This window comes from Pseudoruegeria sp. SK021, assembly GCF_002119405.1.
In the GTDB taxonomy this organism is placed as follows: Bacteria; Pseudomonadota; Alphaproteobacteria; order Rhodobacterales; family Rhodobacteraceae; genus Meridianimarinicoccus.
Genome location: NZ_MTBG01000015.1, coordinates 1 through 57,671 on the forward strand (window position 1 = coordinate 1; position 57,671 = coordinate 57,671).

The window sequence follows — 57,671 nt, forward strand, 5'->3', positions numbered from 1 at the left end:
GGGTCATAAAGGGTGCCATGGATGGCCCTGCCTTCGCCGCCTATGTACGCGAAGTTCTGGTGCCAGAAATTGAGCCCGGAACAGTCGTCATACTGGACAACTTGGCGACCCACAAAAACAAGGAGGCCGCAGATGCACTGCGGGCGCATGGATGCTGGTTCCTTTTCCTGCCGCCATACTCGCCTGACCTTAATCCCATCGAACAGGCATTCTCCAAGCTGAAAGCCCATCTTCGCCGGATCGGGGCTAGGACATTCACCGACGTGTTCGATGCCATCGGAAAAATCTGCGATCTATACGACCCTCAAGAATGCTGGAACTACTTCAAGGCCGTCGGATATGTTTCAGGTTAAAACAGAAACGCTTTAGCCAAAAATATCATGGCAATATTTATTGTTTATAGCAAGAACAGCGCTCACTTATCGACGCACTGACGACGCGCTGACGACGCATCGACAACGCGCTGACGACGCAGCAGGGGCTATATGGACGGCAACAACCATGTGATGGGGCCACGACGCGTTTTCAGGAGAAGTTTGACGGGATTTTAGGCCAATAAAATCAAGGATTATGGCCGTCCAAAATCAGACCGAAACCTATGGATTTCAGGAAATCGCCGCAGATCCACCAAAACGGCCCCCTGAGGGGCCTTCCGTGGTCAACGTATGCCGGGGTCAAAAAAACACGACATGCCACTTCAGGCGCTCTCTCAGCGGCGCTGACGGCCTGTACGTCGGCTTTCCGACCGGAGAGCTTCCGCCAGCGGGTCATCCATTTCCGCCAAAACTCCCATATTCGCCATGATTTCCGGCCAGTGAAGCTACTGAAAAGGTACACCTATTTCGACGTCGCAACAATCACTTTTTCGAAAAAACCTACGGCGTCATAACCACAAGCATGCCAGCAGATATGACCTCGAAAATGACCCGCAAAAACTGCACAGGTGGTTATGACGCCGTAGGTTTTGAAAAAATAGCCGTGTTTTGGCGGCCAAATTTCTGGCCTTCTACGTAGGGTTTGGGTGGGGGATGCCGGTGGTTAGTTTGACGTGATAAACTGCCAAAAATGTCGCAAAAGTGGCAGGAATGCAAAAATAGGTCTCAAACACTGGGCGCGATATGCAGAACAAAATGATCGAATTTGACTACTACAAAGAGGCTGTCGTCGGCATTTTTCCCCTTCTTGAGTCGGTGAATATGGGGCTGTTCAAGGAGTCAAACCGAGTTGAGCCGAGCGTCAATGCGATTTTGATGTGGGTCGGCATCGGCGAGTTGAAACTCGCTCCTGTCTTCAGTGGCTGGCTTTCAAAGCGCCATCCGTGTCAACAGGCTTCAAGACAGGTCGCGACGCCCATTCCGCCGCCGATGCATAGGGAAGCGAGGCCGCGTTTTGCCCCGTTGCGCCTCATGCCGTGAACCAAGGTTGTGACGATTCGGTTGCCGCTGGCCGCCAGTGGATGGCCGAGGGCAATCGCACCGCCGTTGCAGTTGATCCGCATTGGATCCCAATCCATCTCTCGGTTCACGGCCAGTGACTGGGCGGCGAAGGCTTCGTTAATTTCCAGCCGGTCAAGGTCGGCCGCGGTCCAGCCGGCCTTGTCTAGTGCCTTGCGCGAGGCCGTGACCGGGCCGAGGCCCATGTCCATCGGGTCAAGCGCTCCGGCAGCGTAGGACACGATCCGAGCCAGCGGGGTCAGGTTCAGGTTTCGAAGGTATTTCTCGCTGACCACCAGCACGGCCGAAGCGCCATCGTTCAACCCCGATGCATTGCCTGCGGTGATGGTGCCGGCCCCGCTAAACGCAGGGCGCATTGCCGCGAGCGTGTCAAGGCTAGTCGCCTTCGGATGTTCATCGCGGCAGAATAGGACATCGCCTTGGCGTGAAGGCACCTGAATAGGGACGATTTCGGCGTCGAAGCTGCCATCAGCCTGTGCACGCAGCGCCTTTTCCTGCGACTGAATCGCAAAGCGGTCCTGTTCGTCACGGGTGATCTGATAGCGTTGGGCCAACGCCTCAACTGTGGATCCCATATGGATGTCGTTGAAAACGTCCCACAAGCCGTCGACGATCATCATGTCACGCGCCGTCTGATCCCCCATTTTAAGCGGTGTTCGTGCGCCATACAGAAGATGCGGTGCCTCGGTCATGCTGTCTTGACCGGTGGCTAAAACCATATCTGCATCCCCCGCCTTGATCGCCTGTGCGGCAAGGTGAATGGATTTCTGACCGGCACCGCACACCTTGTTGATGGTCATTGCAGGCACGTGGACGGGAATGCCGGCCCAGATCGCGGCTTGGCGTGCGGGGTTCTGACCTGCACCGCCCTGAAGCACCTGACCGACGATAACCTCGTCCAGCAGGCCGGGATCGACTGCGGCGTCGGCCAGAACTGCGCGCATGACCTGCGCCCCGATCTGGGCCGCCGACATGCCCGCCAGCGACCCGTTGAGGCGCGCGATGGGGGCGCGCTTTGCGCTGACGATAAAGATGCCTGGCTGCATGGTGATCCCCGCTTGAATGGCGTCTCTGTACCGAACGGTACAGATGTCTTGCAGGGCTGTCCAGACTTAGTTGGCCCGGCAGGCTCGCATTACGATACCGGAAAACTTCTCGGCCAGCGCTTCGATATCGCCGACCCGGGCAGACGAGACCCAGAGGAAGGAATAGAAGTACATGCCCAAAAGCCCCTTAAGTTCGTCGGAATCAACGGGGCGAAATACCCCAGTATCGCGCCCATCATTGGCCACACGTTCCCACAGCCGGTAATAGTCGCCATGCAGGCGCAACACGTCCCGCCGCTTGTCAGGCGACAGGGCGTGAACCTCTCGAAAGCAGACCGTCATTTCGGCATTTGTTTGGATGACGGCCTGCATCAGACCCAAGGACAGTGCCTTTACACGGGATTCGGTGTCGATTGTGCTGGCGACCACGGCGGCGGCATCGTCCAGAAGATCCCGCAGATAGACTGTCATGATGTTGTACAGTAGGGATTCTTTTGACCCGATGTGGTGGTAAAGCGCGCCTTTGCCATGGCCAGACACGGCACAGATTTCGGCCGTTCCAACGGCGCCAAAGCCGCGCTCGGCAAATAGCGGGGCAACGGCTTTCATTATCTGGCGGGTGGTGCCGGAAATGGGATCAGGGGTGTCGGACAAAACAGCCATAGGGGACCTTCGACGGAAAATATGCCTGAGGGTTAGCATTTTTGGACTGATTGGACCAGAGGGCCGAGCGCAGAGAGCACCCGGCCCGTCAGGTTACAGAAAAAGTGGCACCAAAGTGACGCCAATTCCGAAGATGACGGTGGCAAAGATCATCATCACGGCGGTGTATCCTAGGATGTCCCCGGCGCGCAGACGGGTGACGCCGAGTAGCGGTAGCATCCACATCGGTTGCAGTCCGTTGGTCAACTGATCGCCATAGCCGAAAGCAATCACCGTTTGGGCGATATTCGCGTTTATCTGCTGCGCAGCCTCAATCAGAATTGGCCCCTGCACCGCCCACTGTCCGCCGGCAGACGGGACAAAAAGATTAACCACAGCCGCGCTGATCATCGCAAGGAACGGAAAGGTCAGTTCATTCGAGATTGACACAAGTCCGCTGGCAAAAATGGCAATTAGGCCGGACCCGGCCATGATGCCCATGATCCCTGCATAGAAGGGGAATTGTAGCACCACCTGACCACAGGCTCCGATCGCCTCATCGACGGCGCGGACATAGGCGATAGGGGTGCGGTGCGCGGCCATACCAAGGATCAGCAGCGTGAAGTTCACCAGATTGAGGTTCAGATCGAAGCCATTGGTGGCGAAGTGCCACAGGATATACCCCATCCCTGTCAGAACCACGATCCAACTCAGAATCTGCGAATTCTCCATTTTGGCCGCGAATGTTCCATCATGCGGATTGACCAGACTGGCGTTGCCGCCAAGCGCGTCGCTGCTGGCAGCAGCACCCAGAGAGCGTGGGGTGCCTTCGATTTCGACAAGCATCCGGTCGGCTTCCTTGGGCTGCATGGCGGCATAAACGAAAGGGATGATCAGGCCATAGGCAATCAGCGTCACGATGTTGAAGCCGGTAAGGATGGTCTGATCCAAGGGGATCAGGCCGATCTCATCCATCATGAAATGACCGGCGGTATTGACCAGTAACGGTGCCGACGCGGACAGACCGCAGTTGAAAATGATCAGCCCGGAAAAGCCTGCGGCAGCGGCCAAAGGATAATGTACCTTGATGCCACGGCGGAGGCACGATTCGCAAATTCGGCGGGCTGAAATGGCGCCAATAATCAGTCCAAGACCCCAGCTGAGCGCACCGAACACCACAGCAAGCAACGTGACCGTGACAATCGCCTGTGACGGTGTCTTCGGCAATTTGGCAACTTTATCGATGGCGCGTCCAACCGGTGGCGACGATGCCAGCACGTAACCGAACAGCAAAATGACCGTCATCTGCATGGCGAATGTCAGAAGATTCCAGAACCCGCCGTACCATTGTCCGACGACCTCGGCGGGGGTGGTGGGGGTAAGTAGAACCGCCAAAATCGCCGTCACGATCGTTAGAATGATCGCAAAGATGAACGGATTGGGAATGTATTTGCGCGCGAAGCCAGAGCACGCGGCACCCATTGTGTATAGAATGATTTCCTCCCAAAGTCCGACCTGCCCTCCACTGACCGATCGGTACAACTTTTGACCCTAGGCTGTGAAACATTATTCCGACAAGGCTGAAATTTTGGCAGACACGCTAATCCATTGCATTTGGCGAACTCAAGCAGTTGAATTTCTGCTGCGACCAACTGCCAATATATTGCGTTGGGCGCGGCTATGAATCCGGAAGAATGGCCCAAATATCATTGAATTGTAATATATTCCGACTTCCCTGTCGATCATTCGGCAGCTCGCCAATCGCAGTCTTGCGAACCCGCTGTAAACAATAAGTGGATCATCGGCCGAAAAAATAAAAACCCGCTTTACGACTGGCTGTTGTACCGATTAGTCCATAAGTGAGGGCCGCAGTGCGCGAGGTCGCCTTGGAGGAGGAAAAAGTTCATGGACGAACAACAGATGTGGCAGCCGGATTCGGCTTGGGCAAGCAGTTCGGCCCTAGCAGATTTTGCAAAGTCTGTCGGCAGGTCGGCTGCAGACTACCCCGCCTTGCACGCATGGTCGGTTTCGGATCTCGGCGGCTTCTGGTCGGCGTTCTGGGACTTTGCCGGCGTCATCGGTGACAAGGGCGACATCGCGTTTACCGCTCCGGGCGGCGCACGGATGACTGGGGCGCAGTTTTTTCCTGAGGCGCGCTTGAACATTGCCGAGAATTTTCTGAAAGGCGATGATGCGGCGCTGGCCGTGATTGAAACTGATGAAGATGGCGGGCGGCGTGACATCACCCGTGCCGAATTGCGTGCTGAGGTGGCCCGGATTGCCCGTGGCATGCGCACAGTCGGTGTCGGCGTCGGGGACAGCGTCGGTGTGGTCTTGCCAAACCGTCTGGAATGTCTTGTGACCCAACTGGCCGCCATGTCCATCGGCGCGATCTGGACGTCGTGTTCTCCGGACTTCGGGGTGGCGGCAATCCTCGACCGGATCGGTCGGGTAAACCCCAAGCTGATGATCGTTCAGGCGCAGGTGCGCTATGGTGGCAAGGATGTAGACTTGTCGACACGCCTGTCTGATGTGGCGCGTGGCATGGTCGGGCTGGAACATCTTGTCACCATCGGTGCAGGCGATGTGACGGCCGAGGTGCCGGTCACTGATTGGCAGGCATTTGGTACGGCCGGTTCTCTTGAGTTTGAACGGCTTGCCTTTGATGCGCCGTGCTATGTTCTTTATACCTCGGGTACTACCGGTGCCCCCAAGGCGATTGTGCATCGCACCGGCGGTGTTCTGCTACAGCAACTCAAAGAACACATGCTGCACGGCGATCTGCGCCAAGGGGACCGGTTCCTTTGGTACACCAATACGGCGTGGATGATGTATCACTGGGTCGTTGCTTCGCTTGGCTGTGGTGCGACCGTGGTCCTCTATGACGGCGCACCGATCATCAAACGCGACGGCAAGCTGGATTGCAGTCCGTTATGGACGGCGGTTGCGGATCTGCGGTTGACGCATTTGGGGATCTCACCGAAATACCTCGCGACGCTGGCCGAACAGGGGTATGCGCCCGGTGCCGAAAAGGACTTAAGCAGCCTGCGCTGGATGCTGTCGGCGGGCAGCCCGGTGGCTCCGCATCAATACGACTGGATCTATGACAAGGTGAAGGCCGACCTCGGGTTTGCCTCGATTTCCGGTGGGACCGAAATCATGGGGTGTTTCCTGCTTGGCTCGCCCCTGCATCCGGTGACGCGCGGTCATCTGACGGTTCGGGGATTGGGCATGGCGGCGAATGTATTGGACGACCGTGGTGCGCCGATCATCGGTCGGGCCGGAGATCTGGTCTGCACCGAACCCTTCCCGTCGATGCCACTGACCTTTTGGGGTCCGGATGGGGATGCGCGGTATCACAAGGCCTACTTCGCGGAGCGGGCCGAGATCTGGACCCATGGCGATCATGCCCAGATCGAGCCAGACGGGACAGCGGTGATCCACGGTCGGTCGGACTGCACCTTAAACCCCGGCGGGGTGCGGATCGGCACGGCCGATATCTATAACGTCTGCGAAAACTTTCCCCAGATTGAGGACAGCATTGTCTTTGGCCGCGCCATTCCGGGCGATGAAGAGATAGTGCTGTGTCTGATCCTGAAAGATGGGCAGTCTCTGGGGGATGGATTGGCCCGTGACATTCGGATGGCGTTACGGGCGGCCTGTTCGCCGCGCCATGTCCCGGCCTGCATTTATCAGGTGAGCGCCATTCCTTATACCGTCAATGGCAAGCGGGTGGAGGCGGCCGCGCGCGCCGTTGCCTCTGGTCTGGAGGTCAAGAACCGCGCGTCGCTTGTGAACGAGGAGTGTCTTTTGCAGTTTTCCGGTCTCAGCCGCGAGGCAGCACTATGAGCCTGGCTCGGTCAAAGGCCGCAATTGTCGGCGTAGGTGAACTGGCCCCGATCCGTCGAACTGTCGGTGAAAGCACACTGGGAATGTTGGCGCGGTGCGCCGCGCTGGCGCTGACGGATTCTGGTCTTGAGAAGGCTGAGATCGACGGGCTGCTTGTCGGGCCGCAGGTCGGTGAGACGCCGCAGCACGTGCCGGCCACCATGGCGGAGTACCTTGGGCTGATGCCGACCATGTCCAATGTTGTCGATCTTGGCGGTGCGTCCGGGCTGGGTATGATCTGGCGCGCTGCGGCTGCGATTGAGGCGGGCATGTGCGAGGCGGTGCTGTGCGTTATCGGGAACCATCGCAATTCTGACGCGCCGCGCAGCCCCAACCGCAATCCGATCCGCGAATTTGACGTGCCATTCGGGGCCTCCGGGGCCAATGTCGCCTATGCCTTGCTCAAGCAGGCGCATATGGCACAGTACGGCAGCACGGATGCGGATTTTGCCCTGATTGCGCATTGGGCCCGGGCCAACGCCCAACTGACGCCCGAGGCAATCTTTTACGGCCAGCCCGCAAGTGTCGACGAAATCCTTGCCTCGCCTATGATCGCCGCGCCGTTGCACAAATTTGAAATCGTGATGCCGGTCGCCGGGGCCGAGGCGGTGATCGTGACCTCGGCCAAGCGTGCCAAAGACCGGGGCATGACCGCCGTGCATCTGTTGGGCGCGGGCGAAAAGATCACTCATCGTGCGGTGTCTCAAGCGCCGGATTTGACCTCTGGTCCCCTGAAGCCGTCAATGGCGCGCGCCTTTGCACAATCCGGCACCCGGGTTCAGGATATGTCGCTGCTGTCGCTTTATGACTGTTATACAGTCATGGTCGCCACCACGCTGGAAGATTCCGGGATATGTCCGCCGGGCGGGTTTGGGGCGTTCATGCGCGACCACGATTTTGGTCCCGCCGGTCGCTATCCGATGAACTCCAATGGTGGCCAGTTGGGCTTTGGCCAGCCCGATCTTGCCGGGGGGATGGTGCATGTTGTCGACGCTGTGCACCAGTTGCGCGGCACCGCCACTGGCCGACAAATTCAAGGGGCCGAGCTTGCGCTGGTGACCGGCAACGGTGCCACGATGTCCGAAGCTGTGGCGCTGGTATTGGGGGCAGACGTATGACGAACCTGACCGACATCAATGTCCCGGGACCAACCACCATTCCGCTGACCGAACCGTTCTGGGACGCGGCGGCAGAGGGCCGGTTCATCCTACAGCTCTGCGGCGGGTGCCAGCAGCATGTGTTCTATCCGCGTGAGATTTGCCCTCATTGCTGGTCAGGGGATTTGCATTGGGTTCCGGCATCGGGGCAGGGGACGCTGAAATCCTTCACCATCGTCCACCGACCCGGGCATCCGGGCTGGATGGCAGTGACGCCCTATACTGTCGGGCTGGTGGCGCTGGCCGAAGGCCCGACCATGCTGAGCCATATTCTGGGCGACGCGCCGCAGGTTGGACAAGCGGTGGGCTTCGCGCCGACCAACATCGGGGGGCGCGTCCTGCCATGTTTCCGCATCATCACGTCACAAACCACACCCAAAGGGGATTTAGCATGAGCGATACCGCACTCAAGGACGGCTGGGCCAAAGTCACGAACGGCAAACCACAGGTCGGACAGGTGGCCAAGCGCAGCCGCACCACATCGATGACGGATATTCACGCCTTCACCGAGATGACAGGCGACCGCAACCCGGTACATTACGACGAGGCGCTGGCCAAAAAGACCCCGTTCGGCAAACTGATCGTTCAGGGCGGTGTGACCACCGGCATTCTGAATGCGGTTGTGGCGGAGGATCTGCCGGGGCCGGGGACCGTCTTTCTCAACACCAACCTGAACTTCAAAAAGGCGGTCGGTATCGATGAAGTGATTACCGGCAGTGTTGAGGTTCTGAGCGTTCGAGATGACAAGCCGATCTGTACGTTGAAAGTGACCGTGGTGGATGGCGACGGCGCGGTTTGCGTCGAAGGCGAAGCCACCACCTATACCATGCCGCTGCAAGGACTCTGATATGAACGATGCCGTCGCCGAAGACACAAGTGCCGCAGGACGCTGGAAAATGCTTGCGCTGATGTGCGTTGGCGTGGTCGGCGTCTTGACGACTTGGTTTTCGGCGACGGCGATCGTGCCGGAACTGATTACGCATTGGCGGCTGAGCACGTCACAGGCGGCTTGGCTGACCAACGCTGTACAGATCGGGTTTGTCGTCGGTGCGATTGCGGCCTCCTTGGTCAACCTTCCTGACATCGTACGAATGCAGCGCCTGATGGCGGTCAGTGCCCTCTGCGCAGCCGCCGCAAATGCAGCCTTGCTGTTTGTCGAGACCCCAGGACTGGCGATCTTTGCGCGATTTCTGACCGGGGTGGCATTGGCCGGGGTCTATCCGCCCGCGCTTAAACTGATGGCGACGTGGTTCGTCAAGGGCAGGGGGTTGGCATTGGGGTTCTTGATCGGGGCGCTGACGTTGGGATCGTCGATGCCGCATTTGCTGCGGGCGGTGACGGATGGCCTAGCGTGGCAGATGGTGGTGATCGGAACCAGTGCGCTAACGCTGACCTCGGCCGCGATCTTTGCAACGCTTGTGCATGAGGGCCCGCATGCCTTTGGACGTGCCACGTTCAATCCGCGCCAATGTCTTCAAGTGTTTACGGTCAAGCCGCTCTGGCTCGCAAATCTTGGCTATTTTGGCCATATGTGGGAGCTTTACGCAATGTGGGCTTGGATTCTGGCCTTTGGAACTGCCGCCGCCGAAACCGGGCTGTCGCCGTTTCCCTTTGGGTCCCCCTCCATGCTGAGCTTTGTGGTGGTCGCATCCGGGGTTGCAGGCTGCATTTTGGGTGGGGTCTTGTCCGACCGGATCGGGCGTTGTCTGACCACTGCCGGGATGATGGCGGTCTCTGGGTCATGCGCCCTGTTGATCGGCGTGTTGTTCGATGGTCCGGGTTGGGCGCTGGCGCTGGTCGCGGTGATCTGGGGCATTTCGGTGATTGGCGATAGCGCGCAGTTTTCCGCTGCGGTCACCGAATTGGCAGATAGCCGTTTTGTTGGCACCGCTGTGACATTGCAGCTTGGGATCGGCTTTGCCCTCACCGTTCTAGCGATCTGGGGGGTGCCGTTGTTGGCGGCTGTTGTCGGGTGGCAATGGGTATTTTTGATGCTGGTGCCCGGCCCTGTTCTGGGCGTCTGGGCCATGCTACGGCTGCGTCAATTGCCTGAAGCTTCGTGGATGGCTGGCGGCGCACGGTGACTTGGCATTTGCAAGCCCATGCTTTTGGTTGGTATTTGAAATGATCAATGTCGTTATTAGTGCGTGGAAGCCAAATTCTGATGAAAACCCGTAAGAAATCACCGGGTCGTCCGAAGAATGAAGATGACGGCACCGCCGCTGATCTGCTGCGCCAGACCCTGCATGCGCAGGGTCCGTTGGATCCACACCATCATATCCCTTTCTCGGCTGAGAATTGACGGCGTCTGAACGCGGCCATGATATGCCGTCCCTCAGGGCATCACCAACTTTCGCGCGTTACTCTCAGCGCGGTACTTCGGGATGTTGGCCGTGACTGAGGGAGCACTTCAGGCGGGGAGGCAACCTTGGCGGCGCATCGCACTTTATAATGGCGGCGGTTGAACCTCGTCGGGTGACTGATTGTGCGGTTGTGATTGTTCTGACAGCCAGATGCGGAATGCCCGCAGGGCACCGTCGTTATCTTTGTCCTTCGGCCACACAAGCCAATAGGCCCCGCGCACCGGAACATCCTGTTTGAGCACGGGCAGCAAGCGGCCTTCGCTGATTTCGATCTGGGCGAGATAATCTGGTAACAGCGCGACCCCCAAGCCCGAAATCGCCGCTTGGATCACCATCGAGAACTGGTCCATCAGCATGCCGCCGGCACCGGTGGGGGTGCCGCCTTGGCCTTGAAACCAATCGGCCCAGAAGGTCGATCGCGATTCCAGATGAAGCATGGGAACCCCGGCAAGATCGGCGAGCGTGTCAAGCTTGTGGGCCGCGGCAAAGCCGGGCGACACGCAGGCCGTCACGGTTTCGTCGAAAAGTTTCAGATGGTTGGCGCCGTCCCAATCCGCCGCGCCGAAGTAGATGGCGGCGTCAAACACCTCGCCCGAAAAATCAAACCGACCGATCCGTGTCGACATGTTGATCGCGATACCCGGATGCGCATTTAGAAACCGCCCCAGACGCGGTCCGAGCCACCGGGTTGCGAAGGTCGGCAACACCGCAAGCGACAGGGTGCCGCCTTCGGGGTTGGCAACCACCGACATGCTGGCGCGCTGGATCATGGCAAGGGCGCGGGCAACGTCGCGCTGATAGCTGATGGCAGCGGCGGTGGGGATCAAGCGGCGGTGCTCGCGGGTGAACAGGTCCTTGCCAAGCTGGTCTTCCAAGGCAAGAATTAACCGGCTGACCGTGCTCTGCGTCAGATCCAGTTCATCAGCCGCGGCTGTGACAGAGCCGTGCCGCACCACCGCATCCAAGGCCAGCAGCAATTTGATCGAGGGAAGGAAGCGCCGTTGCCGCATTTGCATTCCATTACTGCATGAACTCATGAGGTAAACTTGATGTTTATTGCAGTTCGCCCCTGATATTACCATGAAAATTGCATGAAACGTGACTGATCATCGTCAGAGGAAACCATATGTCGACAGCGTCCCACAAAGGCATCCCGTATAACTGGGCAGATCCCTTCCTGTTTGAAGAACAACTGAGCGAAGAGGATCGGATGATCAGCGCATCCGCGCGGGCGTTTGCCGCAGACCGATTGATGCCGCGGGTTGAGCGGGCCTATCTGGATGAAACCACCGACCCGGAAATCTTTCGGGAGATGGGTGAAAATGGCCTTTTGGGTGTGACGGTTCCGGAAGAATATGGCGGGGTCGGGGCGTCGTACGTGGCCTATGGTCTCGTGGCGCGGGAAGTCGAGCGTGTGGATAGCGGCTATCGGTCGATGATGTCGGTGCAATCCTCGCTCGTGATGTTCCCGATTTACGCCTATGGCTCGGAAGAGCAGCGGCAGAAATATCTTCCGAAACTTGCAAGCGGGGAATATATCGGCTGCTTCGGCCTGACCGAGCCGGATGCCGGATCGGACCCCAGCGGCATGAAAACCCGGGCGATCAAGACCGAGGGCGGATACCGTCTGATCGGGTCGAAAATGTGGATTTCCAACAGTCCGATCGCCGATGTGTTCGTGGTCTGGGCCAAGTCCGAGGCTCATGGCGGCAAGGTCCGTGGCTTTATCCTTGAGAAAGGGATGAAAGGGCTGACCGCGCCAAAGATCGGCGGCAAGCTGTCATTGCGCGCTTCGATCACCGGCGAGATCGTGATGGACAATGTCGAGGTTGGCGAAGAGGCGCTGTTGCCGAATGCCGAAGGCATGGGCGGGCCATTTGGCTGTCTGAACCGTGCCCGGTATGGCATTGCGTGGGGGGTGATGGGGGCCGCCGAAGATTGCTTTACCCGCTCACGCCAATACGGCCTTGATCGCCATCAGTTCAAACGCCCGCTGGCCGCAACCCAACTGTATCAAAAGAAATTGGCGGATATGCATACCGAGATCACGCTGGGGCTTCAGGCCTGTTTGCGGGTGGGTCAGCTGTTCGATCAGGGCCGGTTTGCGCCTGAGATGATCTCAATGATCAAGCGCAACAACTGTGGCAAGGCGTTGGATATTGCCCGGCAATCTCGGGACATGCATGGCGGTAACGGCATCCAGATCGAATATCATGTGATGCGCCACGCTCAGAACCTTGAGACCGTGAATACCTATGAGGGCACCCATGATGTGCATGCCCTGATCCTTGGCCGGGCGATTACCGGCATTCAGGCCTTTGGCTGAGATGTCACAGCAGATGACCCAAGACCCGCCCTTAAAGGGCCTCAAGGTCATTGAGTTGGCGCGCATTCTGGCCGGTCCTTGGATCGGTCAGACGCTGGCAGATCTTGGCGCCGAGGTAATCAAGGTTGAAGCCCCCGAAGGCGATGACACGCGCCGATGGGGGCCGCCTTTCGTCGATCGGCCCGACGGCAATGGCGGCGTTGAGACGACGGCGGCTTATTTCCACGCGGCCAATCGCGGCAAGACCTCAGTGATCTGCGATTTTTCCGATCCGACCGATCTTGCCAGTCTGAAAGCCATGATCGCCGATGCGGACGTGGTAATCGAGAATTTCAAAGTTGGCGGTTTGGACAAGTTCGGGCTGGACTATGCCAGTCTCAGCGCCCTCAATCCGGGCCTTGTCTATGCGTCGGTCACGGGGTTTGGCCAGAACGGCCCGCGGGCCAAGCAGCCGGGCTATGATTTTCTCATTCAGGGCATGTGCGGGGTGATGGACCTGACCGGTGATCCGTTGGGAGAACCGCAAAAGGTCGGCGTGGCGTGGATCGATATTTTCACCGGCCTGTATGGGGTGATCGGCATTCAGGCGGCGCTGGCTGAACGGGCGCGATCGGGGCTGGGGCAGCATATTGACCTGTCGCTGCTGGATTGTGGGGTTGGCGTGCTGGCCAACCAAGCGACCAATTTCCTGTTGGGCGGGGCAGTGCCCACCCGTCTTGGCAATGCGCATCCTAACATTGTGCCGTATCAGGTGTTTCCGTCCTCTGATGGACATATCATCATCGCTTGCGGAAACGATCGGCAATTTGGGGCGCTGTGCCGGGCGCTTGATCTGGAGGGGCTGGCCGGAGACGACCACTATGCGACCAACCCGGCCCGGGTCGAACACCGGGACGTGCTGTGTGCCTTGCTTGCCGCGCAAACGGCGACCCACAGCAAGGCCGAACTGATCGCCTTGCTGGAAGCGGCAGGGGTGCCGGTCGGTCCGATCAACACCGTGGCCGAAGCCCTGTCAGAACCTCAGATCGATGCACGCGCTTTGCGCATTGCCCCCGAAGGGATCGAAGGGCTGCGGACGCCGCTGACGTTCTCGCGCAGCCCAATGGCGCTGGATAAGGCGGCCCCGGTATTGGGTCAGGGCACGCGACGTTTTTCGGACCCCGGTTAAGCCGGAAGTCTGGCTCCACCAGCGGTCGATGTGGCCGCTGGTGGGGGTGTCATGCGGGCGGTGGTCAGTCCAGGCGGGTGATGAAGCGGGTGTCGAGATAGGCCTCGATCGCCTCGGACCCGCCTTCGGTGCCGATCCCGGATTCGCCGATGCCGCCGAACGGCACTTCGGGCAAGGCCAGCCCGACATGGTTCACCGACAGCATCCCGGCGCGCACTTCGTTTTGCAAGCGGGTGGCTGTCGCCGAGGACCGGGTGAAGGCATAGGCGGCCAGTCCAAAGGGCAGGCGATTGGCCTCGGCAAAGGCTGCGTCCGCGGTGTTGAATCGGTTGATGACGGCGACCGGGCCGAAGGGCTCGTCGTTCATGATGTCGGCATCAACGGGCACGTCGCGCAAAACGGTCGGCTCAAAGAACCATCCCGAATTGCCAATCCGTTTTCCGCCGGTGACAAGGGTGGCGCCGCGGGCGACGGCATCGTCGATCATCCGTTCAAGGGCGGGGATGCGCCGATCATTGGCCAGTGGTCCCATTGCGCTGTCGGGGTCGGTTCCCGGGCCAACGCGGACCGCTTCTGCGGCTTTGGCAAAGCCGTCCACGAATTGATCCGCAACGCTGTCTTGCACCAGAAACCGGGTGGGCGAGATGCAGACCTGACCGGCATTGCGGAACTTGGTCGCTGCCATCGCCGCGATGGCAGTCTCGATATCGGCATCCCCGAACACCAACACCGGGGCGTGGCCGCCCAGTTCCATCGTCGCCTTCTTCATATGCGCCCCGGCCAGTGCGGCCAGTTGCTTGCCCACAGGGGTCGAGCCGGTGAATGAGATTTTGCGGATCACCGGATGCGGGATCAGATAGCCGGAAATTTCGGCCGGATCGCCATAGACCAGATTGACCACACCGGCGGGGACGCCCGCGTCCGCAAAACAGCGGATCAATTCCGCAGGCGAGGCGGGGGTTTCCTCGGGGGCCTTGACGATGATCGAGCATCCCGCAGCCAAAGCGGCAGACAGCTTGCGCACCACTTGGTTGATCGGGAAGTTCCACGGCGTGAAGGCCGCGACCGGCCCTACCGGCTGTTTCAGGGTCAGTTGGGTGACGCCGGGCTTGCGGGACGGGATGACCTGCCCATAGGTGCGGCGGGCCTCTTCGGCAAACCAGTCGATGGTATCGGCCCCGGCGAGGACCTCCATCTTCGACTCTGCGAGGGGCTTGCCTTGTTCGGCGGTCATCAAAGCCGCGATGTCATCGGCGCGGTCGCGCAACAAATCGGCGGCACGGCGCATCAGCTTGGCACGCTCATACGCCCCGGTGGCGGACCAGATGGCAAACCCGGCGCTGGCAGCGCTTAGGGCCCGGTCAAGATCGGCGATGCCGGCATGAGCAACGCGGCCAATTTCCTGCGCGGTGGCCGGGTCGATCACCGGCAAGGTGCGGGCGTCTGCCGCGGGTCCCCATGTGCCGTTGATAAAAAGTTGGGTGTCTGGATAGCGCATGGCTGTGTCCTGTTCTTGGGGGCCGATAGGATCACCGGCCCTTTTCGAGATGTTTTTGGTCGGGTGTGGCGGCCAAATGCGGCGGTCAGGCGGACCCGGCTGCAGCGACGATTGCGGCGTAAAGGATGGCCGCTCCTTCGTCGAGGACCGCATCTTCGATCGTTAGCGCCGGCAGCAGGCGGACGACATTGGCGCGGGTGCCGCAGGACAGCAGGATCAGGCCGCGCGATTGGGCCTCGGCGATGATCCGGTTGCATAGGTCCGGTGCCGGACGGGCCGGATCGCCGTCATCCACCAGTTCAAACGCCACCATGGCACCAAGGCCGCGAATGTCGCCAATGGCGCTGACCTTGGTCGCGGCTTTGGTAAGGGTGTCGCGCAACCGCGTCCCAACCACTTCGGCCCGGGCACAGAGGTCATCGTCGGCAATCACGTCAAGCACCGCATGGGCCGCCGCCACCGCCAATGGATTGCCAGCATAGGTGCCGCCCAAGCCGCCGGAATGGGGCGCGTCGATCAACTCCGCGCGGCCGACAACCGCCGAAATCGGAAAGCCGCCACCCAAGCCCTTGGCCAGTGTCACGATGTCCGGTTTGACGCCGGCATGTTCGCAGGACAGCATCCGCCCGGTGCGGGCCATCCCGCCTTGCACTTCGTCAAGGATCAGGATGATCCCATGCGCGTCCGCCCGGGCGCGCAATGCCGCCAGAAACTCTGGCGGTGCAACGTTGAAGCCCCCTTCGCCCTGAACCGGTTCGACGATGAAGGCTGCGACCTCGTCCGGGGCAATATCGCTGGTCAGGATCGTGTCCAGACCGCGCAGGGCCTCGTCCGTGGAGACGCCCAGATATGCGTTCGGAAACGGCGCGTGATAAATGCCAGAGGGCAGCGGGCCAAAGGTCTTTTTGTATGGCATCACTTTGCCGGTCAGGGCCATCCCCATGGCGGTGCGGCCATGAAAGGCCCCGCCAAACGCGATCACGCCGGGGCGACCTGTCGCCGCGCGGGCGATTTTGATCGCGTTCTCAACCGCTTCGACCCCGGTGGTCAGGCAGAGCGATTTGTTCGCCGCGCCGGTGTCGACCATGGCGTTCAGACGCTCGCATAGGCGCACATAGCCTTCGAACGGTGCAACATGGAAACAGGTATGGGTAAATGCGGCGGCCTGATCGGCAACGGCCTGCATCACCTTGGGGTGGCAATGGCCGGTATTGGTCACGGCAATGCCTGCGGCGAAATCGATAAAGCGGGTGCCGTCCACATCCCAAAGCTCTGCATTCAGGGCGCGCTCGGCATAGAGCGGTTTTCCGGCCACGCCACGGGCGACAGCGGCTTGGCGACGGGCTTCGAGTTCGGTTGAGCGTGTCATGGGAATCCTCTGACGGTAGAGATGTGAAACTGGGTATCGCCGTGAAATATTTCAAGCAACATGGCGCTGAATGCGGCGGTCAAAGATAGGGGGGCGTGCAGGCAGAAATCACCACTGTGACGCCATCGTGCACATTTCGAAAGCGGTGGGGAAGCCGGGAGTCGAACAGATAAGATTCGCCGGGGCCAAGCACCCGCACGTCGGTTCCAACGGTGACTTCCAGCGCACCTTCAAGGACATATCCGCCCTCGGATGAAAAATGGTCGAGCATGTTTTCACCGGTGTCGGCGCCTATGTCATAGGTTTCATGCAAGATTTGCAGGTTGTAGCGGCGGGCATCACCGATCTGGCGAAAGGCCATTCTGCCGGTGCTATCCATGACGCCGCTGGCCGGTAATTTCGACGTCAGGTCCAGCAGATCCTCGGTGCCAAAAAACGGCCCGTCTGGGGCGCTGCGATCATCCTCGAAGAAGTCCCCCATCGTCAGATTCAAGCCGGACAAAATTTTGCGCAAGGTGGCGATCGATGGACTGGATTTGTTCTGTTCTATGATCGAGATTTGCGCGTGCGGCACGCCGGCGCGTTCCGCGAGATGGCGCTGGGAGTAGCCCGCCGCCTTGCGCATGGCCAACAGGCGCGCGCCGATATCGAATGCGGGGTCGGTCATTGCGGTATCCTTGTGGTGCAGTCTTGGCACGCCATCGCCATCAAGCGAGACGAGGGCGCGCCGCCGTCCCGCGACGGTGTGCGCTGCGAATGCTTGATCACATCGTCGCCTCGATCAGGCGGGGGCCGGGGGTGGCCATTGCATCGGCGATGGCCCGGGAAAGTGCGCCCGCCTCGCTGACGCGGCAGCCCGCGACGCCGTGCCCCTCCGCCAGTTTCACCCAGTCCGGCGCTGGATCCTCAAGGCTCATCAACGGCAAGGTCGCATCGGTCGGGCTGCCCGCGCCGATCTTAGACATTTCGTTGGCCAGAATGCGGTAGCTGCGATTGGCAAGGATCACCACGGTGACGTTCAGCCGTGCCCGCGCCATCGACCACAAGGCTTGCAAGGTATAGGCTGCGGACCCGTCGCCGGTAACGCATAGAACCGGCCGGTCGGGGCAAGCGATGGCCGCGCCGACCGCAACCGGCATCGAATAACCGATGGAGCCACCGCGATTGTTCAGCCAGTCGTGACGGGCAGCACCGGCGCATTCAGCAAACATATGCAAGCCGTTGGTGATCGATTCATCAACCACGATCGCACCTTCAGGAAGTGCGGAGGCCACGGCCCGCCCAAGGGTCTCTGCCGTGATGGCCGCGGTGGGATCGCCCGATGAAATGCCGGGATTGGCTGCCTCTACCGGCGTTGCGCCAAGGGCATCGGCGAGGGCTTGCAAGGCGGCTTCGATGTCTGCCAGCGGTGGCGCAAGGTCAATGATCGTCGCGTCTGTGGGCAGCAACAGGCTGGGGCGGTTGGGATAGGCGAAAAAGGCGACCGGGGTCTTTGCCCCCACCAGAACCGCATCGGCAAGGCCCGACAGCGCTTCGGTCGCGAAGTCGACATGGAACGGTTGCCGCCGAAGCGCCGGGATGTCGCCGCCACGGGCCATGCGGGCCACGGTCGGTTCGGTAAATACCCGGCAGCCGGTGGCGGCCCCAATGGCGTGGGCCAGTCGGGCGATCTTTTCGGTGATATAGGGCGCGCCGATCATCAGCGCAGCGGCATCTCCCTTCTGCAAGGCCGCGGCGGCGCGGGGCAGGGCCGTTGGGTTCATTGGCCGTGCGGGCAGGGGCGCGTGCGGTTTCGCAGTGCGTTCGGTGTCTTGCCACGCTAGATCATTTGGCACGATCATGGTGGCGACCCGTTGGTCTGGTCCTGCAATTGCGGCCATGGTTGCGGCAGTGGCGTCGGCCATGGCGTCCACGCTGGTCGGAGTGACGACAAGGTCAGACACGGTTCGGGCCATGCCGGCGATATCTGCGGTCAGCGGCGCGTCGTGATCCAGATGATAGGTCGCATGCTCGCCCACGATATTGACCAACGGACTGGCTGCTTTGCGCGCGTTGTGCAGGTTGGCCATGCCGTTCGCAAGGCCCGGACCAAGATGTAGCAGCACCGCTGCCGGACGTTCTGCCATCCGCGCAAACCCGTCTGCGGCCCCGGTGGCGACCCCTTCAAACAAACACAGATGCAAGGCGATGCGGGATTCGCGGCCAAGGGCGGATAGCAGGTGCATTTCGGTCGTGCCGGGATTTGCAAAACACGTGTCCACGCCCTGATCGGCAAGGGTCCGCGCAAGGATGTCGGCGCCAGTTGTCATGTGGGTCTCCGCGAAAGTTGGGCTGTGTGGGGAGGGGGAGCGTTGTGACGCGACCATTGCCGCGTCCGGGACGCCTGTCAATAATTTTGAGCAAGATTTTTGAATGGTGATGAGGATGGCCGATAAATTGGCAATGATTCGGGGATTTTCTTTTGATGTAAGCTTAATTCTGCCAAACTGCGCTCAATTATTCATCCAAATCTTCTAGGCTGCGCGCCTTCTTTGCCGGAATAACAAGCCGATAGCGTCGGCAACGTTCGGGTCGGCAAATTAAGTTTGACAGATTGCGGACACTTGCTCCAGTATATTCATTATAGATACGACGTATTTATTTAGAATACATGCGGTAACGAGGGGTTCGCAAGCGTGGCAGAGCAATCAGGCGGAAATCGGAAGGATGCATCCTCTGGTCAGGGGCGTGAGCCGGCAGGTGTGCGGCCGCTGTCAACGGTTTTGAAGACGCTTGAGATCATCGACTTCTTTTCGCGTCAGGGCGCACCGGTCAGGTTGGGCGCAGTGTCCAGCGATTTGGGATTGTCCCGCGCTACGGCCTATCAGCGTCTGTTTACATTGGTCGAAGCGGGATGGCTGGATCAGGACGCCACCGGTGCTTATCGGTTGACGATGTTTGCGACCCGTCTCGCGGCGGCGGCGCTTGAGCAGACCGATTTGGGAACGCGGGTTGAACCGGTGCTCAGCCGACTTGCCGACCGGATCAAAGAAACGGTGTCTCTTGCGGTGATTGATCGCGGACTGCCCTGCATCGTGGCGCGGGTCGAAACGAACACTTTGCTGCGGGCCGTTCAGCAGATCGGGACCATGTTGTCGTTGGATGGGTCTGCATCGGGGCGGGTGCTATGCGCCTTTGCCGAGGGTCACATTCTGGACCGTCTGCGCACGGGTGAGCATCCGCTGCCTACCGAAGAGATCATGCAAAAGGTCCGCGCCGACGGCTATGCGATTTCGTCCGGCTATACGCAGTCCGGAGTGATCGGGATGGCCGTGCCGGTTTTCGACGCGCGCCAGAAAGTCATCGCGACAGTGTCGTTGGTTCAGCCGGAGGGGCGGTTTGACCTTGCCGCGATCCTCGAGCCGATGCTGGAGGCCGCCGCAGAAATTTCAGGATTGCTACAAGGGATACAGGACAGATCATGAGCACTGCGCTCCACCAATACGATGGCGACGGGCGACCGACCTTGCGAAACTGGCGCGAAGTCATGCGACCGAACCGGCTGGCAGCTATGCAACCGAGCCGCCTGAGCGGCACCTGGAGCATGATGAACCGAATGATCGCAGAGCGCTGGGATATCCGGCTGGACCGGATGGATGTGGATGCCGATGCAAAGGGCACCATCGTCTATTCGATCCGGACCGGTGCCGGGCCGGATGCCCGCGAGTTTAGCTTCATCGCCTTTTCCTCGCCCCCCAGCCTGAAGGCCCGCACGGGCCGGATCATTGGTCGGTCGTGGGACATGATGGGCACGCTGAACGAAGGGCCGGCGACCGAGGCAGATATCGAATCCGCCCGCAGCCAGATCCCGCTGCTGTACCGTGGCCGTGCGACCCCGAATGCGCTGGTCTGGTGCCGCTCGAACCGATCGATGCGGGTCTTTAATGCGACGCTTGAGGCGCTGTCCGAAGGCCGTCAGCCCAAGATCGCGGATCTGAATTCCGTGTGCTACCTGATGCGGAATACCGGGCTTGATGGCAACGGCACCTTTGGCACCCGGTCGTTCCCCTCGCTGGGGGCAGAGCATCCGTTGGGCGGCGTGCTACAGGCGCAAATCTTGAATGCCTATCTGATGCGCGAATTGTCCTGCGATCTGGTCGAGCATCTGGCAACGCTTCAGTCCGATCGCGCCGTGCCCCTGGACCCGGCGATCCGGCGTTATTTAGGGGTTGGCAACGGCTCGGCGCTGGGACTGATCTTTTTCGTGCAAAAGCATCCCCGGCTGCTGGCTTCGTGGATCGGCGCGCGCGAGGCAACCGTGGCTGCGGCGTTGGCACTGGAACTGGGCAAAGGCGACGCGCGGATTGAGGCTTTGCGGGATCTGTTGGCGCAAGCGGTGCAGTTCCGCCGCCAAGACCGGATGATGTATGAAACCTTCGCCGCCTCGTCGCAGGTGGCCGATGAGTTGGACAGTCTGTTGCCTCGGCTTGCGGCGCTGTCGGCGACCGGTTTGCTAGACGGGGCGCAAGTGCGCTATCCGCTGGACCAACTGGCCCTGTCAGTGCAGGCCGATATGACGCCGGAAAGCTATGAGACATTCCTGTCGATGATCATGGAACTGGTGCCAGAGACGGCGGATGCCGCGATCCGCCGCGTGGCGGGCGCGGATGAATTGGCCGTCGATCCCCTTGCGACAGTGGCCGAGCTGCGCGCGCAGCTGTCCGACACTTACGACTGGGCCCTGTCGATGGACATGCAAGCCCCCGGGGCACAGGATTATGTCTGGTACAAATCCGAAACGGCAGAAGAGCCGCGCCGAGGCTTGCGCGCCGAGGTGCCTGAGGCCCGCGATCTTGGCTTGGATTTGCCAACTGCGGTTCAAGCCCTGATGCGGGACCTGACCGGCGCGCCCCAAGATCAGTCCGTCGCACGCTTTTTGCTGGCCTTCCCGGCGTATCGGTTGCTGGTCGCGCGGGTCCAAAGCCTTCGGGACGACCCGTTCCACACGCCGATGGCCAACATCAATGCGGCCGATTTCGTGCCGATCGACCTTGTGCGTCTGATGAATGTGGCCTTCCACGGCATCGACAAGACGCGCGACTATCTACAGCGCAATCTGCGCGGTGTTCTGTTTCAGGGGGCGCCGACGCGCGATGACCTGCGTGCGGGCATCGGGGCGCGCTGGTTTTACCCCGGAGAGCCCGCCAATGACTGAGCACCCCTTGCGCGTGATGCCGCGCGAAATGCGGATGATGTCCGAACGCATCCTGTCGCTGACCAGCTTGCCCAAAGGTTTCGCGATGACGGTTGGCGATGTGGTGATGTATTCCGAAGCTATGGGCTTTGGCGGGTTCGCGCAGCTTTTGGCCGCGTTTGACACGATCAAGTCCGCCGACCCGACCCAGCTGACCCTGACCCAGACCGATGCAGGCGGCCTGCATCTGGACGGCGGCGGGGAACACGCGTGGTTTGTCGTGCCATCGTTGCTCGATCTGCTGGGCGAGGGGCTGGCCACAGCCGAAACCACCTGCATCGAGGTCGGCAACCTGCGCCACCCGCAGGAACTGGGCATTGCGATCGGGTTGGGCCGTCGCGCCGGCCTCGATCTTGAGATTGAGGGACCGCGCGTCACGGCCCGGCGCGGGCCTGTCGCCGATCCGGTTCTGTCCCGTGTCATGGCCGAAGGCTGCCCGATTGCCGCTGATCTGTGGTGGCAGGTTTGGGCCTTGGCGCAGACGGCGTTGACCCCAGACAGTGTGGTCTCGCGCCGCCATGCCGGGGTGAACATCGTCACTGAGGATGGGCAGGTCATTGGCCGCACCGACAATGATGACGATACCGACACCAGTTTCATCGCCGGGTCGGACGTGCCGGACAGATCGGCAGACACAGCACAGAGCTTGAAAACGACGAAGGAACTCAGTCAATGATGATCGACGGACTGCAATGCGGGCATTTTGACCGGGACTCTTTCATCAAGCTGAAGTCCGCAGGCGTGCACGGTGTCGTGGTGACCTGCGGCTTCTGGGAAGGCGCATTGGAAAGCCTCGACAGCCTTGGCCAGTGGCGCGATCTGATCCGCGGCAATAACGATGTGGCCGCGTTTGCCTATACGCCCGAAGACATCACCACCGCAGCAGAGGCCGGCAAGGTCGCTGCGATCTTGGGCTATCAAAACGCCAACCTCTTTGAGGGGCGGATCCGGCTGGTTGAAATGTTTGCCGAGCTGGGTGTCCGGGTGGTGCAACTGACCTATAACAACCAGAATGACCTGGCCGGAAGCTGCTATGAGGCCGAAGATTGCGGGCTGGCGCGCTATGGCCGTCAGGTCATCGCCGAGATGAACCGGCACGGCATCCTGATCGATTGCAGCCACGTGGGCGACCGGTCAACCCTCGACGCGATTGAGGCCAGCGACAAGCCGATTGCCGTCACCCATGCCAATGCCGCGAGCCTGTTTCCACATCAGCGCAACAAATCCGACAAGGTGTTACATGCCTTGCGTGCTTCGGGCGGGGTCATCGGTTGCGCCGCCTATCGCAACATCACCGGCGACTATTACTCTGGCCCGATTGCGCAGTGGTGTGAGATGATCGCGCGCACGGTCGAGATCGCGGGCATCGACAGCGTCGCGATTGGAACGGATCGCAGCCATAACTTTACCAAGCCCGATTACGACTGGATGCGGATGGGGCGGTGGACCCGCGAAGTCGATTACGGCGCGGCGTCGGCGGCCCGTCCGGGCAAGGCCCCGCCGCCTGATTGGTTCCAGACCCTCGAAGACATGCAGATCATTCCAGACGGCCTTCGCGATGTGGGGTTCTCGGCCGATGACGTCGCCAAGATCACCCACGGAAACTGGTTGCGCCTCTATGGCCAGACTTTTCGCAAGTCCAACACCTAAAGGGATTCAAAGCAATGAAAACACCGATATCCACAACCAGCTTGATGATGCCGCGGCGCAGTTTCCTGATGGGCTCGGCCGCGGTCGCCGGGACTACCCTTGCCGCGCCAAGCATCGGACGGGCGCAAACCCAAGAGCTGTATATTAATTCGTGGGGCGGCGCGTGGCTGGAGGCTGCAACCGAGAACCTGTTTGACCCGTTCACCAAGGACACCGGCATCGCGATCAAAACCGTGTCGCCGGTGTCCTTTGCCAAGCTGGCGGCGCAAGTGCGCAGCGGTGTGTATGAATTTGACGTCACCACATTGGGCGGCGGCGATATCATCCGTGCCAATCAGGCCGGATTGCTGGAAGACCTTGCCCCGACCTATGAGGGCGGCGTCTACGAAAATGGCATGGGCAGCCACGCCTTCGCGACGGTTCTGGCATGGCGGACCGACGCCTATCCGGATGCGGGTCCGCAAAGCTGGGCCGATTTCTGGGATGTGGAGCGGTTCCCGGGAAACCGGTCGCTGCAACGCTATCCCGCGCGGATCATCCCGCTGGCCTTGCTGGCTGATGGCGTGGCCGTTGAAGACCTTTATCCGCTTGATTTCGAGCGGGCCTTTGCCAAGCTTGACCAGATCAAGGATCACATCACGGTCTGGTGGACCGCGGACGCCCAATCCGAACAACTGCTGCGTGACGGCGAAGTTGACATGATTGGTATCTGGCACGGCAGCTATTTCCGGGCCGAGGATTCCGGGGCTCCGGTGGCGATGACGTGGAACCAAGCCGAGATTGAACGGTCCTATTGGGTGGTGGCCAAAGACACGCCGAACATGGAGGCCGCGAAGTTGTTTGTCGATTTCGCAACCTCAGCCGCGCCGCTGGCCGGGTTTGTCGAGCAGGCGAATTATGGGGCGTTGAACCCCGCTGCGACGGCGCTGGTGCCGGATACGGCGCAGTCCCGGATGCCGACATCAACGGCAAACTATCCGTTGGCCTTTGAGCAGGACATGGCGAATTGGGGCGCCGATCCCGAAGAGGTGTCCATGCGCTTTGAAGAATGGCTGTCTTACTAGGGCCAGCCGCCGCCTTCCATTCCCCGCCACCTGGCCACGTTACCCTGAAAGTTTGTCATGTCAGCTACGCCGGCGTCCATCAGAGATCGGCAGAACCTTACACCTTGGCTTCTGCTGCTTCCTCTTGCTGCCTATCTATTGATCTTCTTTTTCGTGCCCCTCGCCCAGGTGGGGATCATGAGTGTGACCGAGCCCAATCCCGGGCTCGGCAATTACGAAAAGCTGGTGACCTCGCCGCTCTATCGCAAGGTCTTTATCAACACTTTCATGACCGCGTTGCTGGTAACGGTCTGTTGTCTGTTGGTGGGGTATCCCCTTGCCTATCTGATGGCCCATACGACCAAGCGGCGGGCGATGCTGATCTTGATGTTGATCACCATGAGTTTCTGGACCTCGTTTCTGGTGCGGACCTATTCGTGGATGGTGTTGCTGGGGCGAAATGGCCCGGTGTCTTGGCTGTTTCTGCAAATGGGCTGGGATGAGCCGCCGCAAATGCTGTTCACGCGCTTTGCCTCGACCTTGGCCATGGTGCATATTCTGGCCCCCTATATGATCATGAACATCTATTCGGTCATGCAAAAGATCGACCCCAGCCTGATCCGGTCGGCTGAAAGTATGGGCGCGCGTGGGCCGTCGCTGTTCCGGCATGTCTATTTGCCGCTGACAGCCCCGGGCATCGCCAATGGCTCGATCTTGGTGTTTGTTATCTGTCTTGGGTTCTACGTCACGCCAGTCTTGTTGGGATCGCCCCGCGAACAGATGGCCGCCGGACTGATCGGGCGTCAGATCGAAGAGTTCCTCGCCTTTGGTCCCGGTTCAGCCATGGCGATCGCGCTGCTGGTGTTCACGCTGATCATCCTTGCGATTTATCACCGCCGTTTCGGCCTCGACAAACTTTACGGATGAGGGCGCTATGAACCGAACCATGAAAATCATCGGGTTTCTGGTGGTGCTATTCATTGCGGCACCGCTGGTCATCGTCGTCCCGATGTCGCTGTCGACCTCGGCGTCGCTGCAGTTTCCACCGCCGGGCTATTGGCTGGGATATTACCAGCAGTATTTTCAAGATGCGAATTGGCTGCGACCGACTTGGAACAGTTTGGTCATCGCAACGGTCAACACCATCCTGACCATGCTGCTGGTGGTCCCGGCGACCTTCGCGCTGGTGCGCCACAAATTCTGGGGCAAAGGGCTGGCCAATGTTATGATGATGATGCCCATGGCGGTGCCGCACATCGTGATGGCGATTGGGTATTACAATTACTTCGGACAGCTTGGGATCGTGTTCTCCAAGACCGGCGTAATCTTGGCCCATACCTGCTTGTCGGTGCCGATCACCTTTCTTGTGCTGTCGGCCAATCTGAAAGGCTTTGATCAGACGCTCGAACGGGCGGCGCGGTCGCTCGGCGCAACACCGGCGCAGACCTTTATCCATGTGACATTGCCGATCCTGCGGCCGGGATTGTTGATCTCGTCGCTGTTTGCCTTCATCCAGTCGTTCGATGAAACCGTCGTGGCGATCTTCATCTCTGGGCGGGATGCCGAAACGCTGCCCCGAAAGATGTTCGACTCCATTCGGCAGGAGGCTGATCCGGTCATTGCCGTGATCTCGACCCTGCTCTTCGTGGTTGTGCTCTTCGCCCTTGTTGCCCCGCTTTTGATGCGCGGGATCAAGCGACTGAGCGGCCGTGCGACCCCATCCACCCCCTCTCGGAGCTGACATGACCAGCTATCTCACCATCGCCGGACTTAAGAAAAATTTCGGCACTTTCACCGCCTTGCACAACGTCGATCTGGACATCAAGAAGGGCGAGTTTGTGACCTTTCTCGGCCCATCGGGGTCGGGGAAGACGACCACGCTGATGATCATAGCGGGCTTTGAGCAGGCGACTAAAGGCAAGCTGACGATTGAAGGGCAGTCCATCTCCGACCTTGCGCCACAGGACCGCAACATTGGCATCGTGTTCCAGAACTACGCGTTGTTCCCGCACAAGACCGCCCTTGATAACGTCTATTTCCCGTTGCAGATGCGCAAGGTGAAGCGGGCCGAAGGTCTGCGCAAAGCCCAAGCCATGCTGGAACTGGTGGGCTTGAAAGGCTTTGAGCATCGCCACCCAAAAGAGATGTCCGGCGGGCAACAGCAGCGCGTCGCGCTGGCCCGGGCCTTGGTGTTTGAACCTGACCTTCTTCTGCTAGACGAACCGTTGGGGGCGCTGGACAAGAACCTGCGTGAATCCATGCAGATCGAAATCAAGCGCATCCAGAAAACGCTGGGCGTGACCACGATCTTCGTCACCCATGATCAGACCGAAGCGATGTCGATGTCGGACCGGATTGTGGTGTTCTCACAAGGCAAAATCGAACAGGCGGGCGCACCGCTGGAGATTTACCACAAGCCGCAAACCCGCTTTGTTGCGGACTTTATTGGCGAGAGTAACCTGATTTCGGCACGGATCATTGATGCGGCAACGCGCCAAGCGGAGAGCGCGCTGATGGGGCCGATGCGTTACGGCGACAGTGCTGTGACCGACCTGCGCGCTGGCCAAGAGGTGACGCTGGTGCTGCGTCCAGAGCATATCAAGTTGTCGCAGCAACCGATCGCGGGCCAGTTCCACGCCGCCATGACCATCGAAACCATCGTCAACTTTGGCGACAATGCATTGGTCATCGGCCATCGGGATGGAACAGTATTGCGGGTCCGGGTGCCGGGCGCGGATGTGGTCATCCTGAAGGAAGGCGACGCGTGCTTTATCAACTGGAGTGATGACAACGTGTATTTGGTGACGACATGAGCGCAACCCTGCAATCCCCCGACGACCTTATCGCCCGGTTTGGCGGATCCGCCCGCGCCGCCTTGGCAACCGTTGCCAATGGCACCGGCTATTTCGCGGTGACCCCGCAGGCGCCTTACGACGCCAGCCTGTCCACTGCGGATCAAGCCGCACAACTGTTCGCCAAGGCTGAGGCGCGGTTGACCGAGATCGGCTCGTCCAAGGCCGAGATGCTGTTTGTGGTGATCCTGCTCAAAGACATTGGCGTTGTCGCATCCTTCAACGAGGTCTGGGATGTGTGGGTTGCCGACGTCGCACCGCCAGCCCGGGCGTGTTTTCAGGCCGAGTTGGCCAACCCGGATATGAAGGTCGAATTGATCGTAATCGCACGCTGCGCTTCGGCCGCCTGAGCTGAGGGCGGCGCTGTCGCTGATCATTGCATTGCGCGGACAAACTTGTTGCGCACCCAGAATTTGTTGCTGACCCTGACCGGCCGGATACTTGCGTTCGCCAGTGCCAAGTGGGTCTTTGTGCCTTCGCACCTATCGTCATGTAGATTGGTGCGATGGCCCAAAGGCGCAAGCCCGGTCGTGATCTATGGTGCCGCGCCGTTTCCCGAAAAGGATGTGGCCCTGACGCTGTTCTATGCGTCGGATCGCAGAGGCAGACGACCGGAGACTTCTCAGAACCCGCCCATTGGAACGGACATGTTCCGCCCCACGATACGTCGCACCGTTTTTCCGACTAACCGATTTTCTTGATCCTGACGAGATCGACCGGCTGGCCGGATCGTCGCGACAGCAGGTCGCCGATGAGTTCGACGCCGCAAAGGCTCTGGCTGACAGCCTGAATTTTCCGCAGATGTCTATTGCTGCCCAAGACCAAGACTTCGTCGACCTGATCCCCCGCGTCATGCATCATCACTTGCGGCCCCTTCTACACCATAACGATACAATGGGCATGGTGGCGGGAATCGAGGCGCGCTTGCCCTTTATCGACAATCCGGCTGCGCGGTTCGGGATCAATCTGCACGGCCGGTCAAGCTGGCCCGCTGTCTGGATGGCGGGCGTTGCGATGGGCAACGACAGTGTTCGACCTTGGCGCGAGCATGATGCACGCCGTCTTGCGAGGATGACACGTCCCCTCGCAACAGGCTGCGCGCCGTCGAAAGGCGCTGCCGCAGCACCAGCGCGGCGTAGCTGCCGAACGCGGCAAGGCCGATGGCAGTCCCGGTAATCACGATCACCGCAGGCGACCACGCCCCGTTCGCCTGCCAGCACCAGATCCAGACAAGGCCCGCCATGATGGCCGTTCCCGGGACAACAGGCGCGAGAATTCGGATGGTTTGGCCTAGCCCGGCCCCGCCAAGCCGCCGGACCAATGCAAACCGCAGCGGCCACAGCAGCACATATCGGGCGACAAATGCGGCGGTGACGGCTGCCAATCCAAATGGGGCGGCGAAGATCATCGCGGCAATGCCGCACGCGGCTTCGATAACCGCCAAACAGGCGAGTCCGCGGGCGCGTCCGGCTGCAAGGCAAAAGACCGTCTGCATCCGCTCGACGCATAAATACGCGCCGAGGAGGCATAGAATTTGCAGGACCGGCACCGACGCCGCCCATCCCGAACCAAACAGCAGGTGCACCAGCGGCCCAGCCAGCACGGCCATTCCCGCAAAGGCGGGCAGGGCGATTACAGTAGCCACCTTCGTGATGTCCGACAGAAGGTGGTTTGCAGGGCCATCGGTGCGGCGCAATTCGGCAAAGGCCGGTTGCGCCACCATCTGGACCGGTCGATTGATCAGGAACGTTGCGATTTCTACCATTCGCCACGCGACGGCATAGGCCCCGACCGCTGCCGGACCGATCGTCGCCCCGATCAGCACCGCCGGGCTTTGCACCGCGATCAGTTCGGCAGCGCGAAGGCCCAACACTTGGCTGCCAAAGCCGAGGGTGCCGCGGAACTGCGCCGCTCGGGCGCGCCGCCCAGGTCGCCAGCTGACCGCCCCCCAAGCCAGCGCCGCGTTGACGAAGACCTGCGTCAGACGCTGGCCCACCAGACTCCATATTCCGTGATCGGTCATCGCCATTACGATGCCGACGATACCGCCCGCGGCGACCCCGGCGACGGCCCGCATAGACAGCGCCTTGAAGCGCAGGTCCCGGCGCAAAAGCGCGACCGGCACCGCGGTCAGGCCAATCAGCAGGATCGTCGGGGACAGTGCGCGGATGACCGGCGCGACCATGGGTTCTTGATAGAGCAATCGCGCCAGAGGATCGGCCGATAAAAGCACGGCGAGGAATGCGATCAGGGAGAGCCCTGTCAGACTCCAAAATGTGGCGTCGCAATCGGCAACGTCAACGGTCAAGCGCGAGATCAGCCCCTCGGTCAGCGTTTCGCGCACCAGAAATTCGGCTAGAACGATAAAGGCGACCGCCATCATCGCCAGCCCAAATACCTCTGCCCCAAGAAGGCGTGCCAGCAAGACAAAGACGGCGAGGTTGAGGATCTGTTCCAACCAATTCCCGGCCATCATCCAGACCACACCCGTCGAAAAGCGGCGGGCTACGGACATCGCGGCACCTGCGGCGGGCTGGGGTTGGCCCTCAAAGCACTGGCGGCACAGCGGCGGATTGTGCGATCCCGACAGTGCCGCGCCGCATTACGGGTCAGATCGACAAGCAGAAGGTCGCCCCAGCACGTCGTTGCAGAGTTGGGGTCAACGGCTGGAATGACGGGGCCAGAAAAGGGCGCATCGCCATACGTGTTCGGCCGGTAACCCGAAACAAAACGATCGTCGTCCAAGCGGCCCCCTGAGCTGGTCATTGCGCAGCCACGCTACCGGTTTAGGGGATACGAAGGTATTAAAATGCGCATCCAGTGCTTTGATAATCTGGCGTCAGGGTCTGCACAGGAGGCGGGTCGCTTTCACTGTTCGCGGAAAGCGCGGGACATGCTGTCGACAATGGGACGCGCCAGATATTGCGCGAAGGTCCGCTCGGCGGTTTGGATCATGATCTCGGCTGGCATGCCAGGGGTCGGGGTGAAGCCTGATACGCGCTGTAATTCGGCAGGGGTCAGATTGACATGGGCGACATAAATTTCCCGCACCCCGCCATCCGCAGTGTCGGTAATGCTGTCGGCAGAAATATAGCTGACCCTTGCCTGCAATACCGGGGTGGTTCGCCGGTTCAAGGCGGTCAGCCGGACGGTTGCGGCCTGACCCATTTTGACATTGTCGATGTCATTGCGCGGGATCAGGACTTCAATGATCAGCGGCGCGTCCGCAGGCAGAATCTCAGCAATAGGCCGACCGGTTTCAATCACCCCCCCGGTGGTGTGATAATGCAGGCGCACCACGGTGCCATCGACTGGGGCCAGTACCTCGGTCCGGGTCAGGACGTTCTCGGCATGGCGGCTTTTCTCACGCACGCTTTCCAATTCTGCCTGCACCACCTGAAGCTCGCCAAGCGCCATGCGGCGGCGCTCATCGGTGGCTTTGATGATCTCGGTTTCAAAGCGTTGGCGCATTTCGGCCATCTCTGAAATTTCGGCGGTCATCCGGCCAACCTGTCCGTCGGTGTCCAACAGCACCCGCTGTAAGGCCAACACGCTGGCCCGGGGGATCAGGCCTTTTTCAAACAGGCTGTTTTTGGCCTCATGCTCTTCGGTGAGAAGGGCGATCTGCCCCTCCAGAGACTGAAGCTGAATCGTATAGCCCTCGGTGCGCAGATCCAGCCCGGTAATGTTGCGTTCGACCAGAGAAATATCATTCGCCAAACCGGATTTCGACGCTTCGAACGCCTGTCTCTGACTGTCGATAATCATCGAGATTTCCGGGTGATCCTGAACCTGTGCCAGCCAATCGGGCAGTTGGATCGCGTCGTCTTGGGCAATCTGTGCTTGCAATCGGGCTTGTGTCGCCTCCAGCCGGGCACGGCGGATGAACAGTTCACTCTGATTGGCGCGGGCAAGGGTCCCGTCGAGCCGGATAATCGGTTGACCTTGTTTGACGAAATCACCTTCGCTGACCAGAATGTCCTTGATGATCCCGCCCTCAAGATGCTGCACGATCTTGTTTTGGCCGGTCGCAACAAAGCTGCCTTGCGAGATGACCGCCGCAGCCAAAGGCGCCCGGAACGCCCAAAGCCCGAACCCGCCGAAAGCCACAACCATCAGGCCCAAACCAAAAATGGCGTGCCGGGTCACAGACCGAGGCACGGCACTGTACCATTGCTGCGCGTCGGGAATGACAGAAGTGTCAGCCATTTGGGACCCCATTCTCTGCAACGGGGACCGGCGGTGCCGCCTGTTTCTGTGCGGCAATATCCGGGCGGGCGGTATTGGCGGTGCCAAGCTTGGCAAGCACGGTGTCGCGCGAGCCAAACAGCGCGACCGAGCCTCCGGCCAACAACATGATCTTGTCGACAGCGGCCAACAATGCGGGTTTTTGGGTGATCACAACCACGGTGATTTTATCCTGCCGCGCCCGGTCGATTGCCCGGGCCAGTGCCTTGTCGCCGGCCGCGTCGAGGTTCGAATTCGGCTCGTCCAGCACCACGATCTTTGGTCCGCCAAAGAAGGCGCGTGCCAAGGCGACCCGTTGCTTTTGGCCGCCTGATAGGGGCGATCCGTCGGCTGCAACCCGGGTTTCATAGCCCTGAGGCAAGGCGGCGATCATCTCGTGCACATCGGCCAGAACGGCAGCGCGGTGGATCTCATCGTCGGTCGCCTCTTGGCGCATGCGGCCAATGTTGTCTTTGATTGTTCCGGGAAAGAGTTGCACATCCTGCGGCAGGTAGCCCAGGCTTTCCCCCAATTGCCGGGGATCCCAATTGCGCAGATCCATCAGATCAACCCGCACATTTCCCGACGTTGGCAGGATAGAACCGACCAGCATTTTGCCCAAGGTGGTCTTGCCCGCCCCCGAATTTCCGATCACCGCCAGCGTATCGCCCGGGTCCAGCGAAAAACTGACCCCATTCAGGATCACCTGTTTGGTGCCGCCGGGGACATATAACAGCCGTTCCACATCCAGCCGACCTTCCGGCGCGGGCAGGCGCAGGCGTTCAAACTGTAACCGTGAATTGGCCAGAAGATGGACAATGCGCTGATAGGCTGACCGGGATAGCAAAAACGCATTCCAGCCTTCGATGGACCCTTCGATCGGGGCCAAAGCGCGGCCTGCAATGATCGAAGATGCAATCACCATCCCGCCGGTAATTTCACCATGCAGCGCCAGATTAGCCCCCCAGCCCAGCAGGGCCACTTGGGTCAGCAAGCGCACGGCTTTCGAGGTGGAGGCGCCAATAATGTTGCGGTCCTGCGCCCGTACTTGTGCAGTCAGGGATGCCGCGGTGTCGCGGCCCCACATGGTGACGGCTTCGGGGATCATCGCCATGGCGTTGATGATCTGGCTGTTCCGCGACATGGAATCGAGATGCATGTTGGCTTTCGATTGCGCGACATTCGCATCGGCAAACGGCTGGGCGGTGATTTTTTGATTGATGACCGCGATCAGGAGTAAAATGAGGGCCGTCACCACAACGATCATGCCAAGGTTCGGATGCACCAAGAAAATCGCGAGGATGAAAAGCGGCGCAAAGGGCACATCGAGGAACGAGATCAAGGTGCCAGAGACCAGAAATCCCCGCAATTGTTGCAGATCGCCCAGCGTCTGAAACTCGCGCCCGGTGCCGTGCAGGGATGCCGCCGCCGCCGCGCTTAAGACCGGCGCACCAAGCCGGACGGCCACTTCCACCGCCGTCCGCATCAGCATGGAGCGGCGCACTGCATCCAAAATGGCCTGCAACAACACAGCACCGACCACGACGAGGGTCAGCATGATCAGCGTATCGTAAGACCGGCTGGTCAACACCCGGTCGGAAATCTGGAACAGGTAAATCGGAATGGCCAAGATCAACACATTGGTGGCAGCCGTCAACACCATGACCAGCAGCATGTTGCGCTGCACCGCGACCAATCCCTGTTTCAGGCTGCGCGCAAAATCCTGCGGCGCGATCCGCTGGTGAAACCCGGTGCGACCCCCGCCACCGCCGGACGCGTCACTGCGGGCTGTGGGTGCCGCGCCTGCCGGTGTCGCCACTGTGTTGTTGGCTTGCTCCAGCACCATGCCAACCCCTGCTTTGGCACGGGCGTCGCGCATTTTGGCAAAGAGCGGACTTCTGGCGCTGGACGAGGCTTGCCCGTCGTGGCCATCCGCCGCTGAGGGGCGGGCAGAACCGGCGTCGGGGTCTGTGGAATAATCTTTCAATAGTCACCTCCCGCAGGTCGCATTATCCGCTCAAGCCAGTACCGACTGCATCACATCCGCCGACCCGGGCAGATCCCCGAACACAGGCAGCGGCGCGAACCCCGGATCATCTGGTGTGTCGAGCATCCCGTCGGCCAGAAACGCCAACGCTTCGTTGACGATGGGCGTTAAGGCGACTTGGTCGGGCGGCGCGGTGCTGTCGGTTAAATTCGCCTGATAAATCAGGGCATCGCTATAGCTGTTCTGTGCGGCCATGATGATGGAATCGCGGCCAAAATCTTGGATCGACGCCGCATTAAGTTGGGCATTGGACCCAATGGTGATCGTGGCCGTATCGGACAGGCCCGCTGCAAAATCGGCAAGGGCCAGATGCACCTGATCGCTGTCGCCCAGCACATTGACCTGTTCGACGGCGTTCACTTTGATCAGGTCACCTTTGACATGCAGCGCCGTCAGCAAGTCCTTTCCTGAAAAGCTTGCGTCATCGGCGATGGTGGACAGTCCGGTTGTGCGGCCCGCGTCAAGCTCTGCCATGGCGGCGGCAAAGCCGTCGCGCACAGGGGTCACGGTGTCGGTCCCTTGGGTTTCAATCCGCGCCGTGTTCAGTTGGAGGTTGTCCGACGTTGAGATCGTGGTCCCTGCGGCCAACGCGCCCGCCACCACATCATTGTCGAGCAAGACGTTGGTCTGCGTGATCGCATTCATCGTCACCATATCGCCGTCCACCACGATCAGGTCGTAATGATAGCCAAGCGCCTTCAGGGCGACTGCGTTGAAAATCTGGTTCTCGCCCATTGCGATTGAGGTCGCTGTGGCCCGAAAGGTCACTTCGATCCGATCAAAGTCTGTGCTGAAAATGTACTGCTGAATGATGTTGGAAAATGTCAGATCGCCGTCGATGGTCGTGATGGCCCATGTGTGGGACGGCGTTTCAAGGTCCGCAACGATGCCCGGTTCCGATCCCGGGTCGCTGGGCGTCTCGGATGAGGTGGTCGATACATGCGCCGCGTTGAGGGATTGAGAGGCGACCCCGGCATCTTGCGCAAATGACAAATCCACGTCAGCAAGCACATTGACCTGACTGATCGACGTCAGATTCAGGGCATCGCCGCGCACCGCGATCACCGGAGCGTCCACCCACGCGCTTGCGACGGCGACCATGTTGGCGGTCATATTGGCGCCCGTCACCACCGCGTGTCCCGGATCAACGGCATAATAGTCCGAGGATCCGGCGGCGGCGCCGTCCTTTTCGTAATTGAGGCTGCGAGCCGGCAAGGCTGCCGGGGCATCATCGTCGTCATTCGGTTGCAACGCGGCTGGCAAGAGGTCGTCAAAGACCGGCAGGCTGTCCTCGGCCGATCCGGCAATGGCTGCGCCATCGATAAACGTGCCAGTGACGGCGGCGCCGATCACAACGGTTTCAGCCGCGCTGACATCCGGGTTAAGGACACCGGCATCTTGCATGACAGATGCGAACTGCATCCCGTCCTCAAGGGTTGGGATGATGGCGGTGATCTGTGCGGACAGGGGCGTCACGCCAAGGCTTTCTGCGATCTCGACCAGTGCATCCAGTTCGACATGCGCCGCTGTCACCGAGGTGAACAGATGCGCGTCGGTGAACACCAAAAGGTCATCGTCGGTCAGGATTGCCGCTTGATAGGTCACAGCGACGATGGAATTGGGTGCGGGCGCCATGAGGGGCCCGTCCTGTGACCACCGGATATACATAGTCGGGTCGGTAATTGCGTCATCACCCGGATTAGAAGGCCCGCGCGCTATGGTCATGGTCAGTGACGCACCCGCGTCCAAGCGGAACTGCTGGGGCGCGTCGAGGGGGATCGGGAATGGCAGCGGGGTGGCGGCGGCGATCAGCGGCATCGGTCCGCCATCCGGGGTGAAACCGTCCAACAGGTACGGCACGTTGAACTCAATGGCCCCGGGTGCCGGTGCTGCAATGTCGTCGATCAGCTTTGAGGATGCGAGGAACGCGTCGAAGTCCGATCGCTGACGAAGGTCTTCAATCGCAATATGCAGATGTCCGATAAAGCGGGAAATAATCTCGGTAAATGGATCAAGTGACATGGAGGTATCCCTTACGACGTGCATGGCAGACTGGCGGATTTCCGAGCTGCCCGCACAAGGGTCGGGGCCAGCCGAACAGCTGGCCCCGGGTCTTTTGGTGTCAGCTCAGGTCGTCGTCACCGACCAGCGACGAGGACATTGCCCCACCGACCACGGTCATATCGACCGAGTTGCCAAGCACATTGGCGCCCATGACGATGTTCTGGTTGAACGCTGCGGTATCGACCACCGCATCGGCCGAAGCGTAGGATTGGCCAGAGACATAACCGTCTTCGCCATTGCCCGAACCCCAGCTGCCGGCACTGCCGCCCGCGCCGCCGTCACCATTGGTGGCGGTGCCGCCCATTCCGGCAATGACATCACCAAGCGAGACGTCCCCAGAGGCAGACGTGCCGCCGGCTGCATCGCCGGACGTGCCGCCCATCCCCATGGCTTCGCCGCCCATGCCGGTGGAGCCGATAGAGGCTGTGACCGCAGCGTCGCCTGCTGCGCTGTTGCTGGCGTCATCGTCAGTTCCTCCCGCGCCGCCATAACCGGCGATCGCGTCGGACATGCTGTCAGCGGTGCCATCGATGCTGGATTCGGCGAAGATATCCGATAGCCCGCCAGCCCCGGCTGCGGCATCCGCGCCGACATCCGCAGTGCCGGAACCATCAGCGCCAGCTGTGGCCGTGCTGGCCCCATACCCACCGGCGGCATCGCCCCCGGTCCCGGTCCCAGACCCGTCTCCGGCTGAGTCGGACGTTGAGCTATTGGAGCCACCGGCGCCGCCAGCAGAGTCCGCCGTTCCTTGGCCGTCGCCGGATCCATCCGACGCGCCCGAAGCCGCATCGGCAGGCCCACCGTCGCCACTGGTGCCGGTGCCGGTGCCGGTGCCATCACCCGTTCCAGTGCCATCCCCGGATGTGGTGTCATTGGTCGACGCCCCACCCGTGGCCGGCGCTTCCGCAGTTCCGGTGCCGGTATTTTCGTTCGACGCCGCATCGCTGTCGGATTCGTCGCCGTTGGCTGCTGCTAAAGCCGCACTGAGCAAACCAATGGCGCTGGCCATCGCGCCGGCTGCGCCACCGTCGCTGGTGCCGCTGGCATCAGAGGAACCGCCCCCAAGTCCAAGGCCTCCGGCCAGTGCCGCAGCGTCACCGCTGTTACCGCCCGTTGATCCGGCGTCGGTCGAGGATTGACCTTCGCCAAGCCCGGCACCGATTGCACCAGAGTCGCCGCCGTCAGAGCCCTCTGCGCCGGATTCCGATCCGGACAGGCCCAATCCAAGGCCCGCGCCGGTCGAGGCACCATCCCCGCCGTCCCCGGATTGGTCCCCGGTTTCAGAACCAGCTAGTCCTGCGCCCACGCCAAGCCCAAGCGATGCGGCGTCGCCGCCGGTTCCGCCGGTGCCGGTCGCGTCCTGACCGCTATCGCCGCTGACATCGGCGCTGCTGTCAGAGGTGCTGCTGCCGCCGGTACCACCTGCCGCGTTGCTGCTGGTCGAGGAACTGCCCAGACCCAGACCAAGGCCAAGCCCATTGGACGCGGCTGCGCCGCCATCCCCGGCATCGGCATGGCCATCGCCTGCGGCACCGCTTGCACCGCCATCAGCGTCTGCTGTGCCGCTATAGGCCTCGCCGCCAGCGGCCTCAGCGCCATTGGCCATGGCGTCTGTTCCGCCCATTGCCCCGTCGGATCGGGACGAGATGCCGTCGCCAGCATTGGCTTCTGCTGCGTTCGCGTGACCATTTTGGTTAAAGTCGGCATCGTTCGAGACGTTCGGATTCCAGAGCTGGTCGTTGTCCGTCAGCACGCTGGATTGGGCCGTCACCGTCGCGGCATCGTTGCCCGCGCCGAAACTTGCGCCGCTCAGGGCTTGGTCGAAGCTGAGCCCGTGATTGGCATCATAGGTTGCATCGCCTTGGGCGACCAAGGTTGGCCCGACTTCCGAGTCGACCGCATCGATATCGACCACATCGTCGTCACGGGGGATCCACTCGCCACCGCCAAAGTCGATATTGATGTTATTTGCATTGGCGTTGCTGTCATCACCACCATTTGTGTTGGCGTTGTCAACGGATTGGTCTTGCCCCTGTTCTTGGCCTTGCCCCTGATCCTGACCTTGTCCCTGATCTTGGCCCTGACCTTGATCTTGGCCTTGACCCTGGTCTTGGCCCTGCCCTTGGTCCTGCCCCTGGCCTTGTTCATTGGCGACATCGGTTGCTTGCTGTTGTTGCTGCAAGTCAATCAGCGCCTCTTCGACAGCGACATCTGTGGTGAATTCCGCATTAATCTCATCAATGTTCAGCTCATCGAACATGAGATTATTCTGCGTGGTTGATCTTCTATCAGCCATTGGTTCTCTCCATCACCCGACAGCACCGTCAGTCATTTCCAAAACGGCATCTCAATGGGTGTTTTTAGGTTGAGGTGGATAGTTTGCCCGGCCTTAATTCCAAGGCGCACGGACAACGTAACTAGTATGAATGAATGGCAATCTCCTTCTGTTGGGAGCCAATTGTTCCGAAAATGCGCGATTTAATCGTACCCGATCACAATCACCGAGCGTCTGCGACTTGCATTGATTGAATTATCGCGAATTGGAACAAAGCGGCACACAGGATCGAGAGGTAAATATCTCGGACCTAAACACTCGCACCGCCGCTGCTGTCGGGGAAGATAGTCATAAGATTATGGCTGTGGCGCCGTTATTGAACTTTTCTGACTTAGGCCAGGTCCTGCGACTCAGTATTTCCGAAAGAGACATCCATAATCAGTTAATATTTAGACAATTGTTTATAAAATTAACCTAATCTAGGGAGGCTTCGGCAGACAAAACGTGGCCCTATGGGCTGCGAAGTCTAGAATGCGGAACCTAAGACGATTGATAATGTCGTTACTTCACAGCGGCTTGCTGATCCGATGTAGAGCCGTATTAACCTTAGTGTTAACGGCGATCTAGCCGATAATGCTTGGAGATGAATGCCCGGCTTGTTAAGAATAGTTTCTGCCGCCCCAAAATCTATTTTTTATATTCTAGTGGAAGGGTCTGAAATGCGAAACAAACATGCCCCGACAAAAAGTTCAGTTGATTCGAACGTTGCCAGAATTGACACAGTCGTTTTTGTCGGAAGTCCGCTAATTTTTTCGGAATGGGTTCTGCGGTCCGCAATCTCGGAAGTGGGTCATATGGATGTTCTGAGATTTGATACTCCTAGTGCCGCAAATTTAATTAATCTGGCGAATGACCGCTGTATAAAGCTTATTGTTTTGGAAGACGTGCATGCCGCCGATCTTATTCATCAGATCGAAAGCTTTCGCGCGGTCGCCGGGCTTACTATCTGGGCAGTGGCCTATCGGGATGTAAGTTCAGGCCGTGCGTTCTTCAAACGGCGGATTGAATCTGACGTTCTGTCCGATCTGCGCCTGTTGTCGATGAACGTTCCCATTGATGTCTGGACGTCGATGTTCAGGCTAGCGCTTTATGGCGATTACATTATTCCTTGCGAATTGATGATAACGCAGGAGGGATACCTAACCGCTCCGCCGCCGTTGACGGCGTCAACCTCTGCCCGTCAGATTTTGACAAAGCGTGAGGTTGAAGTTCTGTCTCTTGTCTCAAGAGGCGACTGCAACAAGACGATTGCCCATGATCTTGGGTTGTCCGAACATACTATTAAACTGCACATGCACCACATTCTGAATAAGATTGGTGCGTCGAATAGGACCGCTGCCTCAAGTTGGTACTTGTCACAGAATGGGTCGCTTTAGCATGGACAAGACAGCAGAGGTGTCTTTGGAGGAAATCCTGCCGCTGCTGGGCCGGCTTAATCTGACCTATACCAATACTGAAAGTCTGTTGATCCATTTGATCGCGGGTCTGTCCGGCACATCCAAAGATGTTGCGCTGATCATTTATCTGACCCTGAATACCACCCGGGCCCGCACCGACCTTGTGGAGCGTCTGGCCAAGATGGACAACCGCGCCCCCCGTGAACGGGACAGTGTGTTGAAGGTCACACGCCAGTTGATCAAGCTGTCCGGGTTACGCAACCGCTACAATCATTGCATTTTTGCTGTTGATGCTGATGGTCGTAATCCAAGGACCATTATGATGCGGATCGCAGATCGACGCGACAGTACCAAGATGGGCAAGACCGATCAGCTGGATTCGGTGGCTTTGGACGAGTTACAGCAAACGGTAGAGGGTCTGACGCGTCTCAATCGCGACGTCTGGGGGGTGATTCAAGCCTGGAACTACCCGGTTTAACCGGCCACTCTTGCCCTCCACGATCCAGGGGGTAACGGACCGGCCGGGGTCCACGCTGGCGGGTCCGGCGTTGCACTTTGCCGTGTCGGTGTGTAGGTCAGGTTTGGACCCTACCTCCAGCATGTTACGAGGGCTAATCTCATGAATCCGCCCAAACAATCTTGTTGCACGCCTGCCTTGCGACAGGACAGCCCGGCGCCTGCGATCCCGGCTCCGGTCCGTGCGAGCGAACCGCGCCTACCGGACAATGTCATTGCCGTTCCCGGCGGTCGCACCTTGCTTGGTACGCAGCAAGAGGTGATCCCGGATGATGGGGAATCGCCCCTGCGCCCGGTGACTGTTGCGCCGTTCCGGATGAGCGCAACCACCGTCACCAATGCCGAGTTCGCGCAGTTTGTCGATGCCACCGGCTATGTGACCGAGGCCGAGCGGTTTGGCTGGTCCTTCGTCTTCTGGTTGAATCTGGCGGATAAGACCACGGCCACCCAAGGGGTCGCAGGCATTGAATGGTGGCGGAAGGTCGACGGGGCCAACTGGCGCGACATCAGCGGGCCGGGGACGCAATCCGCCGAATGCCATCCGGACCACCCGGTTGTTCAGGTGTCATGGAACGATGCGCGGGCCTATGCTGCTTGGGTCGGCGGCAGGCTTCCAACGGAAGTGGAATGGGAACATGCGGCGCGGGGCGGACGGGGCGATGTGCGGTATCCTTGGGGCGACACGCCGCCAGAGGACACGGGCTTTCTTCCCTGCAATATCTGGCAAGGCCGGTTCCCCGATGCCAATACCGGTGCCGATGGCTATGTCACGACCGCGCCAGCGCAATCCTTTGCCCCCAATGAATTCGGCTTTTACAACATGGTCGGCAACGTCTGGGAATGGACGGCAGAGCCATACAGGATCAAGTCGCTTAAGCGGGCGGTTCGACAGCGGTTGGCCGGCATGAAAGGTTATAAGCTGCTGAAGGGCGGGTCATTCCTGTGCCACCGCAGCTATTGCCACCGCTACCGGATCGCGGCCCGGTCGGGCAATTCCCCCGATAGCACGACCACGCACCAAGGCTTCCGGGTGGTCTGGGACGCCTAAGGACCGGGCGCACAGCGCCGGTCCCGGGGTCGTCAGCATTCAGTTTGAAACTGATACATGGATGCGCGCGGCCTGGCTGTTATAGAACGCACGGTAGTATTCCAGCGGCGTGCCATCTTTTTCGTAGCCGATGGATTCGATCCAGATCAGTGGCTTGTCTGCGGCTACATCCATTCGTTCCTGCGCTTCCTCCGATGGCATTGTGGCGGAAAACCATCGTTCTGCCCGCACCAACTGCCGACCGTACAGGTCGCGGACCATGCCGAGAATGGATTGTCCTTCCAAATCCGCTTTTTCAAAGTCTGGCACTTTGTCGGCTGGAAATGCAATGTTGGTATAGGTGATCGGGCGCTCGTCGACCCAAAAGACGCGGGCCACGCGGACCACGTCGGCACCGTCGGCCAGTTCCAGCGCGGCGCATTCGTCGGCGCTGGCACGAGACTTGGCCAATTCAAAGGTCCGGGTGCGGATCTTGGCGCCGCGGGCGATCATGTCGTCGAACAGGCTGACATTCGAGGTTACGAAGTCGCTTTCCCGCGCCGGTTTGCCGATGAACATGCCCTTGCGGGGTAGTTTGTTGACCAGCCCCCGTGCGGCCAGCGCGCTGAGCGCACTGCGGACCACTGGCCGGGAGACATGGAAAATCTCGCACAACGCGGTTTCCGACGGGATCCGCGATTCTGGGGCCAGCTTGCCGCTGAGGATCAGGTTTTCAAGCTGGTCGCTTAACTGAAGCCAGAGCGGCGCTGCGGCTTCGCGCGACAAGACGATCCGGCTGCATTCGCGGCGGAAGGCTTCGGTGGCGTGGCCATCGGATTGCTCGAAGCTGGGCCGCCCCGTGCGGCTTGCTTTTACAGTTGGTCTGCTCACATTCAACTGAAGCCCGTCCTGTCTTTGCGTTAGGTTAAAGAAAATATCGTGTTGTGCAATGGTCTTGCCGTCCTACGCGGTCCGTGCCGCACCGTCCACGCCTGCCGCCCCGAGGCATCGCGCCGGATGGGGGCGCGCTTTGGCCCCGCGCCGGAAACTTGGTGCGGGGCCAAAGCGGGCCTGTGGACCGCGTTAGTGTTCAAGCATCGCCCAAAGGCGGCGCTTGATGGTCAGAAACTCATCCGTCAGGCGCATGTCATTGGTGCGCGGCCGGGGCAGTGAGACCTTTTCGATATGGTGGACGCGGCCCGGACGGGCAGACATGACGATGATTTTGTCGGCGAGGAAAATTGCCTCTTCCAGATCGTGCGTCACGAAGACAACGGTCTTGCGGGTTGCCGACCACGTGTCCAGAAGGTCCGATTGCATCCGCTCTTTGGTTTGCGCATCAAGCGCGCCAAAGGGCTCGTCCATCAGCAACACGTCAGGATCGTTCGCATAGACGCGGCCGATATCGACGCGCTTGCGCATGCCCCCGGACAACTCGCGCGGCCAGCGGTCTTCAAAGCCGGAGAGACCGACCATTTGGACCCACTTCTTTTCGATCTCTGCCTGTTCTTCCTTGCTGGCGCCGCGCAGGCGGGGGCCATAGCTGACATTGCGTGCCACGGTCATCCACGGGAACACCGCGTCCTGCTGAAAGACCATGCCGCGTCGGCGGTTGGTGCCTTTGATAATGTCGCCATCCAGCGTCATTTGCCCGTCAGAGGGGTCGAACAGTCCGGCCATCATTTTCAGCAAGGTCGACTTTCCGCAGCCTGAGGTGCCGACGATGGCATTGAAGCTGCCCGATTCCAGACGAAGATTGATGTTGTCCAGCACCGTCAGCGCCGAGTCGCTGCCTTTGCCGAACGTATGAGTGAGATTATCTACAACGATTTCCGACATTATTCACGGGCCTCCGACCATACCATGAGACGGGCCTGAATCACCCTGAATGCACGATCCATCAGGAAGGCACAGGCGCCAATTATAACGATGATCATCATCACTTGATCGGTCAGGAAGTACCGACGCCCCTCTTGCAGCAAAAAGCCAAGGCCATTCTGTGCCGCGATCAGTTCGGATGCGACAAGGGTGGTCCAAGCCGCGCCAAGGGCGATGCGATAGCCGGTGATGATGAACGGGGTGGCGGCGGGAACCGCGACGGTGCGAAACACCTGAAGCCGGGTCGCGCCCATTGTTGAGGCCGCATCGACGTAGACCTGCGGCACGTTTTTCATGCCCGCGATCACGTTGACAACGCAGACCATGAAGCAGGCGATGGTGATAATCAGAATGCGGCTAAACTCGCCAATGCCGAACCAGATGATGATGATCGGGATATAGGCCAACGGCGGGATCGGGCGCACGGCTTCGATCAGCGGATCGAACAGATATTCGGCGACCTTGTACCAGCCGATCAGACATCCGATCAGCACGGCCGCACTGGTGCCGATCAGAAAGCCCATGATGACTCGGAACAGGCTTGCGCCCAAGGCGGTGGCCAGACTGCCGCTTTCAACATTGGCGATGAACGCGCCGAAGATATCGCGGATCGGGGGCAGCAGAGCGGGGTTGTTGTCGGGCAGGTTGGTGACCCAGATATAGGCAAGAAGGACCGTGGCGACCGACGCCGTGCCCAGCACCATCCGCCCCATCAGTCGTTCTTTCAATTTTTGTAACGGCATGATTGCGCTCCGTGGCAAGGTTTTTGTTCGTTCCATAGCTCAGATCCACTTCCGGGTTCGATCTGCAAAGGCTCCCTCGTGCGGCGCGGCGGCGATTTTGGCCACACGCGCAACCGGGGGGCGAACGCATAGGGCGGGCAGGCGGGGCGGCTCCCGTCGCCCGCTGCCTCGTGAGGGGGGGGTTAGATGCGGCGGACAATCTGGTCCGAGACCAGTGCATCAAGGTCGGGAATGCCGCCAATCCGGTCATTGGCGACAAGGAATTCCGACTGTATGAGCAACGACTTGTTTAGCAGACCGCTGGAATAGACCTCTTTTATCTCGTCGGTGTCGAAGTAGAAATAGTTGTTCAGAAGCGGCTCGACATCCGCAGCTGTGACGCCTGCCCGTCCAATTTTGGACTGCCATGCCACCATGCGTTCGACAACGGCGGCGTTGTCGTTGCGCAGCATCGGCACGGCATCCCGGTGGAAGGCTGCGACCGCAAGGGTCAATGCCTCGGTCTTGGCGTCGATTGCGGGCTGGGTGCTCATCAGCACATCCATGATGCTGGGGCGGGTCCCAATGGGCAGGGTAGAGCCGTCAACGATCATGCTGGCGTTGGGCAGGGCCTCGAAGATCAGCTTGCGCGAAGTGGCCAGCGGCACATTGGCGTCGACGGCCCCGGCGACCAAGGCGGCCTGACCGTCGATCGGTTCCATGTTGATGCGTTGCAGCGGCATGTCGCCCAAGCCTTCGGCCTTCAAGACCGTGTCGAGGAAGAAGTCGAAGTTTGACCCTGAGGTGACGGCGATCCGCTTGCCTTCAAGATCTGCAAGGGTGTTCAGCCCCTCACGGCCAACAATGGTGAACAGGCCGCTGGCATCGCCGCAGACCGAGATTTCGCGGAAATCTGCGACCTTGCGATACATCGCGGCAAGTGGCGGCACAGAGCCGACGGTGACGGCATCCACCGATCCGCCGATCATGGCTTCAATTGCAGGCGGGCCAGACGGGAATACGCTGAATTCGATGTCGAGCCCCGGGGCAAACCCCTGATCCTGCACCAGCCAGTAAAGGCCAAAGGAATAGGCCGGAATGATCCCGATCTTTAGGGTCTCGTTCGCGGCATGGGCCTTTCCAGCAAAAAAGGTCGGGGCAGCCAGCGTGGTTGCGGCCATGGTCGCCGCGCCTGCCCGCAGCAGGCTGCGGCGGCTGATATAGCTGTTTCTAGGGTTCGCCATTTGGATTCTCCTCCCGTCATCCAGAGTGAGTCGGTGCGCTTCGTGCCCGATTCACTAATCTAGGTATAACTAGATCTTTGTCCTTTTCAAACGAAAAATTTCGCGCTAAACCGCATTATCGGCTTTCTGGTAATACTCAGAAAGAATCGCAAATTTTTCGCCCCATTGCGTAACGCGCGTCCTGAATAGGCGTGGCTGGCGATGGGGCAGCCGGGGAGAGAGATCATGAACATCATCCTGATTCTAGTCGACAGCCTGAACAAAGAGGCATTGAGCTGCTATAACCCCGACACGCGGTGCCGGACGCCAAATATTGATGCGCTGGCCGAACGCGCCTGTGTGTTCGACAACCACTATATTGGCAGCTTGCCCTGTATGCCGGCCCGGCGCGAGATTTTTACCGGACGCAAGGAATTCATGTGGCGCCCGTGGGGGCCGCTAGAAGTCTTCGATCCGCGTTTGCCGCGCGAAGTGCAGGCCCAAGGCTACAACACCGGGATGGTGACCGACCACTACCACTACTGGGAGGAGACGGCGAACGGCTATGTCCAGGGCTTCCAGTCGCTCGAGATGATCCGCGGGCATGAAACCGACTTCTACCGCCTGCCCGATACCAAGGGCGAGGTGCCGAAATGGGTCGAGAAAATGAGCGAATATCGCTCGCCCTATCACATGCGGCAGTATTACGAGAACGTGAAGGAATTCGGCGGCGAGGAAGACTTCTTCCCGGCCAAGACCTTCACGGCGGCGGCGGACTGGTTGGATCGGTATGCAGATCGCGGCCCGTTCTTCCTTCAGGTTGAAACCTTTGATGTGCACGAGCCCTTCCATGTGCCCGAACCCTATGCCTCAATGTACACGGACGGGATCGAAGGCACCGCGGACGATCACAATATCTGGCCACCCTATCAGGTCTATGACGATCTGGATGCGTTCATGGAGCAGGCAGGCCCGGAAGAGTTGGCGCACCTGAAATCCCAATATTACGGCAAGACCTCCATGGTCGATAAATGGCTTGGGGTGTTTTTGGATAAGCTCGGTGAAAAGGGTCTCTGGGAAGATACGCTTGTCATCTTCACCACGGATCACGGTCATGATCTGGGCGAGCGCGGGCATTTCGGCAAGCAGTACCCGCATTACGACAGCCACGCCAACATTCCGATGATCGTCTGGCACCCGGCCGCAGAAAATGGGGGGAGGCGCATCAGTGAACTGACCCAGACGGTCGATATTTTCTCGACCATCATTGAAGCATCGGGCGGCACCCCCCCTGACAGCACCCGCCATTCGCGCAGTTTCCTGCCCTTGCTGGAAGATGGCAAAGGGCAGCGCGAACAGGCGATTTATGGCACGTACGGGCAGGGGGCCTGCATCTCGGACGGGACGTGGACCCTGTTTAAGTCGCCGGAAAAGGGCAAGCCCCTCTACACCTATTCCACCATGATCACGCGGCCCCTTTTGGTGGACAACCCGGTTGACGGACGGGTCGGCGCGATGCCGCCCGAGCCGATCGCGACCGGAAAATTTGATCCGACGGTTCCGTTCCCGATGTGGAAAACGCCGATCACCATCGATCCGCGCACCTATGAGAACTTCCTTTTCAACCGTGAGACCGACCCGGGCCAAGAGGTCAATTTGTGGGAAGCCGAGCCCGAACAGCGGGCGCGGATGTTGGCCCTCTTGCGGCTGCGACTGGACGAGGAAGGCTATCCTGCCGAACAGATGGATCGTCTTGGCTTGTCTGATGTCACCCCCGCGATGGTCCAGCCGGTTGCCGTTCCGGCTGGGTAGGCTTGATGGCGCGCCGTGACGGCTTGGCGGGAGTGACCCCGCCGATCGCGGATCGCGTCGTCGCTGGTGGTTGCTGGCCCTGCTGATGGCGCTGCCGCCTACCGATGTGCTGCCCCCGACCCGGATGCCGGGGCCGGGGGGCACGGACCCGGCATCCGGGCATTTTCAGAATTTCGTTTCCGCAATCGGCCCGAGGCGGCGCGAATGGCGGACGGCAAACACGCACGGGAGGGACCTCAATGCTGGACAACCGAACCGAAACCGACAAGCGACAAGCAATCATCGATTGTTGTCTGAAGATGAATGCCTCGGGGCTGAATCAGGGCACGTCGGGCAATATCAGTTTGCGCCATGGTGACGGCCTGCTGATCACCCCGACAAGCCGCCCCTATGACAGCCTGACGCCTGAGGACATCGTCTTTCTTGACATGGACGGCACCGCCCATGGCCGCTGGAACCCGTCCAGCGAGTGGCGCTTTCACCGTGATATTCTGCAGGCGCGGCCGGATGAGAACGCGGTGTTGCATGCCCATCCGACGTTCTGCACGACGCTGTCGATCATGGGCAAACCGATCCCGCCGCTGCACTACATGGTCGCGGTCTTTGGCGGGCCAGACATTCGCTGCGCCCCCTATGCGATCTACGGATCGGCGGCTCTGTCGCGCTTGGCCTTAGAGGCCTTGGAGGGCCGCAAAGCCTGCCTTTTGGCCCATCACGGCATGATCGCCGTTGGCCGCGATCTGGATCAGGCCTTCTGGCTGGCCGACGAGTTGGAAACGCTGGCCCGACAATACCACGGCTGCCTGCAGCTTGGCGCGCCGCCACTGCTGAGCGCGCAACAGATCCAAGACGTCATCGACAAAATCGCCGGCTACGGCCTGAGCGACGATTAGAGGAGGATACGCTTTGCCAACTTATGATTTCAGCGCCGTCGGCTTTTTGGTGCTTGATGTGCTCGGCCGTTATGCCGAAGACCTGCCGCCCCCGGGTGGGGCGACCTTTATCGACGAGATCACCATGACGGTCGCCGGAACTGCGGGGGCGACGGCGATGGATTGCGCGATCCTTGGGCTGAACGGCCAGATCGCGGCCCGGATCGGGCGCGACGCCATGGGCGATTTCTTGGCGGCAGACATGGCGAGGGTCGGTCTGAACCTTGATCTTCTCCAGCGTGACGCCACCGTCCAGACCTCGTGCAGCATGTTGCCGATCCGTCCGAACGGGGTGCGTTCGGCCTTTTTCGTGCCGGGCACCAGCGCGACCTTCCTGCCAACCGCAGCCGAGGTTGATCAGATCTTGGATGCCCGCATCATCCATCTTGGCGGAACCGGTTTTCTGGATGCCTTTGACGGGGCCCCCTCGGTGGAGTTGCTGAAACGCGCTAAGGCACTGGGGCGCAACACGGTTTTCGATTTGATCCAAGCCAATGCCGAGACGGTGGCCAAGGTGCTGCCGCTCTTGCCCCATATCGATTATTTCATCCCCTCGATCCACGAGGCGGCGGCAATGGCGGGCGACACCGACCCGGCCGCCGTGGCGCGTTGGTTCAAGGCCCGCGGCGTCAAGAACGCGATCCTGACGCTGGAGGGCGACGGGGTCTATGTCGATCCTGCCGACGGTGCGCCGTTCCATCTGCCGTCGCATCAAATCGACGTGGTCGACACCACCGGTTGCGGTGACAGCTTTACGGCTGGGATCATTGTCGGCTTGGCCAAGGGCTGGCCCCTGCGGGACTGTGCCCGGTTCGCCAATACCGTGGCCGCCCATGTGGCGCTTGGCCTTGGCTCGCAAGGGCGGCTGACCGCATTCGACGACACACGCGCCGCCATGGACAGCTGGCCGCTGCGCGAACTTCAGGGAGAATTGGTATGATACTTGCAGGTAAAACCGCGTTCGTGACGGGCGCATCGCGTGGGATCGGGGCGGCTATCGCTGTCGGTTTGGCGGAAAACGGCGCCGATTTGGTGATCAGCGACCTGCCCCAGCAAGCCGCCGATTTGGACAAGGTGCTGGGCCGCATTACCGCGACTGGGCGCACGGGCCGCATTCTGCATCTCGACGTAACGGACAAGGCGGCGATTGAGGCGGCGGTGGCCGAGGTCGGCCAGATCGACATCTTGGTGAACAACGCCGGGATTCTGATCCCGAAGCGGCTGGAAGATCTGGATGAAAAAACCTGGGATGCGCATTTCAATGTGAATGCCAAAGGGGTGCTTCTGGTCAGCAACGCGGTTCTGCCGCAAATGCGGGCGCGCAAGGCCGGACGCATCATCAACATCGCCTCGATTGCGGCCCGGCAAGGGGTTCCGACACAGGGCCATTACGCGGCGACCAAGGCTGTCGATCTGACCCTGACCCGGGTGTATGCGCAAGAGACCGGCATGGATGGCATCACGGTCAACGCGATCTGTCCGGGCATCATTCTGACCGAGATGGGCAAAGAGAACCTTGGCAGTCAAGCGGCGATGGATCACTGGTCAAACGTTGCGGCCTTGAAGCGGCTGGGCGATCCTGATGACATCGTCGGACCGGCGGTTTTCTTTGCGTCTGACATGTCCCGTTTTGTCACCGGTCAGGCGTTGAACGTCTGCGGCGGCATCTATTTCCACTGAGGTCGCGATGCAACAGGTCGCAATCATCGGCGCGGGTCCGGGCGGCATTGCTGCCGCCCGCTGGCTCAAGGCGCAAGGCTTCGCCCCGCGTATGTTCGAGGCACATACGGCCCCCGGAGGGCAATGGGCCCCGGACAATCCCAATAGCGGCATCTGGCCGGGCATGGTGACCAACACGTTCAGCGAAGCCACGCGCTTTTCCGACCAGCCTTGGCCCGAGGGCACGCCGCTATTTCCCCATAACGCCCAAGTGCTGGCCTATATGCGGCGCTATGCCGAGGCGCATGGCTTGCTGGCCGATGCCACATTCGGCTGCCGACTGACCGGGATCGCACAAGAGGACGGCGGCTATGCCCTGACCTTCACACAGGATGGCGCGACACGGACCGAGTATTTTCCGCGTGTCGTCATCGCCTGCGGCCGGTTCAACACCCCGGTTCTGCCGCCGATCCCCGGTGCGGATCGCTTTACAGGCGCGTGCGGGATCGTTCACAGTTTCGATTACAAGGACCCGGACCTTTACCGGGGGCGGCATGTGATCGTAGCTGGGGGCTCAATCTCCGCGCTAGAGATCGCCTCAGATCTGGCGATGCTCGGCGCCGCGTCGGTCCATCTGACCCAGCGGCGGCAACGCTACGTCAATCCGAAGATGATCACGGGCGTGCCACTGGAATACTATGCCTTCACCTATGACCGGGCTGTGTTGTGCCTCGGCGATGACAAGCAAGCGCTGGCCGCAAATGACGAAGCGTTGGTGCATCAGTATGCCGGTGATCCCAGCCGCTATGGTGCGCCGAATCCGCATCCCGAGTTTCGCCGCGCCGGTGTCACCGGCTCGCAGCATTACCTGAACCTCGTGGCCGAGGGCCGGGTCATCCCAGCGCCATGGATCACCGCGATTGACGGTCGCCGGGTGACCTTTGAGGATGGGCATACCATTGAGGCCGATGGCATCGTGGCGGGCACCGGATTTGCGTTGAACCTGCCGTTCCTGTCTGAGCCGATGCGCCAGACTTTGGCGGTAACCGACAGCGCCATGATGCTAGACGAGTTCACGTTTCATCCGGATCTTCCCGGGTTGGCCTTCATGGGGATGTGGTCTCAGATGGGGTCGTATCCCGTTCCGCTGGAACAGCAGGCCCGGTTTCTGGCCTATACATGGGGCGGTGTCATCCCGCGCGATGCGGCTCAAATGCGCGCCGGTGTGGCCGCCTGTGCCACCGAGGGGCATCATCTAGGCTATCGGCGGCAAAATGAGATGGCCCTTCGCTTTGCGCGTCTGTGCGGCACGGACCCTGCCGGTCAGGTGGACCCAGATCTGATGCGCCGCTTGCGCCAAAGCGCCACCACCGGGGTGATGTACCGACTGGCGGGGCCAGACGCGTTGCCGGATGGGCCTGACGCTTTCACCGCGCAATTTGACCGATACGGACCTGCGGCCTGATCCGCGGTTAGAGGAGAACAAAGCAATGCAATTGGACAAGTTTTATATTGGCGGCACATGGGTTGCGCCCCAGACCACCGACACCCACGCGCTGATCAATCCCGCCACCGAAGAGCAGATTGCAGCGATCCCTATGGGCGGAACTGCCGATGTAGATGCTGCGGTCGCCGCCGCCCGGGCGGCGTTCGGCACATGGTCGCGCACAACGCCGGCAGAACGGTTGCAGCTGCTGCGCCGCCTGCTGGAGCTGTATAACGGCGCTTATGACGAGATCGCGGATCTGATGGTGACTGAGATGGGCACCACCCGGGCGTTTTCACGGGACGCGCAAGCCGCTGTGGGCCGAATGCATTTGGAAGCCGCGATCGACGCCCTGCAGGGCACGCAATTCGAAGAAATGCGCGGGTCCACCCTGATCTCGAAAGAACCGGTGGGCGTGTGCGCGTTGATCACGCCCTGGAACTGGCCGATGAACCAACTGGTGGTCAAGGTGGCTCCGGCGCTTGCGGCGGGCTGCACCATGATCGCAAAGCCGTCGGAATTCTCGCCGCTGTCGTCATTGCGCTTTGCCGAACTGGTGCATGAGGCGGGCATCCCTGCCGGGGTTTACAACCATCTGACAGGGCACGGCCATATTGCCGGCGACGCGCTGGCGCGTCATCCGGACGTTGATATGGTGTCGATCACCGGCTCGACCCGCGCAGGCGTGGCTGTGGCGAAATCGGCGGCCGACACGGTCAAGCGGGTGGCGCAGGAACTGGGCGGAAAGTCGGCCAATTTGATCTTGCCGGATGCCGATTTGGCCCGTGCGGTCCATGACGGCGTCAATGCTTGTTTCGTCAATTGCGGTCAGGCTTGCCGCGCCCCAGCCCGCATGTTGGTGCCTGCCGCGCGCATGGACGAGGTCAAAGCCATTGCCAAGGCCGCCGCCGAGGCGCATCGCGTTGGTGACCCCTGCAGCGATGTGGCGCTTGGCCCCGTGGTCAATGCCGCACAGTTCGACCGGATTCAAAGCCTGATCGCAGCCGGGATCGCGGAAGGAGCAACCCTGGTTGCCGGCGGGCCGGGCCGTCCAGAGGGATTGAGCCGGGGCTATTATGTCCGCCCAACCGTCTTTGCTGACGTCACCAATGACATGACCATTGCGCGGGAAGAGATTTTTGGCCCGGTCCTGACGATCATTGGCTATGACACCGAGGATGACGCGATCCGGATCGCCAATGACACCGTTTACGGGCTGGCGGGCTATATCCAGACCCCGGATCTGGACAAGGCGCGGCGCATCGCCCGGCAGTTGCGGGTCGGGGCCATCTGGATCAACGGCGCGGATTGGGACGCGCAGGCCCCCTTTGGCGGTTACAAACAGTCAGGCAACGGCCGTGAACATGGCGCATGGGGATTGCATGACTATCTGGAGGTCAAATCCACCGCCGGCTGGGCGTGATCGCTGGCCGAGGTCGCCGCTGCCGTCTTGTTGAACGGCGCGGTGCCGGCCTTAATCAGGACTGTTGCGTGCGTGTCGGCGTTTTGAAGCGCCAAGTGTGGTCATTTCGGTAAGCCCACAAGCGGCGTGCCACCCTCCCGAGACGTGTTCTGCTTCTGGACAAAACGGCGGCGCGATGGCGGGCCATTCCGGGGTTGCAGCGGCGCGGTCCGGCAAGGCATGGTCAGGGATATTTCAACCGGAGGCCCGCGATGCTGTGCCGTTTCCTTGTCCCTTTTCTGCTGGTCGCTGGCCCCGGACTGACCGATCTGCCGCTTGCCGTTGACGACGGGCAGTTCACAGCAGTTGCCCTGCCAGAAGCGGAACTGGGGCAGTTGCTGTTTTATGATCCGATCCTGTCCGGCAATCGTGCTATCTCTTGCGCCACGTGCCACCATCCACGGTTCGGCACCTCAGACGGTCTATCGCTGGGGATGGGTGAGGGCGGCATCGGGCTGGGGCCAAACCGCCGTCCCGATCCGGCCAATCCGCCCGAGCAACGGATTCCGCGCAATGCGCCGGCGCTGTTCAATCTCGGCGCACAAGACTTTACCGTGCTGTTTCACGACGGCAGGATCGAGGTGGATCCGACCCGCCCGGGGGGGCTACGCACGCCGCTTGCCGCTGATATGACGCTTGGATTTTCCGGCATTTTATCGGCTCAGACGATGTTTCCGGTGCTGAGCCAAGATGAAATGGCCGGGCATGTGCAAGAGAATGAAATCGCCCGCGCCGCGCGCCAAGGCTTGATCACAGGACCGGGCGGGGCGTGGGATCTGATCGCGCAACGGGTCGCCGCCATTCCGGCCTATCAGGCGCGGTTCGAAGCGGTCTATCCAGAGATCGCGGCCGGTCGCCCCATCGCCTTTACCGATATCTCCAACGCGATTGCGGGCTTTATGGGATTCGAATGGCGCTCGGATGACAGCCCGTTTGATGCGGTGCTGCGTGGCGAGGCGGCGTTAGAGGGGGCGGCCGCGGACGGGCAGGCGCTGTTCTATGGGGCGGGCGGGTGCAGCACCTGCCATTCTGGGCCGTTCCAGACCGATCACGACTTTCACGCCATGGGGGTGCCGCAAATCGGGCCGGGCAAGGCGGCGCGGTTCGAAAGCCACAGCCGGGATGAGGGCCGCCTGCGCGTGACCGGCCTTGCCGAGGATGCCTTCAAGTTTCGCACCCCAAGCCTGCGCAATGTCCGCCTGACCGGGCCTTACGGCCATTCCGGCGCCTATGCTGACCTGACCGAATTTGTCACGGCGCATGCGGATCCGCGCCGCGCGTCAGAAGCGTATGACCGCTCTCAAGCCGTTCTGGTCGGGCCGAGCTTTGCGTCGGACTGGCGCATTCTGGATGATCCGGCGGAGATTGCCCAGATCGTGGCGGCGACATCGCCGGACCGGATCGACCTTTCCCCGACCGAGATTGCAGCGCTTGTCGCCTTCCTTGACAGTCTGACCGGGGCGACCGCGTTGACCGGGCGGCTGGGAGTTCCTGAAACGGTGCCCAGCGGCTTGCCCGTTGACCAATAAAGTAGCGGAATGGCGTCGTTTGACCTAGACTGGACAGGTCAGATTCAGTTCGAGCCTTGATTGGAACCAAAGACCGTCCACTGTGGTTACATGCCACCAGTGACGGTTCTGCCGCGCTGTTCCTGATACCGCCCCTAACCAGAGAGTTGGACCCGCAAGTGATCTTCGACATCAATGTTCATCTGCATTACCGGATGGCTGACCCGACCGACATCTTGTTGCAGATCGAGGCGGCGGAACTGCCCGACCAGCCCTTGCATCACGCCAATATTGACCTCAGCGACACGGCCTATTTCGCCCGGACCCTTGCCGAGGATGGCATCGGCAACCGGATCTGGATGCAGGTCCAAGGTGATTTCGTTTGTGATTACACCTCGCGCGTTGAGGTCACGCGCCCGGTGCCGGACCTGTCAAATTTGCAGACCGGTCCGCTGCATTTGTTGCCGGGCGATGTGTTCAAATACCTGATGCCCTCGCGCTATTGCCCGTCTGATGAATTCCAAAGCTATGTGTTTGAAGAATTCGGTCATTTGTCCGGCGGCGCGCGGGTCGTGGCCATTCGCGACTGGATCGAAGGCCATTTTCGCTATTTGCCCGGCGTCAGCACGTCACAGACCACGGCGCTGGACACCTTTGTGCAACGGCAGGGGATTTGCCGCGATTTTGCCCACGTGCTGATCACGCTGGCCCGGGCCTCTGCCATTCCCGCGCGGTTCTGTAGCGTGTTTGCACCGGGGGTCACGCCGCAGGATTTCCATGCGGTGGCGCAGGTCTATCTTGACGGGGCGTGGCATCTGGTCGATCCGACGGGGATGGCCAGCGCCGACAGCATCGCCATCATCGGGGTCGGTCAGGACGCCGCGCATGTGGCATTCCTGACCAGTTTTAATTATGCGCAATTGCTGGAACAGACGGTGTCGATCGACGTGCCGAACCTTTAAGGCGCAGGGCTGTCTGTCCCCTTACTTCAGAGCGCGCCCAGCTGATCCAATTCCCGGGCAAGGCCCTGCGTAATGCTGCCATCGGCGGGAAAGAGGGGGATCAAGCAGGCCTGAAGGGCGTGGTAGAGATCGGGCTTGCCGGTAAAGACCCGTGGCGCCGGGCGCATTTCGGCATCCAGTTCCGGGTGCCATGCACCGGCGGTATGGTCGATGAAACGGGTGCTGACCACGCCCCAAATCCGGCGATACCACTGTTCGAACCGCGGGTCCGCATCGACTGAGGCCAAGGCGGCGGCGGCACCGATGCCTTCGGCGCAGGGCCACCAAAACCGGTCGGCCTGCGCCGGGGCGTCGTCCCAGTCCAGCGTGTAGTAAAAGCCGCCGGTGTCCTCGGCCCAGCCAATCTGGGTTGTCGTGAGAAACAGGTTGCGGGCAGCGTCAAGCATCCAGTCGTCGTGGCGGTCGCTTAACCCCCAGAGCTGAACCAACAGCCGGCTCCATTCCAGCGCGTGGCCGGGGGTGGTTCCATGCGGACGGAACATCGGATCGCCGGAATAATCGCGGTCGATCTGCCAGTCTTCGGTGAAATGCTCGGCCACGCGCCAGCCTTCGGCCCGGGCGTGCCGGTCGATAATCAGGCTGGCAATGCTGCGCGCCTTGTCCAGATAGGCCACCGTGCCAGTGGCCTCAAAGGCTGCCATCAGGGCTTCGGTGAGATGCATGTTGGAATTTTGGCCGCGATAGGGGCCAAGCGCCGACCAGTCGGCAGCGTATTCTTCGGTGGTGGCTCCTGCGTCTGCGTCCCAGAACCGGGTCTCAAGCACCTCGGTGATGTCCGCAAGCAGCCGGTCCGCATCGGGATGGCCGACCACCTTGGCCGAAGACGCGGCCAACAGAACGAAGGCATGCCCATAAGCCTGTTTGCTGTCATTAACCGGGCCAGCATCGTCGACACCCCAGTAGTAGCCGCCCCGAGCCGCATCGCGGTGCCGCGACCATAGGAATGCCATGCCGTGATCGACCATCGGATCGGCACCGGGATACCCCAACTGATGCGCGATTGCCGAGCAATGAACCATTCGGCAGGTTTCGTGCAATTGGCGCAATGTGCCGGTTTCGCCGTCCGAGGCGGGCAGGGGCTGGCCCTCACTGTCGAGCACAAAGAAGCCCCCAGCGGGATTGAGCGAGGCCGGTTGGAAGAAATCCAGCAAATCCATGGCCTGTCCCATCAGCCAGTCACGATGCGCCGGACGGTCGACAAAACGCGGTCCGGTGGTGCCGATCCAAGGGGTAAGAGATGTCATCAGCAAGGTTCCTTCACGGTGAGGGGCCAGTCCAGCCCGAGGGCCCCATCGCGTGGCCCGGATCGGTAGGACGTTCTGACCCGGCTTCGACGAAGGGTCAAGCCGCTGGCATCATTCGCTAGGCCCGTTCGGGGCTAGCGATCCTCTATGGGATCATCAGAGCTACGGCCTAGGGCCGGTGCTCCTTCAGGGATCGGGCCGCTTGCCGGGTCACGTGGTGGCTTCGCCCAACTCATCTGCCTTTACGGCCCCCCGCTCGCCCATCGGTTTTGCCGGACCCGAGGTGCTGTCGCGGGCGGTCTGGGCTTCGATCTCGCCATCCAATTCGGCACCAAACAGAAGGATCACGGCCGTGATCCACAGCCACATCAGCAGCACGATCACACCGCCAAGGGCCCCGAAGGTCTCATTGTAATTGCCGAAATTGCGGGCGTAGACGGAAAATCCCAAGGTCGCAATCACCCAGAGCAGACAGGCCACAAGTGCGCCCGGTGCCAACCAGCGCCATTTTGCTGGGCTGCGGGAGGGGCCGAACCGGTACAGACCCATGAAGCTGACCACGCCCAAGGCGTAGAGGATCGGCCAGCGGATCAAGAGCAATCCGTCGCGCAGCCACGGGGCCGGATCAAAAATCGCAAGCGCGACCGGCAACGCGGCCAGAATAGCCAAGGTCAGCACGGCGATGACCAACAACCCTAAAGTCAGCGCAATCACCACAAGCTGAAGGTGGATCAGGCCGCGCTTTTCCTCTTCGTTATAGCAGGTGTTCAGGCCGATGATGACATTGTTGACCCCGCGTGAGGCCGAGAACAACGCCAAAAGGATACTGACGATGGCCGTAAAGCCCAGATCGTCGCTCTGCGCACTGGCCACGTCGTTAACTTGGGTAGAGATGATGTCAGCCGCACTGCTTGGCAAGGCACTGGTCAGGGATTGTATCTCGCGCGACAGTGTCAGCGGATCCGCAATGAGCCCGCCAATGGCAAGCAGGGCAGTAATGGCCGGGAACAGCGCCAGCAGGCCGAAAAATGCGACCCCAGCGGCAATGAGCATGACGTTGTCTTTCAGGACCGCTCGATAGAACCGGACCAAAATATCGCGCCACGCGATCCACGGCATTTGTAGAACACCTGTTGCATCGCGGCCTCGTGCCATCCGTTCCTGCCTTCTTATAAGCTCATCGTTGCCAGTCCAACGTGTTGCGACCGCCGAAGGTTCCCGAGTTGATCCTATCGTCGGTTGGGCTGCTGGCCTGTCGGCGCAATGCTGCAATGCAGAACTTGCATGGCCCCAGCTATTGTGCAGGCGCAGCGTCGGCCCTAAATACTGCCCAAGAGATTGGTTCCTCCTCCTCCCTGAGCCAATCCTCGCAAATTGGCGACGTCCCCTCCTCCCGGGCGTCGCCTTTTTTTGTGTCCGGA

The 57,671-nt window shown here is 60.5% G+C and carries 48 protein-coding genes; 28 read left to right on the forward strand and 20 right to left on the reverse strand.

Annotated features, from left to right (window positions below; translation table 11 throughout):
• The coding region (locus BV911_RS10585) for a transposase (protein WP_139840067.1) at positions 1 to 353 on the forward strand (353 nt) is incomplete at its 5' end.
• A gap of 968 nt (positions 354 to 1,321) precedes the next feature.
• Here the strand turns inward: BV911_RS10585 and BV911_RS10590 are convergent.
• From BV911_RS10590 to BV911_RS10600, 3 genes are all read right to left on the reverse strand, one after another.
• The gene (locus BV911_RS10590; protein WP_086053586.1) at positions 1,322 to 2,500 is read right to left on the reverse strand and encodes an acetyl-CoA C-acetyltransferase; all 1,179 of its coding nucleotides are present in this window, start codon (positions 2,498 to 2,500) and stop codon (positions 1,322 to 1,324) included.
• A gap of 66 nt (positions 2,501 to 2,566) precedes the next feature.
• Positions 2,567 to 3,163, reverse strand: a complete 597-nt coding sequence (locus BV911_RS10595) for a TetR/AcrR family transcriptional regulator (protein ID WP_168184041.1) — start codon at positions 3,161 to 3,163, stop codon at positions 2,567 to 2,569.
• A 93-nt stretch (positions 3,164 to 3,256) separates the two neighbouring features.
• Complete coding sequence (locus BV911_RS10600; RefSeq protein ID WP_139840068.1) at positions 3,257 to 4,684, reverse strand: short-chain fatty acid transporter; 1,428 nt, start codon at positions 4,682 to 4,684, stop codon at positions 3,257 to 3,259.
• A 363-nt stretch (positions 4,685 to 5,047) separates the two neighbouring features.
• Between BV911_RS10600 and BV911_RS10605 the strand changes: the two genes are divergently transcribed.
• The 5 genes from BV911_RS10605 to BV911_RS10625 are packed head-to-tail and all read left to right on the forward strand — an operon-like array spanning position 5,048 to position 10,271.
• Positions 5,048 to 6,991 (forward strand): acetoacetate--CoA ligase, encoded by a 1,944-nt coding sequence (locus BV911_RS10605; RefSeq protein WP_205963840.1) that lies wholly within the window; start codon positions 5,048 to 5,050, stop codon positions 6,989 to 6,991.
• On the forward strand, positions 6,988 to 8,148 hold the full coding sequence (locus BV911_RS10610; protein ID WP_086053589.1) for a thiolase family protein: 1,161 nt from the start codon (positions 6,988 to 6,990) through the stop codon (positions 8,146 to 8,148). The genes BV911_RS10605 and BV911_RS10610 overlap by 4 nt, the downstream gene beginning before the upstream one ends.
• Entirely contained in the window at positions 8,145 to 8,582 is a 438-nt protein-coding gene (locus tag BV911_RS10615) for a Zn-ribbon domain-containing OB-fold protein (protein ID WP_086053590.1), read from the forward strand. Before BV911_RS10610 ends, BV911_RS10615 begins: the two co-directional genes overlap by 4 nt.
• Positions 8,579 to 9,034 carry a MaoC family dehydratase gene (locus BV911_RS10620; protein ID WP_086053591.1) on the forward strand — a complete coding sequence of 152 codons (456 nt, stop codon included), beginning with the start codon at positions 8,579 to 8,581 and terminating at the stop codon, positions 9,032 to 9,034. Before BV911_RS10615 ends, BV911_RS10620 begins: the two co-directional genes overlap by 4 nt.
• Position 9,035: 1 nt before the next feature.
• The gene (locus BV911_RS10625; RefSeq protein WP_086053592.1) at positions 9,036 to 10,271 is read left to right on the forward strand and encodes an MFS transporter; all 1,236 of its coding nucleotides are present in this window, start codon (positions 9,036 to 9,038) and stop codon (positions 10,269 to 10,271) included.
• A 362-nt stretch (positions 10,272 to 10,633) separates the two neighbouring features.
• On the opposite strand, the gene BV911_RS10630 is transcribed toward BV911_RS10625, so the two are convergent.
• A complete protein-coding gene (locus BV911_RS10630; protein ID WP_086053593.1) occupies positions 10,634 to 11,560 on the reverse strand; it encodes a LysR family transcriptional regulator in 927 nt (308 codons plus the stop codon).
• Between the two features lie 116 nt (positions 11,561 to 11,676).
• Between BV911_RS10630 and BV911_RS10635 the strand changes: the two genes are divergently transcribed.
• Both BV911_RS10635 and BV911_RS10640 read left to right on the forward strand, forming a co-directional pair.
• Complete coding sequence (locus BV911_RS10635; protein WP_086053594.1) at positions 11,677 to 12,876, forward strand: acyl-CoA dehydrogenase; 1,200 nt, start codon at positions 11,677 to 11,679, stop codon at positions 12,874 to 12,876.
• 1 nt (position 12,877) lies between these two features.
• Positions 12,878 to 14,044 carry a CaiB/BaiF CoA-transferase family protein gene (locus BV911_RS10640; protein ID WP_240512215.1) on the forward strand — a complete coding sequence of 389 codons (1,167 nt, stop codon included), beginning with the start codon at positions 12,878 to 12,880 and terminating at the stop codon, positions 14,042 to 14,044.
• A 64-nt stretch (positions 14,045 to 14,108) separates the two neighbouring features.
• On the opposite strand, the gene BV911_RS10645 is transcribed toward BV911_RS10640, so the two are convergent.
• The 4 genes from BV911_RS10645 to BV911_RS10660 form a co-directional block, all read right to left on the reverse strand.
• The gene (locus tag BV911_RS10645) at positions 14,109 to 15,542 is read right to left on the reverse strand and encodes an NAD-dependent succinate-semialdehyde dehydrogenase (RefSeq protein WP_086053595.1); all 1,434 of its coding nucleotides are present in this window, start codon (positions 15,540 to 15,542) and stop codon (positions 14,109 to 14,111) included.
• Between the two features lie 85 nt (positions 15,543 to 15,627).
• Complete coding sequence (gene gabT / locus BV911_RS10650) at positions 15,628 to 16,911, reverse strand: 4-aminobutyrate--2-oxoglutarate transaminase (RefSeq protein WP_086053596.1); 1,284 nt, start codon at positions 16,909 to 16,911, stop codon at positions 15,628 to 15,630.
• A 79-nt stretch (positions 16,912 to 16,990) separates the two neighbouring features.
• The gene (locus BV911_RS10655) at positions 16,991 to 17,578 is read right to left on the reverse strand and encodes a cupin domain-containing protein (protein WP_086053597.1); all 588 of its coding nucleotides are present in this window, start codon (positions 17,576 to 17,578) and stop codon (positions 16,991 to 16,993) included.
• Positions 17,579 to 17,675: 97 nt separating this feature from the next.
• Positions 17,676 to 19,220, reverse strand: coding sequence for an acetolactate synthase large subunit (locus tag BV911_RS10660; protein WP_168184042.1), 1,545 nt, complete (start codon positions 19,218 to 19,220; stop codon positions 17,676 to 17,678).
• A 366-nt stretch (positions 19,221 to 19,586) separates the two neighbouring features.
• Between BV911_RS10660 and BV911_RS10665 the strand changes: the two genes are divergently transcribed.
• The 9 genes from BV911_RS10665 to BV911_RS10705 all read left to right on the forward strand — a co-directional run bounded on the left by BV911_RS10665 (position 19,587) and on the right by BV911_RS10705 (position 28,039).
• Positions 19,587 to 20,375 carry an IclR family transcriptional regulator gene (locus BV911_RS10665; RefSeq protein WP_086053599.1) on the forward strand — a complete coding sequence of 263 codons (789 nt, stop codon included), beginning with the start codon at positions 19,587 to 19,589 and terminating at the stop codon, positions 20,373 to 20,375.
• Positions 20,372 to 22,105 carry a hypothetical protein gene (locus BV911_RS10670; protein ID WP_240512216.1) on the forward strand — a complete coding sequence of 578 codons (1,734 nt, stop codon included), beginning with the start codon at positions 20,372 to 20,374 and terminating at the stop codon, positions 22,103 to 22,105. The genes BV911_RS10665 and BV911_RS10670 overlap by 4 nt, the downstream gene beginning before the upstream one ends.
• On the forward strand, positions 22,098 to 22,820 hold the full coding sequence (locus BV911_RS10675; protein WP_205963842.1) for a hypothetical protein: 723 nt from the start codon (positions 22,098 to 22,100) through the stop codon (positions 22,818 to 22,820). The genes BV911_RS10670 and BV911_RS10675 overlap by 8 nt, the downstream gene beginning before the upstream one ends.
• The gene (locus BV911_RS10680; RefSeq protein WP_086053601.1) at positions 22,817 to 23,794 is read left to right on the forward strand and encodes a dipeptidase; all 978 of its coding nucleotides are present in this window, start codon (positions 22,817 to 22,819) and stop codon (positions 23,792 to 23,794) included. The genes BV911_RS10675 and BV911_RS10680 overlap by 4 nt, the downstream gene beginning before the upstream one ends.
• Before the next feature lie 14 nt (positions 23,795 to 23,808).
• Positions 23,809 to 24,858: an ABC transporter substrate-binding protein gene (locus BV911_RS10685; protein WP_086053602.1), complete on the forward strand. Its 1,050-nt coding sequence runs from the start codon at positions 23,809 to 23,811 to the stop codon at positions 24,856 to 24,858.
• Between the two features lie 177 nt (positions 24,859 to 25,035).
• A complete protein-coding gene (locus BV911_RS10690; protein ID WP_240512217.1) occupies positions 25,036 to 25,764 on the forward strand; it encodes an ABC transporter permease in 729 nt (242 codons plus the stop codon).
• A 7-nt stretch (positions 25,765 to 25,771) separates the two neighbouring features.
• Positions 25,772 to 26,578, forward strand: a complete 807-nt coding sequence (locus BV911_RS10695) for an ABC transporter permease (RefSeq protein WP_086053604.1) — start codon at positions 25,772 to 25,774, stop codon at positions 26,576 to 26,578.
• A gap of 1 nt (position 26,579) precedes the next feature.
• A complete protein-coding gene (locus tag BV911_RS10700; RefSeq protein WP_086053605.1) occupies positions 26,580 to 27,650 on the forward strand; it encodes an ABC transporter ATP-binding protein in 1,071 nt (356 codons plus the stop codon).
• Complete coding sequence (locus tag BV911_RS10705) at positions 27,647 to 28,039, forward strand: Rid family hydrolase (protein ID WP_086053606.1); 393 nt, start codon at positions 27,647 to 27,649, stop codon at positions 28,037 to 28,039. Before BV911_RS10700 ends, BV911_RS10705 begins: the two co-directional genes overlap by 4 nt.
• A 334-nt stretch (positions 28,040 to 28,373) precedes the next feature.
• Here the strand turns inward: BV911_RS10705 and BV911_RS19165 are convergent, their stop codons facing one another.
• The 6 genes from BV911_RS19165 to BV911_RS10730 form a co-directional block, all read right to left on the reverse strand.
• Complete coding sequence (locus BV911_RS19165) at positions 28,374 to 28,553, reverse strand: hypothetical protein (protein WP_139840069.1); 180 nt, start codon at positions 28,551 to 28,553, stop codon at positions 28,374 to 28,376.
• Between the two features lie 97 nt (positions 28,554 to 28,650).
• Entirely contained in the window at positions 28,651 to 30,204 is a 1,554-nt protein-coding gene (locus BV911_RS10710) for a lipopolysaccharide biosynthesis protein (protein WP_086053607.1), read from the reverse strand.
• Between the two features lie 353 nt (positions 30,205 to 30,557).
• On the reverse strand, positions 30,558 to 31,898 hold the full coding sequence (locus tag BV911_RS10715; protein ID WP_086053608.1) for an HlyD family type I secretion periplasmic adaptor subunit: 1,341 nt from the start codon (positions 31,896 to 31,898) through the stop codon (positions 30,558 to 30,560).
• Entirely contained in the window at positions 31,891 to 33,903 is a 2,013-nt protein-coding gene (locus BV911_RS10720) for a type I secretion system permease/ATPase (RefSeq protein WP_240512218.1), read from the reverse strand. The genes BV911_RS10715 and BV911_RS10720 overlap by 8 nt, the downstream gene beginning before the upstream one ends.
• A 30-nt stretch (positions 33,904 to 33,933) precedes the next feature.
• Complete coding sequence (locus tag BV911_RS10725) at positions 33,934 to 35,985, reverse strand: hypothetical protein (protein ID WP_086053609.1); 2,052 nt, start codon at positions 35,983 to 35,985, stop codon at positions 33,934 to 33,936.
• Positions 35,986 to 36,085: 100 nt separating this feature from the next.
• Positions 36,086 to 38,323: a hypothetical protein gene (locus tag BV911_RS10730; RefSeq protein ID WP_139840070.1), complete on the reverse strand. Its 2,238-nt coding sequence runs from the start codon at positions 38,321 to 38,323 to the stop codon at positions 36,086 to 36,088.
• Positions 38,324 to 39,156: 833 nt separating this feature from the next.
• On the opposite strand from BV911_RS10730, the gene BV911_RS10735 reads away from it, so the two are divergent.
• From BV911_RS10735 to BV911_RS10745, 3 genes are all read left to right on the forward strand, one after another.
• Positions 39,157 to 39,738 carry a LuxR C-terminal-related transcriptional regulator gene (locus BV911_RS10735; protein WP_168184043.1) on the forward strand — a complete coding sequence of 194 codons (582 nt, stop codon included), beginning with the start codon at positions 39,157 to 39,159 and terminating at the stop codon, positions 39,736 to 39,738.
• A 1-nt stretch (position 39,739) separates the two neighbouring features.
• The gene (locus tag BV911_RS10740; protein WP_086053612.1) at positions 39,740 to 40,237 is read left to right on the forward strand and encodes a hypothetical protein; all 498 of its coding nucleotides are present in this window, start codon (positions 39,740 to 39,742) and stop codon (positions 40,235 to 40,237) included.
• Positions 40,238 to 40,378: 141 nt separating this feature from the next.
• Positions 40,379 to 41,323, forward strand: a complete 945-nt coding sequence (locus BV911_RS10745) for a formylglycine-generating enzyme family protein (RefSeq protein ID WP_086053613.1) — start codon at positions 40,379 to 40,381, stop codon at positions 41,321 to 41,323.
• 39 nt (positions 41,324 to 41,362) lie between these two features.
• On the opposite strand, the gene BV911_RS10750 is transcribed toward BV911_RS10745, so the two are convergent.
• From BV911_RS10750 to BV911_RS10765, 4 genes are all read right to left on the reverse strand, one after another.
• Positions 41,363 to 42,193 carry a GntR family transcriptional regulator gene (locus BV911_RS10750; protein ID WP_139840071.1) on the reverse strand — a complete coding sequence of 277 codons (831 nt, stop codon included), beginning with the start codon at positions 42,191 to 42,193 and terminating at the stop codon, positions 41,363 to 41,365.
• Positions 42,194 to 42,385: 192 nt separating this feature from the next.
• A complete protein-coding gene (locus tag BV911_RS10755; protein WP_086053615.1) occupies positions 42,386 to 43,141 on the reverse strand; it encodes an ABC transporter ATP-binding protein in 756 nt (251 codons plus the stop codon).
• A complete protein-coding gene (locus tag BV911_RS10760; protein WP_168184044.1) occupies positions 43,141 to 43,923 on the reverse strand; it encodes an ABC transporter permease in 783 nt (260 codons plus the stop codon). The genes BV911_RS10755 and BV911_RS10760 overlap by 1 nt, the downstream gene beginning before the upstream one ends.
• A gap of 182 nt (positions 43,924 to 44,105) precedes the next feature.
• On the reverse strand, positions 44,106 to 45,146 hold the full coding sequence (locus BV911_RS10765; RefSeq protein WP_086053617.1) for an ABC transporter substrate-binding protein: 1,041 nt from the start codon (positions 45,144 to 45,146) through the stop codon (positions 44,106 to 44,108).
• Positions 45,147 to 45,371: 225 nt separating this feature from the next.
• Between BV911_RS10765 and BV911_RS10770 the strand changes: the two genes are divergently transcribed.
• The 8 genes from BV911_RS10770 (at position 45,372) to BV911_RS10805 (ending at position 54,946) form a co-directional block, all read left to right on the forward strand.
• Positions 45,372 to 46,937 (forward strand): sulfatase, encoded by a 1,566-nt coding sequence (locus BV911_RS10770; RefSeq protein WP_086053618.1) that lies wholly within the window; start codon positions 45,372 to 45,374, stop codon positions 46,935 to 46,937.
• A gap of 239 nt (positions 46,938 to 47,176) precedes the next feature.
• Positions 47,177 to 47,830, forward strand: a complete 654-nt coding sequence (locus BV911_RS10775) for a class II aldolase/adducin family protein (protein WP_086053619.1) — start codon at positions 47,177 to 47,179, stop codon at positions 47,828 to 47,830.
• A 13-nt stretch (positions 47,831 to 47,843) separates the two neighbouring features.
• Positions 47,844 to 48,809: a carbohydrate kinase family protein gene (locus BV911_RS10780; RefSeq protein WP_086053620.1), complete on the forward strand. Its 966-nt coding sequence runs from the start codon at positions 47,844 to 47,846 to the stop codon at positions 48,807 to 48,809.
• Positions 48,806 to 49,549 (forward strand): SDR family NAD(P)-dependent oxidoreductase, encoded by a 744-nt coding sequence (locus tag BV911_RS10785; protein ID WP_086053621.1) that lies wholly within the window; start codon positions 48,806 to 48,808, stop codon positions 49,547 to 49,549. The genes BV911_RS10780 and BV911_RS10785 overlap by 4 nt, the downstream gene beginning before the upstream one ends.
• 7 nt (positions 49,550 to 49,556) lie before the next feature.
• Positions 49,557 to 50,993 (forward strand): NAD(P)/FAD-dependent oxidoreductase, encoded by a 1,437-nt coding sequence (locus BV911_RS10790; protein WP_086053622.1) that lies wholly within the window; start codon positions 49,557 to 49,559, stop codon positions 50,991 to 50,993.
• Positions 50,994 to 51,018: 25 nt separating this feature from the next.
• Positions 51,019 to 52,437, forward strand: a complete 1,419-nt coding sequence (locus BV911_RS10795; RefSeq protein ID WP_086053623.1) for an aldehyde dehydrogenase family protein — start codon at positions 51,019 to 51,021, stop codon at positions 52,435 to 52,437.
• Between the two features lie 251 nt (positions 52,438 to 52,688).
• Entirely contained in the window at positions 52,689 to 54,005 is a 1,317-nt protein-coding gene (locus BV911_RS10800; RefSeq protein ID WP_086053624.1) for a cytochrome-c peroxidase, read from the forward strand.
• A gap of 56 nt (positions 54,006 to 54,061) precedes the next feature.
• The gene (locus tag BV911_RS10805; protein WP_240512219.1) at positions 54,062 to 54,946 is read left to right on the forward strand and encodes a transglutaminase family protein; all 885 of its coding nucleotides are present in this window, start codon (positions 54,062 to 54,064) and stop codon (positions 54,944 to 54,946) included.
• Between the two features lie 26 nt (positions 54,947 to 54,972).
• Here BV911_RS10805 and BV911_RS10810 read toward each other — a convergent pair whose 3' ends face one another.
• The gene (locus BV911_RS10810) at positions 54,973 to 56,250 is read right to left on the reverse strand and encodes an AGE family epimerase/isomerase (RefSeq protein WP_086053625.1); all 1,278 of its coding nucleotides are present in this window, start codon (positions 56,248 to 56,250) and stop codon (positions 54,973 to 54,975) included.
• A 210-nt stretch (positions 56,251 to 56,460) separates the two neighbouring features.
• Positions 56,461 to 57,405, reverse strand: coding sequence for a YihY/virulence factor BrkB family protein (locus tag BV911_RS10815; RefSeq protein WP_086053626.1), 945 nt, complete (start codon positions 57,403 to 57,405; stop codon positions 56,461 to 56,463).
• Between the last annotated feature and the right edge of the window lie 266 nt (positions 57,406 to 57,671).

Bases quoted from the DNA above. Each gene is read 5' to 3' on its own strand.
- gabT (WP_086053596.1), bottom strand. From the start codon at position 16,911: ATGACACGCTCAACCGAACTCGAAGCCCGTCGCCAAGCCGCTGTCGCC.
- BV911_RS10690 (WP_240512217.1), top strand. From the start codon at position 25,036: ATGAGTGTGACCGAGCCCAATCCCGGGCTCGGCAATTACGAAAAGCTG.
- BV911_RS10730 (WP_139840070.1), bottom strand. From the start codon at position 38,323: ATGGCTGATAGAAGATCAACCACGCAGAATAATCTCATGTTCGATGAG.
- BV911_RS10715 (WP_086053608.1), bottom strand. From the start codon at position 31,898: ATGGCTGACACTTCTGTCATTCCCGACGCGCAGCAATGGTACAGTGCC.
- BV911_RS10680 (WP_086053601.1), top strand. From the start codon at position 22,817: ATGATGATCGACGGACTGCAATGCGGGCATTTTGACCGGGACTCTTTC.
- BV911_RS10800 (WP_086053624.1), top strand. From the start codon at position 52,689: ATGCTGTGCCGTTTCCTTGTCCCTTTTCTGCTGGTCGCTGGCCCCGGA.
- BV911_RS10745 (WP_086053613.1), top strand. From the start codon at position 40,379: ATGAATCCGCCCAAACAATCTTGTTGCACGCCTGCCTTGCGACAGGAC.
- BV911_RS10695 (WP_086053604.1), top strand. From the start codon at position 25,772: ATGAACCGAACCATGAAAATCATCGGGTTTCTGGTGGTGCTATTCATT.
- BV911_RS10770 (WP_086053618.1), top strand. From the start codon at position 45,372: ATGAACATCATCCTGATTCTAGTCGACAGCCTGAACAAAGAGGCATTG.
- BV911_RS10785 (WP_086053621.1), top strand. From the start codon at position 48,806: ATGATACTTGCAGGTAAAACCGCGTTCGTGACGGGCGCATCGCGTGGG.
- BV911_RS10740 (WP_086053612.1), top strand. From the start codon at position 39,740: ATGGACAAGACAGCAGAGGTGTCTTTGGAGGAAATCCTGCCGCTGCTG.
- BV911_RS10725 (WP_086053609.1), bottom strand. From the start codon at position 35,985: ATGTCACTTGATCCATTTACCGAGATTATTTCCCGCTTTATCGGACAT.
- BV911_RS10635 (WP_086053594.1), top strand. From the start codon at position 11,677: ATGTCGACAGCGTCCCACAAAGGCATCCCGTATAACTGGGCAGATCCC.
- BV911_RS10675 (WP_205963842.1), top strand. From the start codon at position 22,098: ATGACTGAGCACCCCTTGCGCGTGATGCCGCGCGAAATGCGGATGATG.
- BV911_RS10605 (WP_205963840.1), top strand. From the start codon at position 5,048: ATGGACGAACAACAGATGTGGCAGCCGGATTCGGCTTGGGCAAGCAGT.
- BV911_RS10795 (WP_086053623.1), top strand. From the start codon at position 51,019: ATGCAATTGGACAAGTTTTATATTGGCGGCACATGGGTTGCGCCCCAG.
- BV911_RS10735 (WP_168184043.1), top strand. From the start codon at position 39,157: ATGGATGTTCTGAGATTTGATACTCCTAGTGCCGCAAATTTAATTAAT.
- BV911_RS10685 (WP_086053602.1), top strand. From the start codon at position 23,809: ATGAAAACACCGATATCCACAACCAGCTTGATGATGCCGCGGCGCAGT.
- BV911_RS10615 (WP_086053590.1), top strand. From the start codon at position 8,145: ATGACGAACCTGACCGACATCAATGTCCCGGGACCAACCACCATTCCG.
- BV911_RS10595 (WP_168184041.1), bottom strand. From the start codon at position 3,163: ATGGCTGTTTTGTCCGACACCCCTGATCCCATTTCCGGCACCACCCGC.
- BV911_RS10775 (WP_086053619.1), top strand. From the start codon at position 47,177: ATGCTGGACAACCGAACCGAAACCGACAAGCGACAAGCAATCATCGAT.
- BV911_RS10660 (WP_168184042.1), bottom strand. From the start codon at position 19,220: ATGACAACTGGCGCCGACATCCTTGCGCGGACCCTTGCCGATCAGGGC.
- BV911_RS10815 (WP_086053626.1), bottom strand. From the start codon at position 57,405: ATGGCACGAGGCCGCGATGCAACAGGTGTTCTACAAATGCCGTGGATC.
- BV911_RS10670 (WP_240512216.1), top strand. From the start codon at position 20,372: ATGAGCACTGCGCTCCACCAATACGATGGCGACGGGCGACCGACCTTG.
- BV911_RS10765 (WP_086053617.1), bottom strand. From the start codon at position 45,146: ATGGCGAACCCTAGAAACAGCTATATCAGCCGCCGCAGCCTGCTGCGG.
- BV911_RS10790 (WP_086053622.1), top strand. From the start codon at position 49,557: ATGCAACAGGTCGCAATCATCGGCGCGGGTCCGGGCGGCATTGCTGCC.
- BV911_RS10700 (WP_086053605.1), top strand. From the start codon at position 26,580: ATGACCAGCTATCTCACCATCGCCGGACTTAAGAAAAATTTCGGCACT.
- BV911_RS10630 (WP_086053593.1), bottom strand. From the start codon at position 11,560: ATGCGGCAACGGCGCTTCCTTCCCTCGATCAAATTGCTGCTGGCCTTG.
- BV911_RS10620 (WP_086053591.1), top strand. From the start codon at position 8,579: ATGAGCGATACCGCACTCAAGGACGGCTGGGCCAAAGTCACGAACGGC.
- BV911_RS10760 (WP_168184044.1), bottom strand. From the start codon at position 43,923: ATGCCGTTACAAAAATTGAAAGAACGACTGATGGGGCGGATGGTGCTG.
- BV911_RS10610 (WP_086053589.1), top strand. From the start codon at position 6,988: ATGAGCCTGGCTCGGTCAAAGGCCGCAATTGTCGGCGTAGGTGAACTG.
- BV911_RS10590 (WP_086053586.1), bottom strand. From the start codon at position 2,500: ATGCAGCCAGGCATCTTTATCGTCAGCGCAAAGCGCGCCCCCATCGCG.
- BV911_RS10655 (WP_086053597.1), bottom strand. From the start codon at position 17,578: ATGACCGACCCCGCATTCGATATCGGCGCGCGCCTGTTGGCCATGCGC.
- BV911_RS10625 (WP_086053592.1), top strand. From the start codon at position 9,036: ATGAACGATGCCGTCGCCGAAGACACAAGTGCCGCAGGACGCTGGAAA.
- BV911_RS10640 (WP_240512215.1), top strand. From the start codon at position 12,878: ATGTCACAGCAGATGACCCAAGACCCGCCCTTAAAGGGCCTCAAGGTC.
- BV911_RS10755 (WP_086053615.1), bottom strand. From the start codon at position 43,141: ATGTCGGAAATCGTTGTAGATAATCTCACTCATACGTTCGGCAAAGGC.
- BV911_RS10710 (WP_086053607.1), bottom strand. From the start codon at position 30,204: ATGTCCGTAGCCCGCCGCTTTTCGACGGGTGTGGTCTGGATGATGGCC.
- BV911_RS10810 (WP_086053625.1), bottom strand. From the start codon at position 56,250: ATGACATCTCTTACCCCTTGGATCGGCACCACCGGACCGCGTTTTGTC.
- BV911_RS10705 (WP_086053606.1), top strand. From the start codon at position 27,647: ATGAGCGCAACCCTGCAATCCCCCGACGACCTTATCGCCCGGTTTGGC.
- BV911_RS10645 (WP_086053595.1), bottom strand. From the start codon at position 15,542: ATGCGCTATCCAGACACCCAACTTTTTATCAACGGCACATGGGGACCC.